The following is a 55,465-nucleotide window of genomic DNA, read 5'->3' as shown; positions in this document are numbered from 1 at the left end:
TTGGTGTGGATGCTGAACATGATCCACAACGACAGGCCAACCAGCAGGACAATCACGATCGCGGCAAAGACAAACGCGACCACGTTGTTACGTTGGGCGGCGGAGCGGTCCAGGTGCAGGAAGTACACCAGGTGCACCAGTACCTGGACCACGGCGAAGATCAGGATGATCCACAGGGTCAGGCTCTTGGGCAGCGATGGGTACATCACCAGGCCGAACGGAATGACGGTCAGGATCACCGACAGAATGAAACCGATGGCGTAGGACTTGACGCTGCCGTGGCCGGCGTCGTGGCCATCATGGGAATGTGCGTTAGCCATTTACAGGGTCCCCATCAGATAAACAACGGTGAATACGCAGATCCACACCACGTCCAGGAAGTGCCAGAACAGGCTCAGGCAGCTCAGGCGCGTCTTGTTGGTGGCGGTCAGGCCGTTTTTCTGGACCTGGTACATCATGATCGCCATCCAGATCAGGCCGCTGGTCACGTGCAGGCCGTGGGTGCCGACCAGGGTGAAGAACCCGGACAGGAAGCCGCTGCGGTTAGGGCCGTAGCCTTCGGAGATCAACATGTGGAACTCGTTGATCTCCATGCCGATGAAGCCGGCACCGAACAGGAAGGTCATGGCCAGCCAGCCCAGTACCTGGGTTTTCTTGCCCTTGAACAACGCCAGCATGGCGAAGCCGTAGGTGATCGAGCTGAACAGCAGCAGCGCGGTTTCGCCCAGTACGTACGGCAGTTCGAAGATGTCGTGGCCCGATGGGCCACCGGCGACGTTGTTAACCAGCACCGCGTACGCTGCGAAGATCGACGCAAACAGAATGCAGTCGGTCATCAGGTAGAGCCAGAAACCGAATACGGTCATCTCGCCCGAGTCGTGGTGATGGTCATCGTGCCCATGGTCATGACCATGGGCGTGTCCAACAGTGGTCACTAAGTTCGACATGGTTTAAGCCTGTTCCAACGAGGTTTCAACACGGGTGGCGGTGGCGGGGACTTTCCCGGCCGCTACCAGGCGCTTGTGCTGCTCGGCTTCGATGCGCTCGATGACATCCACCGGCACCATGTAGCCCTGATCGTCACGGGCAGCATGGATCACGAAATACGCCACGGTGCCGACCAGGCTGGCGATGGCCAGCCACCAGATGTGCCAGATCATCGCGAAGCCGAACACGGTCAACAGCGCGCCCATGACCACACCGGTAGCGGTGTTGTTGGGCATGTGGATCGGCTCGTATTTGGCCGGGACCGGGTACGCGGTGCCGTTTTCCTTGGCTTCGGTGAACGGGTCGATGACGTCTGCCTTTGGCAGCACGGCGAAGTTGTAGAACGGCGGTGGCGAAGAGGTCGACCATTCCAGGGTATGGGCATTCCACGGGTCACCGTGTTCGCACATGTTCTCTGGCTTGTTGCGATCGCGCACGCTGACGTACAACTGGATCAGCTGGCAGGCGATACCAACAGCGATCATCACCGCACCGAACATGGCGACGTACAGGTACGGCACCCATTCAGGGTTGGTGGTGGTGTTCAGGCGACGGGTCATGCCCATGAAGCCCAGTACATAGAGCGGCATGAACGCGACGAAGAAGCCGGTGATCCAGAACCAGAACGCTGCCTTGCCCCAGCCTTCGTGCAGCTTGAAGCCGAACGCTTTCGGGAAGTAGAAGGCGAAACCGGCGATGTAGCCGAACACGGCGCCACCGATGATCACGTTGTGGAAGTGCGCGATCACGAACAGGCTGTTGTGCAGCACGAAGTCCGCACCCGGGATGGCCAGCAATACGCCGGTCATGCCGCCGATGGCGAAGGTCACCATGAAGCCCAGGGTCCACATCACGTGGCTGGTGAAACGCAGGCGGCCCTGATAGATGGTGAACAGCCAGTTGAACAGCTTCACCCCCGTCGGGATCGAAATCAGCATCGTCGCCAGGCCGAAGAAGGCGTTGACGCTGGCCCCCGAACCCATGGTGAAGAAGTGGTGCAGCCAGACCATGAAGCCCAGTACCGAGATCGCGCCGCTGGCGTAGATCATCGAGTGGTGGCCGAACAGTTTCTTGCCGGAGAAGGTCGAGATGACTTCGGAGAAGATCCCGAACGCCGGCAGGATCAGGATGTACACCTCGGGGTGACCCCAAGCCCAGAACAGGTTGACGTACATCATCGGATTTCCACCCAGTTCATTGGTGAAAATGTGGAAATCCATGTAGCGGTCAAGCGTCAGCAAAGCCAGGGTAGCGGTCAGGATCGGGAAGGAAGCGACGATCAGGACGTTGGCCCAGGTGCAGGTCCAGGTGAAGATCGGCATGTCCATCAGCTTCATGCCCGGGGTACGCATCTTGACCACGGTGGCCAGGAAGTTGACCCCCGTCAGCGTCGTCCCCAACCCCGATAGCTGTAGCGCCCAGATGTAGTAATCCATCCCCACGCCCGGGCTGTATTGCAGGCCCGACAGCGGCGGATAGGCAACCCAGCCGGTCTTGGCGAACTCGCCAACGCCCAGCGACAGGTTGATCAGCACCACGCCGGACACCAGCAGCCAGAAGCTCAGGGAGTTCAGGAACGGGAAGGCGACGTCGCGGGCGCCGATCTGCAGCGGCACTGCAAGGTTCATCAGGCCGGTGAAGAATGGCATCGCCATGAAGATGATCATGATCACGCCGTGGGCGGTGAAGATCTGGTCATAGTGTTCAGGCGGCAGGTAGCCAGGCGAACCCTCGGTGGCCATGGCCAGCTGGGTACGCATCATGATGGCGTCGGCAAAACCACGCAGCAGCATGACCATGGCGACGATGATGTACATCACGCCGATTTTCTTGTGGTCGACCGACGTCAGCCACTCGGTCCACAGGTAGGTCCACTTCTTGAAATAAGTGATGCCTGCAAACAATGCCAGACCACCGAGCGCGATGATGGCGAGGGTCACCATGACAATCGGCTCGTGGAACGGGATCGCTTCCCAACTTAATTTACCAAACATCGTTTACTCCTCTGCCCCGGCAGCTGAATGCGAGCTCATGTCCATCCCTTCCATGTTGTGAGCCACTTCCTTCTCGTTCTTCTCGTGGTGCATCGGCTTGCCCGGATTCATCCCTTCATACTTGTCGATGATGGTCTGGAACAGGTTCGGCGTAACCGACGAGTAGAGTTCGACTGGGTTGTTCTGGCTCGGCTTGGAAAGGGCTTCGTATTCAGCTTTTTCAAGCTGTTTAGGTGCCTTCTTCACATCGTTGACCCAGGCGTCGAAATCTTCCTGGGTCGTGGCGATTGCTTTGAACTTCATGCCGGTAAAGCCCGCGCCGCTGTAGTTGGCGGAGATACCGTCGAGTTCGGCGTTCTGGTTGGCGATCAGGTGCAGCTTGGTCTGCATGCCCGCCATCGCGTAGATCTGGCCGCCCAGGCCCGGGATGAAGAACGAGTTCATCACGGTGTCGGAAGTGACCTTGAAATTGATCGGCGTGTGGGCCGGGAACACGATCTTGTTGACCGTGGCAATGCCTTGTTCCGGGTAGATGAACAGCCACTTCCAGTCCATGGAGACCACTTCAATGGTGATCGGCTTGACGTCGGAATCCAGCGGACGATACGGGTCCAGGGCGTGGGTCGACTTGTAGGTGACATAACCCAGGGCAATGATGATCAACACCGGAATGGTCCAGACCGCCACTTCGATCTTGGTCGAATGCGACCACTTCGGCGTGTAGGTGGCCTTGGTATTGGTTGCGCGGTACTTCCAGGCGAACAGGAAGGTCATGACGATGACCGGCACAACGACCAGCAACATCAGCAGCGTAGCGGTGATGATCAGGTTTCGTTCATCCAGGCCGACCTGGCCCTTGGGATCGAGCAAGGTCATGTTGCAGCCTCCCAGCAGCAACGTGCCGAGCAGCGGCAACAAGCCTAGTAATCGGGGGTACCTGTTTTTACTCATCTCACGACCTCTAAAGCAGCTTGCGCAATGCAGTTGGGTTTTGATCGCCAACACTTCACCCTGCCAAGGGTTGGCATTTTCTTGGATTGAATAAGGGCTGCCCGTCGAACGTCAGCGGCTGTTCGACACATCCTGGGCCAGCAGTGAGTTCTTATTCGTTGGTCAAAGGCCTAGTTCAAGCCCAATTCCATTTGGTGCGGGTAGTTGGAGGCACCGACACCTGGGGTCGCATGGGGCGCTGGCGCCCTTCGACCACTCTCATGCTCAAGCTTGAGCCGGGTCGGAAAATCGGTGCGGGCGATTGTAGTGAGCTGAGGCGCTGTAGACCATGTCTCATCTCGAAATAATTTTTATCCGATCCGGCAACAATCTTTCGCAGATATTGCAACAGCCGGCATGTTATCGAAATTAATTCTCAACAAGAACCCCAAAAAACGTAGGGCTACTGGGCCCGATTTAGACAGCTCAAGGGGATCACGAAGCGCTTTTTTTGCCCGGCAAGCGCCCAGTTTTCGGGGCCCCAGGCGTCCAACGCTTCGCTGTTAAAAATGCCTGCTGCTGGCGATACGCGTTGTGCGAAACCGGACGGTTTTTTGTTACAGAATGAAGCGCTTAATCGCCCTCGAAAAGGCTGAGCGCCTCAAGATATGTGACAACGTGTCGCACGTTGTCGCAGGCTATTCTTGCCCCGGATCAAGGACGGTCCGGCTCAAGAGTGAAACGCAAAACGCCCCGGCTCTCCAGGAGAGAGACCGGGGCGTTTTTTGAAGGTGCTTCAGCGAATCTGTTTGCGGTTACGTGACACCAGCAATGGCACCAGCACCACCGTCAACACGAAGGCCACCAGTGCCCACTGCGCCAGGGACAGACCCAGGATCGGTGGGTAGGGGGTGGAGCAAAAACCATCGACCTGGAACCCCAACGGAAATATTTTTGCCAACGGCAGGTCATCGACAATCGGCTGCAACACGTCAATGCCGCAACTGACCGCCGGGAAGAACTGCGTGTACACGTGATGCCCTGCTACACCGGCACCGGCCAGGGCGCTGAGCACCACCAGGCCTTCGAAGATCGTCAGGCTGCGGCGGGTGCGCATGGCGGCCCCGATGAAGGCGAAGATCGCGATCAGCAACAGCGCATAGCGTTGCAGGATACACAGCGGGCACGGCGCCTCACCGAGGGCCACCTGCATGTACAGCGCGCCGCCAATCAGCGCCAGGCAGATCAGCCCCAGCAGCACCAGGTAGCGCCGCTCACGGCCCAATCGCATCATTTCCTCACTCATTGCGTTTCCCTTTGTTTGCATGGATCGACGCGCAGCACGGCGACACTCGGGCGCGCGTTCGGATGCCCGAAGTCTACACGCAGACCATGACAGTGAACGAGCAGCGGGCGTCGACATTGGAGGGGAATAGACCGTGAGAAGGTTAAGTGCGGATTAATTCTGGTCAGTTGGACCCAGGATGGACCTGCCGCCGCCATCGCGAGCAGGCTCGCTCCCACAGGGAGCCCTGGTCTGATGGTCAGCACTGCCACAAGGGATCTGTGGCGGACGTGAATGTTGTCACCCACACAGGTCCAGGGGTGGGAGCGAGCTTGCTCGCGATAGCGGTGGGTCAGCTTGCATTGATGTTGAATGTGCCGATGCCATCGCGAGCAAGCTCGCTCCCACAGTTTTTTGCGGTGTTCACGAGAATAGTGTCTACCGCAGATTCCTTGTGGGAGCGAGCCTGCTCGCGACGCAGGCAACCCGGTTTCCCGGTTTAGCGCGACCTTATTCCAGCGCCGCCGCCGGGCCGAAGAATTCGTAGCGGCTCTGCTGGTCCGGCACGCCCAAGGCCTTGAGATGGCGCTTGACGGCGCTCATGAAACCCTTCGGCCCGAGGAAATAGGCGTCCAGGTCACGTTGCTGCGGCAGCCATTGCGCCAGTTGTTCCTGGCTCAACAGCCCCACCTTGTCGGCCGCCGGGCTCAAACCGTCGTCTTCGTCGTAGCAGTAGAAGCGCTTGAGCTGCGGATGCCGCTTGGCCAGGTCGTCGATCCAGTCGCGGAAGGCATGGGCACGGCCGTTGCGCGCGCAGTGGATGAAATGCACCGGCCGCTCGGTTTGCAGCGCCGCCTGCAGCATGGCCAGGGTCGGGGTGATGCCGACGCCGCCACTGATCAACACCAACGGTTTGTCGCTGGCAGTCAGGTAGAAATCTCCGGACGGCGGGAACAATTGGATGCGGCTGCCGACGTCGAAATGATGATGCAGGTGGTTGGACACCCGTCCGCCCGGTTCGCGCTTGACGCTGATACGGTATTGACCGTTGTCCGCCAGGGCTGACAGTGAATAGTTGCGGCGTACTTCCTCGTCATCGAGCATGAGCTTCATGCCGATGTACTGGCCTGGCTCGGCCAGCAGGATCGGCCCCTTGTCTGCCGGTTCAAAGTAAAACGAAGTGATCTCCGAGCTTTCCTGCACCTTGGCCGTCAGGATGAACTCACGCTCGCCACGCCAGCCGCCCGGCGCCTCGGCCTTCTTGTCGTACATGCCGGCTTCGGCGCCGATGAGGATATCGGCCAACTGGTTGTAGGCTGCGCCCCACGCCGCAATCACTTCGGGCGTGGCGATCTCTGCGCCCAGCACTTCGGCGATTGCCCGCAGCAGGCACGCACCGACAATCGGGTAATGTTCCGGCAGGATCTGCAGGGCAACGTGCTTGTTGACGATCTTTGCCACCAGGTCGCCCAATTGATCGAGCTGGTCAATATGGCGCGCATACATCAACACGCCGTTGGCCAACGCACGTGGTTGATCGCCACTGGCCTGGTGAGCCTGGTTGAACAGCGGGCGCACCTGCGGGTATTCGGACAGCATCATGCGATAGAAGTGAGTGATCAGCGCCTCACCACCACTTTCAAGCAACGGAACGGTGGAGCGAATGATGGCGCGTTCTTCTCGACTAAGCATAGGGTGACTCCTGGCGTATGGCCGATTACAAGTTACTTATGTCTTATCAGTTTCCATGCCATAAATTTTTTCATTTAATATCAGCTAGTTAAAAACAATGTAGTCATATCGACACGGCAGGCTTTATAGTCGTTATGACTACATGGAGTCATTATGACCGCAACCGCCCTGCTGACCTCCTTGCTACCGCTGGTGGCCGACCTGTCCCGCGAACTGCCTGAAGGCGAACGTTATCGTCGCCTGCTCGGCACCTTGCGAGCCCTGCTGCCCTGCGACGCGGCGGCGTTGTTGCGCCTGGACGGCGACTGCCTGGTGCCGCTCGCCGTGGATGGCCTGAGCACCGACACGTTGGGCCGGCGATTCCGGGTCAACGAACACCCGCGCTTCGAAGCGCTGCTGGCCAACCCACAGCCCACGCGCTTCGCCGCCGACAGCGGCCTGCCCGATCCGTACGACGGACTGGTCGAGGGGCTCGCCGAGCATCTGGAGGTTCACGACTGCATGGGCTGCCCACTGTTCGTCGACGAACGGCCCTGGGGCCTGCTGACCCTGGATTCGCTGGATCCGGAGCGCTTCGAGCCCATCGACCTGAGTGCCCTGCAAGCGTTCGCCAGCCTCGCCGCCGCCACGGTCAGCGCCGCCGAGCGCATCGAGCGCCTGGCCTTGAAAGCCGAGGACGAGCACCGCCGCGCCGAGGTCTATCGCCAGGCCAGCGGCCAGCAACCTCGCGACATGGTCGGCCAGAGCAAGGCCCACAAACGCCTGGTGGAAGAGATCGCGCTGGTGGGCAGCAGCGACCTGACGGTATTGATCACCGGCGAAACCGGCGTGGGCAAGGAACTGGTCGCCCAGGCCATCCATGCCGCGTCGAAACGTGCCGAGCAGCCACTCATCAGCCTCAATTGCGCCGCGCTGCCCGATACGCTGGTGGAAAGCGAACTCTTCGGCCATGTACGCGGCGCCTTCACCGGGGCCACGAACGACCGGCGCGGCAAGTTCGAACTGGCCGACGGTGGCACCTTGTTCCTCGACGAAGTGGGCGAGTTGTCCCTGACCGTCCAGGCCAAGTTGTTGCGGGTACTGCAAAGCGGCCAACTGCAACGCCTGGGCTCGGACAAGGAACACCGGGTCGATGTGCGCCTGATCGCGGCCACCAATCGCGACCTGGCCGAAGAAGTGCGCAACGGCCGTTATCGGGCCGACTTCTACCATCGCTTGAGTGTGTATCCGCTGCAGGTGCCGGCGCTGCGCGATCGCGGGCGGGACGTGCTGCTGCTCAGCGGTTTTTTCCTGGAACAAAATCGGTCGCGCATGGGCCTGGGCAGCCTGCGCCTGAGCAGTGACGCCCAGGCCGCGCTGCTGGCCTATGACTGGCCGGGCAATGTGCGCGAACTGGAACACCTGATCGGCCGCAGCGCCTTGAAGGCCTTGGGCCGGTGCGCGACGCGCCCGAAAATCCTCAGCCTCAGCGCCCAGGACCTGGATTTGCCCCAGGCGCCTGTGGACAACCCCACGCCTTCGTCCATCCTCCCGGCACCGACCGCGCAGGGCGTAACGGGAGACTTGCGCGAAGCGGTGGACCAGTTCCAGCGCACGCTGATCGCTGCCTGCCTGGAGCGTCACCAGCACAACTGGGCCAGCGCCGCCCGGGAGTTGGGGCTGGACCGGGCGAACCTGGGGCGAATGGCAAAACGGCTTGGCCTGAAATAGTGGCTGGGGGCGCTTTTGTGGCGAGGGAGCTTGCTCCCGCTGGGCTGCGCCGTAGGAGCTGTGTAGGAGCTGTCGAGTGCAACGAGGCTGCGATCTTTCCGCTGGCAATTGAGTCGAGAGCAAAAGATCAAGATCAAAAGATCGCAGGCTTCGCCAGCTCCTACAGAGCCGAGCGGGAGCAAGCTCCCTCGCCACAAAAGCGGGCTTGTTACACGATCCTCGTTATTGACGGCTTTCGCCCTAAAGCCTGTCCCCAACGAGTCGATAACCCAATATCACAAGCTGTTTTGGCGTTCCTCGAGTTCGCCCCACCTTTTTCCACAGAAGGTTTTTATGTCTTCCAACAAAGCCCGCGCAGATTCACTTTCGCTTCTGCTGTTTACCTTGCGCAGCGGCAAGCTGATGGCAATCAACCTGCTCAAGGTCAGCGAAATCATTCCCTGCCCACCCTTGACCAAGCTGCCGGAGTCGCATCCGCACGTCAAAGGCATCGCCACCCTGCGCGGGACATCGTTGTCGGTGATCGACCTGAGCCGCGCCATTGGCGAGCGGCCGCTGGAAGACCCGGATGGCGGCTGCCTGATCGTCACTGACGTCAGCCGCTCCAAACAGGGTTTGCATGTGCAGGCGGTGAGCAAGATCGTGCATTGCCTGACCACCGACATCAAACCGCCGCCCTACGGCTCCGGCGGTGTGCGTTCTTACATCACCGGCGTGACCTCGGTGGAGGGCACGCTGGTGCAGGTGCTGGACATCGAAAAGGTCATCCACGGCATCGCCCCGGCACAGATCGAAACCGCGCCGACCGAACTGAGCATGGAAGACGCCGAGGTGCTGGGCAACGCACGGATCCTGGTGGTCGATGACAGCCAGGTCGCGCTGCAGCAATCGGTGCACACCCTGCGCAACCTGGGCCTGCAATGCCACACCGCGCGCAGCGCCAAGGAAGCCATCGAGTGCCTGCTGGACCTGCAAGGCACGGCCGAACAGATCAACCTGATCGTCTCCGACATCGAGATGTCGGAGATGGACGGCTATGCCCTCACCCGGACGCTGCGCGAAACGCCGGACTTCGCCCACCTCTACGTGTTGCTGCATACCTCGCTGGACAGCGCCATGAACAGCGAAAAAGCCCGGCTGTCGGGTGCCAACGGCGTGCTCACCAAATTCTCCTCACCGGAACTGACCAAGTGCCTGATCACGGCGGCCAAGGCCGTTGCCGCGCAAGGTCACTGAGCCCTGTCGATTGCTCGCTTCTGCGCTCCAGCGCAGGAGCGGTCACTGTCCACAACCTCTGGCATACTCTTGTCCTGGTTTCCTGGAACAAGGCTCCCTGATGAACATCCGTCTATTGACTCTCCTTGGCCTCACTGTCCTGGCCTCTCAAGCTCATGCTTCCAGCACGGACGCCTGGGCCGCCCACGACAAAGCCGTGCTGGCCAGTTGCATTAAGGCCAGCGGTTTGAAGAGCGCTGAGCCGGTGGGTAGCGCCGCTCAATTCGACGACCGCGTCGGCTACACCGCGCTGTTGCTGCAAGGCCAATATCCGCAGAAACACATGAAAGGCGCGATCGGCACCGAGTTGTGCCTCTACCGCAAGAAAACCAAAACCGCCTACGTGACCGAGTGGGACTCGGTCCGCCCCACCGCTACCGACCGGTGAGTGGCGCATAACTTGCTTTGCAGGGCTTATCGCGGCGTTTTTCTGTCGCCGCTTTCAACCCATTGCCTTCGGTCGATCAATGAATACAAGGTTTTCCTGTGTAGGGTGCGGTAAATGCTGCACGGGTCATCACGTTCCCCTGACGCTCGACGAAGCCAGGATGTGGGCGAGTGACGGCGGTCAGGTGATTGTCCTGATCGAGGCCTTCCTGCCCAATGGCCTCGGTCTGCCAGTGGCGCAACGCGAGCACGCCGAACGGCGCTCGGCGGTAGTGCGTAGCGGCAATTGCGAGGCGCTCGTGGCGATCACCTTCGCGGCTTATAACGCCGGCCCTTGCCATAATCTGGACGCCGACAACCTGTGCCGCATCTATGAGCGCAGGCCCTTGGTCTGCCGCATTTATCCCATGGAAATCAATCCACACATCCCGCTCAATACCGCCGCCAAGGATTGCCCGCCGGAGTCATGGGAAACGGGGCCGCAATTGATAGTTGGCGGTGAATTGGTGGACCAGGAACTGGCTCGGTTGATCGAGCGTTCACGCCAGGCCGACCGTGAAGAGATCGCCATCAAGGAGCGCATCTGCGCCGCCCTGGGCATCTGCACCACCGCACTCAAGGGCGACGGGTTCACCGCGTACCTGCCGAAGATGAGCGCATTCGCGGCCGCCCTTGATCAGGCACGCCTGCAACCTGCGCAACAGCACACCAGTGAATGGCAGTTCCATCTGTCTGGCGATGACGTGGCCAGCCAGGTATCGGCCAGCGGCGCGCGGGTGGTTACTGAAGCGCCGGTTAATTACGCCTTTATTTCGCTGCGGGCGGCATAAACCTAGCGACTCGCTCCCACATTCGACCTTGGGTGAGCCCCAATGCTTTGTCCACTGCAGCCCCCTGTGGGAGCGAGCTTGCTCGCGATGGCGGACTGTCAGCCGACATCCATGTTGAGTGGACTACGGCTATCGCGAGCAAGCTCGCTCCCACAGGGGTTGGCTACATTCCCAATCAACTGCCTCTCGCCTAACCCTCGCCAGGAATGTTAGCGTGCTTGGTATCTTCTCCCCGACGAGCCTTGCACGATGAAAAAAACCGTACTTGCCTTCAGCCGTATCACGCCCCAGGTGGTCGAGCGCCTGCAACAGGACTTCGACGTGATCGTGCCGAGCCCGTCCAAGGGCGATATCAACGCGCAGTTCAACGAAGCCCTGCCCCACGCTCACGGGCTGATCGGGGTCGGTCGCAAGCTCGGGCGCGAGCAATTGCAAGGCGCCGCCAACCTGCAAGTGGTATCCAGCATATCGGTGGGCTACGACAACTATGACCTGGCCTACTTCAATGAGCGCGGGATCATGCTCACCAACACCCCCGACGTACTCACCGAAAGCACCGCCGACCTGGCCTTCGCCCTGCTGATGAGCAGCGCCCGGCGCGTGGCCGAACTGGACGCCTGGACCAAGGCGGGCCAATGGCAGGCAACCGTCGGCCCGCAACTGTTCGGCAGCGATGTACATGGCAAGACCCTGGGTATCGTCGGCATGGGCAACATCGGCGCGGCCATTGCCCGGCGTGGCCGGCTGGGGTTCAACATGCCGATCCTCTACAGCGGCAACAGCCGCAAGACCGAACTGGAAAACCAATTGGGCGCACAGTTTCGCGAACTGGACCAGTTGCTGGCCGAAGCGGACTTCGTCTGCCTCGTCGTGCCATTGAGCGAGAAGACCCGCCATTTGATCGGCCGGCGCGAACTGGGCCTGATGAAACCGAGCGCCATCCTGGTCAACATTTCCCGAGGCCCGGTGGTGGATGAACCGGCGCTGATCGAAGCCCTGCAGAACAATCGCATCCGCGGTGCCGGGCTGGATGTCTACGAGAAAGAACCGCTGGCCGAATCGCCGCTGTTCCAGCTGAAGAACGCCGTCACCCTGCCCCACATCGGCTCGGCCACCCACGAAACCCGTGCCGCCATGGCCGATCTGGCTGTGGATAACCTGCGCAGCGCATTGCTGGGCGAGCGACCGCAGAACCTGGTCAACCCGCAAGTCTGGAAATAGAACAAACTGTGGCGAGGGAGCTTGCTCCCGCTGGGCTGCGCAGCAGCCCCTTGCGGTTTATCTGATGCACCATGGTGGCAGATACACCTTGGGGTCGCTTCGCAACCCAGCGGGAGCAAGCTCCCTCGCCACCGGATTATCGCCAGACGTTATGCTTCAGCGAGCACCCAGCGCGACTTTCGCGGCAACTGGCCGAGGCTTGCGAAACACCAGCACGTTACCCAGCATCACCAACACCAGCCCCACCAATGCCGGCGCCGTCCACTGGTAGCCTTCGGCAAACGCCGAGACGTTCAACGCCACCACCGGGAACAACACCGTGCAATACGCCGCCCGCTCCGGCCCCATGCGCCCCACCAGCGTCAGATAGGCCGTGAAGCCGATCACCGAACCCGGGATCACCAGGTACAACAGCGAGCCGATGTAGCGCGTATTCCATTCCATGTCGAACGGGATGCCTTTGAACGCACACCATGCTGCCAACATCGCCGCGCCATAGGCCATGCCCCAGGCATTGGTGGTCAACGGCTTGAGGCCGGCCTTCTGTTGCAGGCTCGACAGCATGTTGCCCGCCGAGAAACACAAGGTGCCCAGCAACGCCAGCGCCAACCCCAGCAAGGTTTGCGGGCTTGCGCTATGGCCGGCCAACTCCGGCCAGAACAGCAGCGCCAGCCCCAACAGCCCCAGGGCGCCGCCCAACAGCACATTACGGGCAATCCGCTGACCGAAGAACACGCGGGCATTGAGGGCGTTCCAGAGCGTGGCGGTGGAAAACACCACGGCGACCAACCCACTGGGAATCCACTGGCTGGCGGTCAGGAAGCACATGAAGTTGATGCAGAACAGGCACAGGCCCTGGGCAACACAAATCAAATGACCGCGCCGGTTCATCACCTGCAAGCGCCGGCTGAGCAAGAGCATCGCAAACAGGATCAGGGCCGCAAGGCCGAAGCGATAGACAATCGATACCGGGATGGCGACGACGCCCAACTGCAGTTTCAGGGCAATCCAGGTGGTGCCCCAGATGAGCACGGTAAGCAGGTACAACGAGAGGTTCATGGTGACGGCTCCTGACAATGACGCTCAGTGTCCCGCTGCCATGGACCCGGCGCTTGCGTAAACTTGCGGTTTTGTCGGCTGACAGGCTGGCACGGACCGGCCGACGGAGTAGGATGCAGGCGTTGGAGAACCGATCATGTCCACACTGCAAACGCTGCAAGTCTTTCAAGCCCTCAACAGCTCGCCCAATGCTCGCCTGGAGCACAGCGCCGAGCTTGGGGACGGCTTGGCGGCCGCTTTGTGGAGCAATCACCACGACGCCCGGGACTACGAGGCGCCAACGCACCACACGCTGTCGTGCTACATCGCTGGCGGCACCGGTACGTTTCGCCGCGAGCGGCCCGACACCACGGGGGCACCGGGCAAACTCTGCATCCTGCCGGCCGGGCATGAGTCAGCCTGGGTCATCAACGGCGACATTCGCCTCGCCCACCTGTATTTCAGCGCTGAACAATTTGCCCTTGGTTGCGTCACGCTGCTGGACCGCGAGCCCCGGCAGGTGCAACTGCACGAGGAGACCTTCCTCGACGACCCGCAACAGGCACAGCGTTTTCGCCAGTTGATCGCGCTGAACTGGGACGAACCTGGTGAGCGTCTGCTGACCACCAGCCTGGCCCATGACTTGCTCAATCATTTGCTGCTCAGCCAGGTGGGCCAGCGCCAGGGACTTCGCCTCAAAGGCGGCCTGGCCGCTCACCAACGACGGTTGCTGGTGGACTACGTCGACAGCCACCTGGCCGAGGCCATCAGCCTTGGACAATTGGCGGCGCTGTGTGCGTTGTCCGAATACCACTTCGCGCGGATGTTCCGCGAAAGCTTCGGGCTGCCTCCTCATCAATATGTGCTGGCCAGACGCTTGACCTGCGCGCGGCATTTGCTGCGCACCACCTCTCAACCGCTGGGCGATGTGGCACTGGCCTGCGGATTTGCCAGCGCCAGCCACTTCACCAATCGGTTCCGTCAAGCCTTGGGCGCGACGCCGGGGGAGTATCGGCAGGCGTTTTTGCGCTAGCGCCGGCTATTGCCATCGCGAGCAGGCTCGCTCCCTCAGGGGAATGTGATCAATGCAGGAGTGCAAACCGATAAAACCAAAACGGGCCTGCAATTGCAGGCCCGTTTTCAGTCGAAAGTGAAATGAACGAAGTCTCAGCCGTGAAGCGTGGCCCGTTCGTTCTCCAGGAATTCTTCTTCCAGCAGCGCATCGGCCAGGGCTATGGACTCAGTCGGCGTCGAATCGACGGCGCGCTTGCCGCGCAGTTTGCCGAACAAATGCTCCAGGGCATTTTCAAGTTTGGTGGCCGCGCCTTCGATCGCCAGTTCCAGCGATTCGGCCTTGTGCGTCACGGAAACCGGCTGATGGCCCTTGGGCCGTGCTTCAAGCTGGCAACGCAGGTCATGGGGGCCAGGCTTATCGCCGTTCTCGTCCCGCAGATGAACCTCGACCCGTGTCAGGTCCTCTTCATAACGTTCGAGCGTGCTTTCGATGGTAGTACGTACCCACTCCTCCAGTCGGATGCTGCTTTGAATATGGTTATCGCTGTTGACTTGGATTTGCATAGTTCATCCCTTATTTCAGCTAGCTCGCCGGGGGCCATCGACGTTGATGCAACGGCCCCTTGAATACAGAGTCGGGCTGGCGGAAGAACAATTCAAGCCCTAAAAAAAGATAAATATTCATATGCAAATAAAGCCAGACAACAGGCAAAGGCGCTGTTAATGTCGGGAGTTGCCCCGCCCTGCTACCGCACCGCCTATCGCCTCCCCTCCTGCACCGTCAGCGAACATCCGCGCGTTATTGCCCCGAAACGGGCAGCGGCCACAGCCGCATTCCAGAGCATTCGGCGCTTAGCCTCCGTGATCATTGTCCGACAGTTTTTCCGGCATGCCACTTGCTAACTTCCTGTAGGAGCTGCCGCAGGCTGCGATCTTTTGATCCTGAGGCCTGCCTGGCCCCGGAATCTCGAGATGAACACGATCATGGAATGGCCGATGGTCCGGTGTTGCGAACTAATCCCGATCATGGCCGGTCAACAACTGCACGTTCAATCAGGCGGTGACGCATCATGGACAACCCTTTTCAGATCATTACCGACGCTTTTGCGCCGAATTATCAAATCAACCTGAGCATTCAGGGCCTGGACGGCAGCATCATGCTGACCCTGTCCAAGAGCGGGCGCATCGTCGCCAAACGCATGATCAGCGCCCAGCAGCGCAACGACCCGGAGCGGCTCAAGCGCCTGGTACAAAGCATCCAGTTCGGTATCGCCATCGAGGATGGCCACAGCGCCGTGGCCATCCTCGAAGCCATGACCGGCGGTGACAACATCAAGCTGCCACCACCGCACGCACAGGGGCCGGCGTCCTCTGTCGCCGGGATCTAGATTTCTCCTTTCTCCACCTCGGCATGCTCGCTGGAACCCGCGCCGACCTTGCGGTGCGGGTGCTCGATCTTCACCGAGGGGAACTGCGACGAAGCGTAGCGCACCACCAGGATCGAAAACGCCAGCAGCAGGATGCCACCGCACAGGTAGATGATCCCCAGGTCTGGCGGGCTGTGATGGGAAACGTTGGAAATCAGCAGTCGCGTCAGCGCGGTGATCGCCACGTAGATCAGAAACCGCACCGGCATGTGGTTGGTCTTGAAGTAGATCCCGACCATCGCCCCCAATTCCAGGTAGATGAACAGCAACAGGATGTCATCGATCTTGATGTGCCCTGCTTCGATCATCTGCAAGAACTCCATCACCGCCGCCCACGCGGTCACCGCACCGATGGCGAACAGCGCCAGGTAATGGAAGGTCTCGACAAACAGGTTGCCCAGGGACTCGGCCAGTTGATGGACGTTCTGGCGCAGGTTCTCGGCCCAGTTGATTTTCACGATGTAGTTTCCTTAGGTCGGCTCGACCGGATGATGCGGGTTGGACGTGACGGTTGTTCTGCATGCAGAAAAAAGGCCAGCGACTGAGGGTGAGATGGCGATAGGCTGGCATCCGGCACTTTTTGAGCTTCAGGCGGCTTATCGCGAGCAAGCTTTGCTCCTGCACAAGCCTTGTCCTCACATGCCGAAACCGGTCTACATTAAAAAGCCACTATCCAAAGCAACAGGATTCGCTTATTCTTTTGCCTGTATATAAATACAGTAGTCACAAAGACAACCAATGTGAAGGCATGTGAGGTGGTAAATGGCCGTCGAAGTGGTATACCGCAGCAGCCGAGATCTGGAGCGCTTGTTCATGGATAAAGCCGAAGCTGACCGTCATGACAAAATGCTGGAACTCGCCGAATTGCTGGCAGAGGTGTTGCAAAAAGCCGTTCCATCGCTGAGCGAGCAACAGGTCGAGGAAGCCGGGATCTACATGGCGAAGAATCGTGATGTGTTCGCCAAGGCATTCAAGAGCCAGCCGGACGCCTTGTCCGAACTGCTCAATCCGTCGGACGAATAACTAAAAAAGATCGCAGCCTTCGGCAGCGCCTACCGCGTAGGAGCTGCCGAAGACTGCGATCTTTTTCAGTAATAACGGCGTGGATCCGAATCGATCAGGCTGGCCAGCTTGGTCAGGGCAAAACGCAGTTCGTCCTGGCTGGTGGGGGACATCAACACCAGCCGTACACAGCGGGTGGTTCCTGAGCGCTCAGCCTGGAACTGGGTGCCGCTGAGCACCAATACGCCGTTGGCCCGGGCGAGCATGGTGAACTCGTCGCTGGTCCAGGGCTCTGGCAGCGTCAACCAGATGTGATAGGCATATGGCTGGGTCTTGAGTTCGACATTGGCAAAGATTTCCCGCGCGATGGCCTGTCGCCCCGCGGCCTCGTTGCGCTGGATACGGACCAGTTTTTTGTCCAGCCCTTCGGTGATCACATTGCTGGCCAGTTGCGCGGTCAATGGCGATGGCATCCAGACGCTACTGCGCACCATCGAGGTCAAGCGTGACAGCAATTTCGGCGGGCTATAGAGATAGCCGATGCGAAGCGCCGGCATGATCGACTTCGACAAGCTGGTCAGGTACACCGAACGCTCCGGCGCAAATGCCGCCAGCGGCTTGATCGAAGGATCGGTGGCAAGGAAGCCGTAAATGTCATCGTCCAGGATGATGAAGTCGAATTCCTCGGCAAGCGCGGCGATCTGGGCCCGACGTTTCTGCGACATGATCGCCGCCGTCGGGTTCTGGCAGGTCGCCACGCAGACCAGCATCGCCGGCTTCTCTCGCAAGCACAGCTCACGCAGTGCTTCGGGAATGATGCCTTCATCGTCCATTGGTACGCCACGCAGGCGGCGCTCAAGGCCGTGGGCCAGGGAAATGATGCCCGGGTAGCAAAGCGCTTCGCAGAGCACCAGGTCACCGGCGTTGGTCAGGGCGCTCATCGCCACCATCAAGCCATGCTGGGCCCCTGCGGTAATCACCACTTGCTGCCATTGCGCGTCGGGCAATGAATGGCGCAACCATTGTGCCCCCGCCTCGCGATGCGCCGGGTGACCGCCATCCGGTGCGTAATCCAGTGCGCGCGCGAAATCGGTGCTCTTGGCCATGCCCACCAGCGCATCGCGCAACCAGTACTCCAAGGTTTCACTGGACGGCTTGATGATGGAGAGGTCGAGTAATTCGGCCTGCCCCAGATTCAGCGGCGCAACGCCGGTACTCGCTGGCGATTCCAGCGACTTCTGGCCGAGTACATAAGTGCCTCGCCCCACCTCCCCTTGCACCAGCCGGCGCCGATGGGCCTCGCTATAGGCCCGGCTGATGGTACCGGGGGTGACATTCAGGGTGGTGGCCAGCTCGCGCAGAGTTGGCAAGCGATCACCTTCGCTCAACACGCCATTGCTGATATCGCGCGCCAACGCATCGGCAATCGACAAATACAGCGGCTGGTTGGACTCGCTTAGCTGGGGAACCCACATGAATGATCGCTGCCATCGTAGTAATGATGAATATCCGAGCATATCACATGGAGGTAAAACGCCTGACAAATCAACACAATCTAAAAATTGAGTCGATTGAGTCGATACACAAACCAGGAAGCCTACCTGATAAAAATTAGATAAAAAATTATATCTCTATAAATCAATCAATTAGTCAGAAAGCAACGGTAAAACAAGCAAAACAAATCGCTCTTCAATTGAATCAATTCAATTCTTTCAAATACACTGATAAAGAATCGAATCAATCGACTCAACTCTCCCCTGATCAACGCGCGACCTGCCGCGCCCAGTCGAGGCATCATGGACACACTCAGAAAGGATCTATCCCTGTCGGCGATCATCGCGGGCTTTATCGCCGTGATCATTTCCTACGCCGGCCCGCTCATCATCGTGTTCCAGGCAGCCAAGGAAGCGCACCTGCCCAACGACGTGGTGTCTTCATGGATCTGGGCCATTTCCATTGGCAGCGGGATTACCGGCCTGTTCCTGAGCTGGCGCCTGCGTGTTCCGGTCATCACCGCGTGGTCGACACCGGGAGCGGCATTGCTGGTGTCGATGCTGCCTACCGTGACCCTGCCCCAAGCCATCGGTGCCTATGTGGTGGCGTCGGTGATCATCGCGCTGGTCGGTCTGTCCGGTGCGTTCGACAAACTGATGAGCCGCCTGCCCAAGGCCATCGCCGCTGCCATGCTCGCCGGGATCCTGTTCCGCTTCGGCGCCGAGCTGTTCACCTCGATCAAACTGCAGCCGGCGTTGGTGTTGGCGATGATCGCGGCATACCTGATCTTCAAGCGCTTTTCGCCACGCTACGCGATCCTGTCGGTGCTGATCGTCGGTTGCGCGGTGGCCGCCTCGTTCGGTGAACTCAACAGCACCTCGATCACCATCGCCGTGGCCCAGCCGGTCTTCATCGCCCCTGAATGGAACTGGCACGCAATCATCAACATCGGCCTGCCATTGGCGCTGGTGACCTTGACCGGCCAGTACGTGCCTGGCATGGCGGTGTTGCGTACCTCGGGCTACAACACGCCAGCACGCCCGATCATTTCGGTCACCGCGATTGGCTCGATCCTGATGGCCCCGTTCGGTTCCCACGGTTTGAACCTGGCAGCCATTACCGCAGCGATCTGCACCGGCCGCGAAGCCCACGAAGACCGCGACAAACGCTACATGGCCGGGATCTCCTGCGGGGTGTTCTACATTCTGATGGGCACCTTCGGCGCCACCCTGGCCTCGGTTTTTTCCGCATTGCCGAAAGAATTGATCGCCTCCCTCGCCGGCCTCGCCTTGTTTGGCGCGATCAGTGCCGGGCTGACCGGCGCCATGGCTGACGAGAAACAACGCGAAGCGGCACTGATCACCTTCCTGGTGACGGCTTCAGGCATGAGCTTCCTGGGCTTGGCCGCCGCATTCTGGGGCTTGATCTTCGGCCTCGTGGCGCACTTCGTGCTGACCTACACCCGCGAACGCAAAGCCGCCGTTATCGCCGAGGGCAGCCGACCATGACCGCTCGCCGCAACTTCATCGGGAGCGGTAACGGCATCGCTGACCGGCAGTTGCTTGAAATACACCTGCGCCGCTGCATTGCACCCAACCCCTTCACTGGCGCTGTCGCATTACATGCCTGCGCCGTTGGCGAAGCGCTTGCCTGAGGATCCACACCATGAGCCTGAAAAATTTCGACCCCGCCATTGCTCACCTGATCGACCGCGAGCGCAACCGCCAGGAAACCCACCTGGAGCTGATCGCTTCGGAAAACTACGTCAGCGAAGAAGTGCTCCAGGCCCAGGGGTCCGTGCTTACCAACAAGTACGCCGAAGGCTATCCGGGCAAGCGTTACTATGGCGGCTGCAAGGTCGTCGATGAAATCGAGAACCTGGCCATCGAACGTGCGCGCAAGTTGTTCAACTGCGAATACGTCAACGTGCAACCGCACTCCGGCTCCCAGGCCAACCAGGCGGTTTTCCTGGCGGTACTTGAACCTGGCGACACCATCCTGGGCATGTCCCTGGCCCATGGCGGCCACCTGACCCACGGCGCCTCGGTGAATTTTTCCGGCAAGATCTACCGGGCATTTTCCTATGGCCTGGACACGGAAACCGAAACCCTCGACTACGAAGAAATGGAAGCCCTGGCCAGGGAGCACCGGCCGAAGATGATCATCGCCGGGGCCTCGGCCTATTCGCGGACCATCGACTTCCAGCGCTTTCGCAAGATCTGCGATGAAATCGGCGCCTACCTGATGGTGGACATGGCGCACTACGCCGGCTTGATCGCTGCCGGCGTGTACCCGTCGCCGGTTGGCATCGCCGACTTCATCACCTCCACCACCCACAAGACCTTGCGCGGCCCGCGCGGTGGTCTGATCTTGGCCAAGGCGCAATATGGCGCCTTGCTCGACAAGACGATTTTCCCGGTGTACCAGGGCGGCCCGCTGATGCACGTCATCGCCGCCAAGGCCGTGGCGTTCAACGAAGCGTTGAGCGACGGGTTCAAGCATTACCAGCAGCGGGTGATCGACAACGCCCGTGTCATGGCCGACGTCCTGACCCGACGCGGCCTGCGGGTGGTGTCCGGCGGTACCGACTGCCACATGTTCCTGCTCGATCTGCGCGCGATGAACATCACCGGCAAAGACGCCGAGGCGCTGCTGGAAAGCGCCCATATCACCTTGAACAAAAACGCGATCCCCGACGATCCGCAGAAACCGGCGATCACCAGCGGCATTCGCATCGGCACGCCGGCGCTGACCACCCGTGGCTTTGGCGAAGCGGAATGTGCCGAAGTGGCGAACTTGATCGCCGACCTGCTGGAACAGCCGGACAATGCAGCTCGCCTGGACGACACCCGGTGCCGAGTGATGCATTTGTGCGAATGCTTTCCGGTGTATCTGCCGAGGTAGGCAGCGGCACACTGTAGGAGCTGGCGAAGCCTGCGATCTTTTGATCTTTTGATCTTTTGATCTTTCGCTTGAGACTCAAGTGTCTGGGGAAAGATCGCAGCCTCGTTGCACTCGACAGCTCCTACACAGCTCCTACACAGCTTCTGCGCAGTCCGGCAGGAGCAAGTTTTGGGCACTGCTTGATGTTTAGCGGTACAACAAACGCTCCGCCAGCTCATCGGCCACCCGGGCGGGTGAGCGCTTCTCCGCCTGGGCGTGGGCAAAGACTTCCGTGAGCCGGGCACCGATCTTCGACAAATGCGCGGTGATCGTCGACAGTTCTTCGCCGCGATGCTTCAGGGCGACGTAGATCAGGCCACCGGAGTTGATCACATAGTCCGGCGCATAGAGGATTCCACGTCTTTCCAACTGGTCGGCCACTTGCAGGTTGCTCAACTGATTATGGGCCGAGCCGGCAACGGCCGAGCAGCGCAGTTGCGCCACGCTTTGGCTGTTGAGCACCCCGCCCAGGCCACAAGGGGCAAGGATGTCGCAGGGCGTGCTGAGCAACGCGTCGTTGGCGATCGGGTGGGCGCCCAGTTGCTCCATCGCCAGTTGCACCTTGCCAGGGTCGATGTCGCTGACCAGCAGCTCGGCGCCGGCCGCGTGCAGTTGTTCGGCCAGGGCATAACCGACATTGCCCAGGCCCTGGATCGCCACCCGCAGGCTTTCGAGGTTATCGCTGCCCAGGCGGGCCATGGCGGTGGCACGGATGCCGGCAAAGACCCCCATTGCCGCGTGGGGCGCGGGGTCTCCCGAGGCCGTGGTGCTGGTGACATGACGAGTCTGCTGGGCAATGCAATCCATGTCGGCCACCGACGTGCCGCTGTCGATGGCCGTGATATAGCGCCCGTCCAACTGCTCGATACAGCGACCAAAGGCTTCGAACAACGCCGCCCGACTCTCGACATGGGCGGGGCGCATGATCACCGCCGCCCCGCCGCCGACGGGCAAGCCCGCCAGTGCAGCCTTGTAGCTCATGCCTTGGGCCAGGCGCATAGCATCGGCCACGGCACTTTCGTCGTCGGGGTAGGCAAGATAACGACAGCCCCCCAGGGCGGGCCCCGGACGACTGCAATGAATGGCAATCACCGCCTTCAACCCGGTTGCCGGGTCTACGCTTAGGTGCAGCGATTCAAGGCGGGAGCTTTGCATGAGAGCAAACATCGAAAGGCTCCCGAATCACTTTTGTTTGTTTCGCCAGTATAGGCGCGCAGCCGAAATTTGCTGGAGCACGCCGGAATAAGCCGCCGGGGTGGTCAGTCCTTTTCGGCATAACCTGTTACAGCCTCAGTCCGAGACTGGACGAAAATCCACGGCAGGGCTAAAACGGGAGCATAGCCCGGAGAGTTTGATGAAACCGCGCCAAGCCTTTTTTGATTGTCTGCACCGCTCGCCCCCGGCGCTGTTCGAAGCGGCGCTGTGGATCGCTGCCGAACATGATCGCGAGGTCGACGTACCGGCCTTGCTGAAGGATTTCAAGGAGCTGCAACAGCGGGTCAGCCATGGCCTGCCGATGCTGCCTGTCAGCGAACTGGGCCAGCCCTTGCTACGACGGCTCAATGACTTGGGCTTCGCCCAGGACGACTTCACGCCCCTGCGACCACGAGCGGCGCTGCTGGACAAAGTCCTGGCACGCAAACGCGGGCAACCCCTGGCCCTCGGGCTGATTGCCCTGGAACTGGCCCGAGGCCTGGAAATTCCGATGGTCGGTGTCAATTTCCCCGGGCATTTCCTGTTGAAGGTGCCCGGCGCCGATCACCTGCTCGATCCGTGCGGTGGCCGCCGGTTGTACCCCAATGACTGCCGGGAACTGCTCCAGCGCCAATACGGCGCGAACATGCCACTCAAGGCTGAGCATCTGGTCAATGCCGAGCCGATGCAGATGCTGCAGCGCCTGTCGCGCAACCTGCGTCAACTGCATCTGGCTAACGACGATTACATCGCGGCCCTGATCGATGCCGAACGGGTGCTGGAACTGGGCAACGCCAGCGCTGCCGACTACCTGGCCCGCGCCAGCCTGTATCAGCGACTCGATTGCCCCAACGCCGAACGCTTCGACCTGGAGCATGCCCTGATGCTCAGCGACGATCCGATCCAGCGAATCCGGCTGACGGAGCGACTGGGGCATTTGCCACCGAATTCGGTTGTGCATTGAGCTGTCGTAGGGCTGCACATCGTTGTCGACGGTTGAATCGCCTTCGCGAGCAAGCTCGCTCCCACATTGGATCTGCGTTGAACATCAAAAGTGAATTCAATGCGGTCAACTGTGGGAGCGAGCTTGCTCGCGATGAGACAAGCAGCCTCACCATCTTTGTGTCTGCCCATTGCTATCGCGAGCAGGCTCGCTCCCACAGGGATAAGAGACGAGCCCTTATGGAGTATCCGGCTGATTCGCCGGGTGCGCCTGTTGGAACGCCCCATGCCCAGCCGCCAATGCCGCCACGCGACGGATCCGTGGGTATTGCTGCAAGGAAACATTGAACCGCTCGGCGGCGTACAACTGCGGGATCAGGTACACATCCGCCAGCCCCGGCAATGCGCCGAAGCAATAACCGTCGTCGCCAATCAACTGCTCCACCGCCGCCAGGCCCTGGCTGATCCAGTTCCCGATCCACTCCGTCACCTGCGTTTCATCGTGGCCCCACTGGCGCAGCTTGTTGAGCACGCTGACGTTGTGCAGGGGATGAATGTCGCAACCGATCAGCGCGGCGACGCCACGTTCGTGGGCGCGCACCGCCAGGTCGGCGCTGAGCAGCGGCACCTGTGGATAACGTTCCTCCAGGTATTCGATGATGGCTGGCGATTGCACCAGTAGCGCGCCATCATCGGTGCGCAGCGCCGGCACCCGGCCCTGGGGGTTGATCACCAGGTAGGCCGGCTGGCGATGCTCGCCCCCAGGCGCAGCGATCAGGTTGACTGGCAGGGCTTGGTAATCCAGCCCCTTGAGCGCCAGCGCAATGCGCACCCGATAGGACGAGGTGGAGCGGTAGTAGGTATAGAGTTCCATGCCCTGCCCCTCAACGCGCCGGCAGGATCTTGCCCCGGCACTCGCCGAAGCCGATGGACGCGAAACCCTCGCGGCGGCAACGGGCCCGCAAGATGATTTCGTCACCGTCCTCAAGGAATCGGCGCACTTCGCCAGACGCCAGTTCGATCGGTTTTTTACCGCCTTCGGTGATTTCCAGCAGACTGCCGAATTGATGGTTTTCAGGGCCCGACAAGGTGCCCGAGCCAAACAGGTCGCCGGCCTGCAACTGGCAACCATTGACGCTGTGGTGTGCAACCATTTGCGCCACGGTCCAGTACATGTACTGGGTGTTGCTCAGGGTCAGGCGCTGGGCCGGCAGGTTTTGCTCGACCATGGCCTCGGTCAGCAACAGTACTTCCAGTTCGATGTCGAAGGCACCGCCGGCCTGGTCACGGGTGTCCAGCAGGTATGGCAGCGGTTGCGGATCGCCTTGCGGGCGCGCCGGTTGCGGGCGGCGGAACGGTTCCAGGGCTTCGGCCGTGACCACCCACGGCGAAATGCTGGTCAGGAAACTCTTCGACAGGAACGGCCCCAGGGGCTGGTATTCCCAGGCCTGGATATCCCGGGCCGACCAGTCGTTGAGCAGGCAGAACCCGCCGATGTGCTCGGCGGCATCACCAATGGGAATCGGTTCGCCCAGGGCATTGCCCTTGCCGATCCAGATGCCCAGCTCCAGCTCATAGTCCAGCCGCGCACACGGGCCGAAGGTCGGCTCGCTCTGCCCGCCCGGCAGGGTCTGGCCCTTGGGACGGCGCACGTCGGTGCCGGACGGGCGAATGGTCGAGGCGCGGCCGTGGTAGCCGATGGGGACGTATTTGTAGTTGGGCAGCAACGGATTGTCGGGGCGGAACAGCTTGCCGACATTCTGCGCGTGCTCGATACCGACGTAGAAGTCGGTGTAGTCGTTGATCCTGGCCGGCAGGTGCATCTGGCAGTCGGCAGCGAGGAGCAGCAGTTTTGCGCCCTGGGCTTCGACCTTGCCACGCAGGGGGCTGTCCTCGCGCAGCAGTTCCAGCAGTCGTTCACGCAGGGCAACCCGGGCGCCGCGGCCCAGGTCGAAAAAACCATTCAACTGGCCGTCGGCCATGGCCTCGACAGCTTGGCGCGCCGCGCCGTCAAACAAGCCCGCGTGCAGCGCCGCCTGCAGATCGAAAATCCGCTCGCCAATCGCCACGCCACTGCGCAGGGCACCGCCATCGACACTGAAGATACCCAATGGCAGGTTCTGCAACGGGAAATCGGTGTGGCCGTTGGCGCTGGCGACCCAGCTACGGGCAGGGGAAAGTTGAGTCATGGGTTATCTCCGGGTCGGGTCGAACGTGACAGGCAACGAGGCCCAACATGCATCGTAGTCGGTTTGCAGTTGCGGGCAGTCCAGGGCGAAGCGGCTTGGACGCAGCACCTGGCTGGTCTCGAACATGAACGCCATGGTGTTGTCGATTTTCGCCGGCTGAAGATTGGCGTTGATCGCTTTGGTACAAGTCTCGCCGTCCGGGCCATGGGCGCTCATGCAACTGTGCAAGGACGCACCGCCCGGCAGGAAACCTTCGGCCTTGGCATCGTAGGCGCCCTGGATCAGGCCCATGAATTCGTTCATCAGGTTGCGGTGGAACCACGGTGGACGGAAGGTGTTCTCCGCCACCATCCAGCGTGGCGGGAAGATCACGAAATCGAGGTTGGCCAGGCCGTGGACGCTGGTGGGCGAGGTCAACACGGTAAAAATCGACGGGTCCGGGTGATCGAAGCTGACCGTGCCCATGGTGTTGAAGCGGCGCAGATCATATTTATACGGCACGTTGTTGCCGTGCCATGCCACCACGTCGAGGGGCGAATGATCCAGCTCGCAACCCCACAACTCACCGAGGAATTTCTGCACCAGCGGGGTTGGTTGCGCGAGGTTTTCGTAATGGGCGACCGGCGTCAGGAAGTCCCGCGGATTCGCCAGGCCATTGCTGCCGATGGGGCCCAGGTCCGGCAGGCGTAGCGGCGCGCCATGGTTTTCGGCGAGGTAGCCACGGGCCTGCGGGTCGAGCAGTTCAATGCGAAATTTCAGGCCCCGGGGCAGCACGACGATTTCCAGCGGTGCCAGTTCCAGCACGCCCAACTCGGTGGCGATCCGCAGCCGTCCCAGTTGCGGCACGATCAGCCATTCACCGTCGGCATTGAAAAACACTCGCTCCATGGAACGGTTGGCCCGGTACTGATACAGGCTGATGCCGGCCGGTTTGTCCGCACCGGCATTGGCCGCCATGCACACCAGCCCGTCGATGAAATCGGTGGGCTCGGCGGGGATCTCCAGCGGGTTCCAACGCAGGCGATTGGGTGTGACGTCGCCCAATGGGCCGCCCGCCAATTGCCGTTCGAGCTTGGTGAAGGCCGGGTGATTGGCTGACGGCCGGATGCGATACATCCAGGTACGCCGCGCTTCACTGCGGGCCATGGTGAATGCCGTGCCGGAGAACAACTCGGCATAGAGACCGTACGGGGCTTTCTGTGGCGAGTTCTGGCCGACGGGCAAGGCGCCGGGCAAGGCTTCGCTGGCAAATTCGTTGCCCAAGCCTGATTGGTAAGCCAGGTCCGACGCTGGGGAATCGAGGTTCATGGAGCCTCCTGGAATGCGGTCCGTCACTCAACGGAGGGGTTGAGGCGCACCGGGTTATTTTTATCGTAATTCGATTACGCATAACGTAATTTGCTCGGCAGCGACCGTCAAGCTATAAAGACGCCCATTCGCCTTCTGGACCCAGCGCCTCCATGGAAACCCCGCTCAGCAACGGTAAACAGAAAGTCCGCTCGGCCGAAGTCGGCACCGACATCCTCAAGGCCCTGGCCGAACTGTCGCCCTCCACGTCGCTGTCGCGGCTGGCCGAACACGTGCAAATGCCGGCGAGCAAGGTTCATCGGTATCTGCAGGCCTTGATCGCCAGCGGGTTTGCCGAGCAAAACGCCGCCACCAACCACTACGGCCTGGGCCGCGAGGCCCTGCGCGTAGGCCTGGCAGCGCTCAACGGCATGGACGTGCTGCAAGTGGCCGCCCTGCCCCTGGCCGAACTGCGCGACGACTTGAACGAAACCTGCTTCCTGGCGGTGTGGGGCAACCATGGCGCGACCGTAGTGCGCATCGAACCCGCCGTGCGGGCCGTGACCGTGGTGACGCAACTGGGCTCGGTATTGCCGTTGCTCAGTTCGTCCACGGGGCTGGTGTTCAGCGCTTATCTGCCGGAGCGCGAGACCATCGGTTTGCGCGAACAGGAAGTACAAGGCACCGAGCATCACGCCCTCGCCGACGACCGCGCTTATGCCGTGTTGTGCGACCAGATTCGCCGTCGCGGCCTGCACCATGTGCATGGCTTGCTGATGCCGGGGGTGGATGCCTTGTCCGCCCCGGTATTCAATGCCCTCGGCGAGGTGAAAGCGGTGATGACGATCGTTGGACCGACCTCGCTGTTCCACGCCGACGAAAACGGCCCGGCGGCGCAACGCCTGTTGGCGGCGACCCGGGCCGTGAGTTGGCGGATGGGGTATGAAGCGGGTCCAGGATCAGCGCAGGAAATCCGGAACGATCTTGATCAGTAGATCGTTGAGGTGGCCGGGGGGCCAGCCGCGGATGGAGATGACGATCTTCACCGCTGAAGGCAACCCTATAAAAAGCCTGGTGATCACCTTGGCAATGATAGGGAATATCGTCATCGCTGAAATGGTCCAGTAGATAGTCGACCAACGGTTGAGAAGACGACACCACTCGCTCACCCGTGTCATGGGGTACAAAACCCGGCATCTCCGTCGGCTCGGTTATACATCAGCCAAACCCTTTACCGTAAAAAGACAAGTGTAAGAACCCGTAAAGACGGCCACCCATTGTTTTCAACCTAACTCATCACCCCCATGACTTTCGCCTTGGCGACCGCTTGTGTACGCCGTTGCACCCCCAACTTGCTATGTATTCGACGCGCATGGGTTTTTACCGTGTGCAACGATATGAACAACTGCTCGGCAATCTGTTGGTTTGAATGACCTTGTGCAATCAACTCCAGCACTTCAAGTTCCCGATGACTGAGCAAGGTATCTTCGGCGCCAGAGGCCGGCGGTTCGATGGGCTCAGCCGACTGCGTCCAGGGCAACAGCTCAGGTTGGCGCAAACGCAACTCACACAAGGCTTGCTGCGCCCGATAACAGGCCACTCGCTTGAGGCCCTCTTGCAAGAGCGCGTGAACCTGGCAACGATCGCCGGACAACCAGATCACTTCAACCAGCGCCAGTTGCAATTCGGTTACCAGCCCATGCATTTCCAGCTGCTGCGCCTGGGCGATCATGGCCTCCAGGCGAGCCTGCGGGTCCCGCTCCCGATGCAGGTAGACCTCGGCCAGCACCAGCAGATATTCCAGGCGCGGAATCAATTCCAGTGTCGCAGGCGGCGCGTGCTTGGCCTGCGGCCCGCGAAAATGCCGCAACACCCGGGTCAAGGCTTCATGGGCCAGTTCCGGACGCCCCTGTTGCAACCAGAACTGGCAGCTGGTTTGCAGCAATACGCCACGGTAAACGGTGTCGGGGATGTGCCGCTGCTGCATGATCCGCTCGGCATCGCGCAGTTGCATGAAGGCCTCGCCATAGTCGCCCTGGTTGGCAGCCAGGCTGGCCTTGCCGAGAAAGCCGTAGAGCACCTGTTTGTCCAGGCTGTGCAGGCCCATTTCCAGGCCCGTTTGAAACTGCTCGGCGGCCCGCTCTTCAAACCCCATGCGCAATGCCAGGCGCCCGCGCCGCAGGGCAATACGCCCCAACAACGGGGAAAAATCCTGGCCTGGTTTATCCAGCAGCGCCTGGACGGCGGCCAGCAGATGATCGGCCCGGTGAGGCGCGCCACGTTGCTCCAGGACTTGGGCGTGGTCCAGTTCCAGCAATCCTTCGAATACCAGCGAACCTTGCGCACGCGCCAGGCACAGTGCCTGGCGGTTGATCCGATGCGCAGCAGCCAGCTCGCCTTCCAGCAGCGCCTGCTGCGTCAGCCCACCCAGGCACAGCACCCGTTGGGCCCAGGCCTCGGGGTCCAGGTTGGCCTGGGCCTGGAGGAAGTGCTCGCGCGCCTGTTCGCCATCGCCCGAGAGGTGCAGCAACCAGCCTCGCAAGACCTGCCACCTGGCCAGCAGCTGTCGTTGCCGGCAGGCCGAAGGTTGCGGCATGAACCTGGCCAGTTGCTCGATGCACGTCGACGCCTGGTCGAAGCGTCCGGCGAACAACAGCGCAGCGGTAACCAGCCCCACCGACTGCGGCGTACAGAGGGTCAGCGCTTCGCCTTGTTGATCGTGCAGGCCCAGCAACAGCACCACGTTGCGACGCTGCAAGACGTGCTCGAAGCTCAAATGCTGCAAGAAACTGACGGCGGTCTCGAACTCCTCGGCCAACATGGCTTGCTCGAACGCCATTTGCCAGTCCTGCTCGGCAGCAAACCACTGGCAGGCCCGTCGATGCCACGAACGCCCCTGCGGCCAGGGCTCTTCACGTACCAGCCGGGCCAGGGCCGGAAAAATCTGCAACCAGTCCGACGTCTGCTCCCATGGCTCGATGAAACATCCCAGGTCCAGCAGCAAGGGCAGGCATTGCGCACCTACCGTGTCGCCGAACAGATGCTCGCACAGCCGGGCATTGAAACGCGGCAGATGCGCCAGCACACGCCAGGCCTGCGCCAGATCCTGGGTCAGCGTGCTGAACAGCTCGTACTCCAGGTAGTCGACCAAGGTTCCCGGCCGTCCCGGCGTTGCATGACTGCGCGCCCATTCGCAACGCTCCAGCAGCGTGATGCGCACCCCGGCACACCAGCCGCCACTGCGCTGGATCACCTCGTGGGCAGTGCGGGCAGCCTGGGGGCCGGGCAGATGACGCAGCAATGGCAGGACATCGTCAGGGGTGAAGAACAACGCCTGCGCATCGAACTCGTGCAGCTCGTCATCGAGCAACAGCCGCGGCCAGTTGCAGTGGGGACGGCGGCGGCCATTGAGCCACAGGTGCAACGCTGGGCTGCTGGTGTTCAACAGACGGTCGAGCAACTGGTCCAGTTCGGGATTCGGCACCCGGCAGTAATCATCCAGGAACAACCACGTGGGTGTCTGCAAACGCGCCAGGTGGGCCAGCAGCCCCGCTTCATCGAGCTTTGGCAGCCCGAGGGCTTGGGCCAGGCGCTCGCACATTTGCACCGTGCTCAAGGCCGCGCCGCCTAGTGGCAGCCAGTGCAGATGACAACCGGCGGGGGCCTGCAGGAAGCACTCGGCGAACACCGCACTCTTGCCACTGCCCGCTGGCGCGCAGAGCAGTTTTACCCGCGCTTCGGACGCCAGCAGCGGCTCGCTCAGGGACCGCCGCGGCACGTGCGTCGAGGACAGGCGAGGCAGCAATCCTGGACGGTCCGGACACGGGGTCATGGCGGTCATGTGTGAAGATCCTGTTTATTGTTATTTCACCACCCTAGTCCTGTGTCGCCGAGCTTTGGAGAAGTATTCAGCGCGCTGATTGGCGCCCATAAAAAAACGACCGGCAGGGGCACTGCCGGTCGATCACGATCATCAAGTCAGGCACCACCTGTGAGGGGTGGATTTACTGTGGGAGCAAGGCTTGCCCGCGATAGCCTCACAGCGGTCCAAACGCTGAACCGCGTTATCGTTCATCGCGGGCAAGCCTTGCTCCCACAGATAAATTCCTTCGCCACAGTTATCTTTCCAACAGTCAGACCTTATCGAACCCCGGTCGAACGCAGCGCTGCCGGTGTGTAGTCGGCGGCCCTGGCTTCGAAGCCGTATTCGTAGCTGTGTTTCTCTTCGTTCTTCATGCCCAGCGCGATGTAGCGGCCGGCAATGATGTCGTAGAGCGCCTCCAGCGTGTAGCCCGGGTTCTGATGGTCGTAGTAGAACTGGGCATGACCTTCGGCCACCCGCCACAGTTGGCCGCGACCGTCGTAGTGATCCACCAGCGCCGCCTGCCAGCTGTCCTCGTCGAAGTACATGTGGCGCTTGGCATAGATGTGCCGCTCGCTCGGCTTGACCGTGCCAACCACTTCCCAGACCCGGTGCAATTCATAGCGAGTCAGGTCCTGGTTGATGTGGCCGGCCTTGATCACATCGTCGTACTTGAGGCTTGGCGAATCGAGCTTGTAGCTGTTGTACGGGATGTACATTTCCTTCTTGCCGACCAGCTTCCAGTCGTAGCGGTCCGGCGCACCGGAAAACAGGTCGAAGTTGTCCGAGGTGCGCAACCCGTCGGCGGCGGTGCCCGGGCCGTCGTAAGCCACTTGCGGGGCACGACGCACCCGGCGCTGGCCGGCGTTGTAGATCCAGGCCAGGCGCGGTTCCTTCACTTGGTCGAGGGTCTCATGTACCAGCAATACGTTGCCGGCCAGGCGCGCCGGCGCGGTCACCTCCTGCTTGAAATAGGTCAGTACGTTGCCGGCCTTCTCCGGGTCGGCATCCTTGATCAGGAACGGCACGGCAATTTCTTCTTCAAAGCGGATCGGCGTGAAGCTGCCGTTGGTCTGCGGCGTAGCCTGGGTGATGATGCGCCGCAGGTTGCCGCCGTGATAACGGGTGACGTGGTTCCACAGCACTTCCACACCGCTCTTGGGAATCGGGAAGGCGTAGTAGCGGTTGCCGGTGAAATTGGCCAGGCCATTGCCGTCGTTGATGGCGTTCACATTAAGGGCGCTGCGCTTGGCCGACTCATAGATTTCCGGCGGCAGGCCCACGCTGCGGTGAGTCGGATAGACCGGGATCTTGTAGGTTTCCGGGTAGCGCTTGAACATCGCGACCTGCCCTTCGGAGAGTTTGTCCTTGTACTTGTCCACCGTCGCGGCGGTGATGGTGAACAGCGGTTTTTCATTGGCGAACGGGTCGGCCAAAAAGCCCTTGCTGTCCACGGCCCCGGCATTTTTCGGGATGCCGCCGGTCCAGGCCGGGATCGAGCCATCGGCATTGCCGGCTTTTTCCGCGCCCAACGGCGTGAGGCTGGTGCCCAGTTTGTTCGCTTCCTCCGGCGAAACCGCCGCCATCACGTTCGCGGCCAGCAGGCTCAAGGCCAGGGCACCGCATTGCAGGATCATCTTGCGCATTGGGTTTTCCTTGTCAGCCAGATCAGAAGTTCACGCCGAAGCTCAACGCGAGGAAGTCGCGGTCTTCGAGAACGTTGTAATCGCCGCCAAAAAAGTCGGTGTAGCTCAGGCTGGCGGTGTAGGTGTTGCGGTAGTCGGCATCGACACCGACGCTGATAGCCTTGGCGCCTTCGTTGAACAGGCCGTTAGGGCCATAACCGGCCACGTCGTGGGACCAGGACACGTTGGGCTTGAAGTTCACACCACCGATCACGTTGGAGTAATCGAGAATCGCCCGGGCGCGATAGCCCCAGGAGGTCGAGGTGACGAAGCCGTCGGTGTCGCCATTGAACCCGTACTGGCCGTAGACCGAATCGCGGCCATAACGCAGCTTGTCCTTGGACTCCAGGCCACCGACATGCACCACCGCCGCCTCGCCGACCAAGGTCAGGCGATCAGCCCCCAGCACCTGATCGAAGAAATGCGTCAGGGTGCTCTGGACCTGGGTGATTTCCTTGCGGCGGTAGCCGGTGTTGTCCGCACCCGGCGTAGTCGCGATGGGCGACGCCGCACCACCGGCAATCGGGTTGACCAGGGCCAGGGTCAAGTCGTTGGTATTGACCTGCACCGGTGCGTTGGGGCGGTAGCTGATTTCCCCGGTCCAGGCGGTGCCGGTGGGCAGCGTGGTGGAGAAACTGGCACCGTACAGGCGAATGTCTTCCGGGTATTCAAGGTAATACTGACCGCGTCCCAGCATGACGCTTTGCGCCAGGCCCGCACCGCTGCCGGGGGCCAGGCCGTTGGCAATCGCGACCATTCCCGGCAACGCCGCCAGCGTCGAGAGCCCCGCCGTGGTGGTCCCGACGGTAGGCGTGCGGCTGTGGTAGTTCATGAAGTACAGGCCGTACTCGGTGTCATCGCCGAGCCAGCGCAACGCGGTGCCCCACTGGCCGGAGTCACGGGCGTCGCGGTCACCGCCGCGGGGAATGATCACCCCTTCGCTGGACACCTGGATCTCCTGGCCGAATGCCTGGGTCAACGGCACGAACGGCGCAATCGCCGGGCTGCCCACGGTGTAGCCGCTGGTGCACCCATCGGCCACCACGTCATTGCCGAAGAAGGTGCCGCAGTTATCCACGACCGTCTGGTCCCACTCCAATTGGTAGAAACCTTCGATGGTCAGTTTGTCGGTCAGGCCTTGGGACGCGAACAACATGTTCACCGGGATCAGGCCTTCCTTGATCTCCGCACCGGGGCGACGGAACGCGGACACGTCCACCGGGTTGATGCTGTTGATGGAGTTGCCTATGAAAGTACTTTCCCCCCAACTGACCACCTGCTTGCCGGCGCGCACGGTGCCCGGCAAATCGGCGATGGAATAGTTGTGATAGACGAAGGCATCGAGAATCTGCGCCCCTGACGACTTGGCGCCTTCCTTGCGATTGCTGTCGCTGATGTCCTTGAATGGACGGCTTTCGTCCTTGAGTTCGAAGTCGTACCAGTACTTGCCGCGCACGAACACGCCGGTATCGCCGTACTTGAGTTCGAGGTCGTGCAGGCCTTTGAAGATTTTGGAAAAGGTCTCGCCCTTCTTGAAATTCAGCCGCCCATCATCACCGGTGGAGGATTGGCCCCGACCGCCGTTGACCGTGCCGACCAGGTCCTTGTCGGCATCGCGCATGCCCCAGCTTGCGCCCACGGACAGCGACGAATCGAACTGACCCTCGATCTCGCCAATATTGAATGAAACGGCCTGCGCCTGGGCACAGCAACCCAAGGCCACCGCGACGGCCAGCGCCTGCGGCTTGAAGATGGCGCGCATTGTTATTGTTGTCATGCGTCTTCCCCGGTGAGTGACAGAGGCTTCACCCTACTGCCGCACGCCATGGGCGATAAGCGCACCAAGGAGGTATTCGCGCCATACCTAAAAAGGATTACAGCCCATGCGGGGCGGGCCTTTGCGCGGCGCATGGATGGACTGGATGATGGGTCATCAGCGCCGCGCATACTCATGCCCGATCTTCGACTGTTACGCGCCCTGCAACGGTGCATGTCCGGATCCGGGCTGTTTCCCGCAGGGCGCGATGCCTATGCTGGCCGGGCTTTCAGGGCAACGGGGCCTGCAAGCACTAGCCTCATGGCATCCCTCATGCCTGGCGCACCGTCTTCGGATGGATTGGCGTATCGGTCCATCATCCCGTGTGTACCGACGTTGGTTTGTAGCTCCTTTGCAACGTCACGCTTAGGCCGCTGCTTTTTGCAGCGGCCTTTTTTATGTGTGGTTATTTCCGAGTTAAAACTTCTTGTTTCCTACATTGCTGTCGGAAAGCCCTGCCGGCATTCAGAGATCGAATTTATAGTTTCCTTGGTCGCTCAGGATGGGCGACTACGCAAATAGCCACGAACGACTGCACGTATTGAATCACGGCATGGCTATTCAGATTCGATTCGAAAGGAACTCGATATGCAGCAAGAAAAAAATAACCTTGTGAATAGAGGTATACCTCGCACGCCTTCGTCACCTGACGGGTTGGGGTTTAACGCAAGGCGCGTGTCAGGCCCAGACCACCAGGCTTCAAGCAACCCTGCCCCTGTATAAACCAACGCCCTTTTGCTGCCGCTAACCCGCAGCAAAAGAGCTTTTTTCGCCATTAAAAATCCTTATCTTCTTAGCGCCTGTTCCTACAACAAAGCCAGAATCCAACTACGGGCACATAAAAAATCCACTGTTACGCTGAAACCAATCGCAGCACTTCGCTTCGATTTGTTGAACAGTGAGTTATCGAGAATGCAAATAAACTATACAAGCTATCGCTCAAAAAAAGGCTATAACAGCCGCGTTCGTTTTTTAGTCTTTCATTACACCGCCGGCAACTTCGCATCGTCCATCAATGCATTGACCGGCCCTTCCGTCAGCGCCCATTACCTGATTCCCGATTTTACCGACCCCACCTATTTGAAAGCGGGTTTCAAGGAACCACAGATTTTCAACCTGGTGGACGAGAACAAGCGTGCCTGGCATGCCGGGGTGAGCAGTTGGGGTAATCGCAGCAACCTGAACGACACCTCGATCGGCGTGGAGATTGTCAACCTGGCGACCGATAACCAGGGGCAATTTACCTTTCCGCCCTACAAGGCTGAGCAAATTGAGGCGATCGACTATCTGGCGGCGGATATTCTCAAGCGCTACCCGGACATCAGCCCGGTCAATGTGGTGGCACATTCGGACATTGCCGCCGGACGAAAGAGTGATCCGGGTCCGATGTTCCCCTGGCATGCGTTGTATCTCAAGGGCATTGGTGCATGGTTCGATGACGTCACTCAAAAAGAATTCATGCAGGCGTATCGGGCCAACGGAATTCCTCTTCGCGAACAATTGGTCGGTTTATTCAAACGATACGGCTATGACACTTCGGCGGCCACGACGGGTGCAGGTTTCCAGCGCCTCGTAAGAGCATTTCAGTTGCACTTTCGTCCGGCCAAATATGATGGGGTGATCGATATCGAGACCGCCGCGAACCTGGCGGCCCTGGTGAAAAAGTATTGTTCATGAGCACGGTCGCCGTGGCTGACGGCAACCGGCTCGGGCAATGAGGCTTAGATGGCGTGGCGTTGCAGGTTGGCCATCATCTCCTTCAAGGCTTCCAGGTTGTCGTTCGGGTGTACGGCATTTTCGAAGTCGCAGATCTGCTGCCAATGGGCGGCGACGTCTTCGGGCGAAAAACCTTTGCGTGGATCGAAGCCCGCCCCCAGGCTGCGCTCCCAGCGCACCTTGCCCATCCAGCCGCCGCCCACTTCGAACAAGCCGGAGGTTTCCTGGCAGGTTTCGCTGGCCAGGTACACCACCAACGGGCTGACGAGTTCGGGCTTGAGTTGTTCGAACACCTGCGGCGGGATCAGGCCTTCGGTCATGCGCGTGCCGCCGGTGGGGGCGATGGCATTGACCAGGATGTTGTTCTTGCGACCCTCGATGGCCAGGGTCCGGGTCAGGCCATAAAGGCCGAGCTTGGCCATGCCGTAGTTGGATTGGCCGAAGTTGCCATAAATGCCGGAGGTGGAAGCGGTGAAGATCACCCGCCCGTAGTTCTGCTCACGCAGGTGCGGCCACGCGGCGCGGGTCACCTTGTAGGCGCCCTCGACGTGGACGCGGTAGACCAGGTCCCAATCGGCGTCGTCCATTTTGTGGAACGTCTTGTCCCGCAGGATCCCGGCGTTGTTGACCACCACATCGACGCGACCGAACGCGTCGAGGGCATTTTGTACCAGCTTGTCGCCATCGGTCACCGAGTCGTGGTTGGCCTCGGCGATACCGCCCGCCTCGCGGATTTCAGCGACCACCCGGTCTGCTGCCGAGGCGTTGGCCCCTTCCCCTTGAGCCGAGCCACCCAGGTCGTTGACCAGCACTTTCGCACCTTGTCTGGCGAACAGCAGCGCATGGGCGCGTCCCAGGCCACCGCCGGCCCCCGTGACGATCACGACTTTATCTTCGAAGCGCACAGGCTCACTCATGGCAGAACTCCAGCAGGCGGATAGGACAATGGGCATGAGTGTCCGGCACAAGTCGGCCGGTCACAATCAACACGGTTGCAAGTGAATGGTGGGCGATAAGGTGAGGGGATGATGCAGGCCCAGGCCACGGCGGCACATTCGATTTTCCTGCTGGCAGATACACCGCCATCGCGAGCAGGCTCGCTCCCACACATGCCCGCTCCCACAGGTTACAGCAGCGCTAAGTCGTCATGAACAGGCCATTTGTCTGTGCGACGCGCCGATGGCTTCGCGAAACGCCAGGTAATGCTTGAGCACCTGGACCGGCGCCTCGGTGTGCGGGTAATGACCGATGTCGGGCAACAATACCGTGTCCGGGTTCGGGATCAGGGCCTCGTAGCGCGCCACCATGTGTTCACCGGAAATCGGGTCGACTGCGCCGTCGATCACCCGCAACGGCACGTCGCCGCGCTGCATCGCCTGCACCCAGCGATCGCGCTGCACGCGGCGTTCAGGAATATAGGCGATGAGTTTGTGCATGATCCGCGGACCGCGATGGGCTTCTACCAGGCTCCAGAAATCGTCCAGTTCGCTTTCCGTGGGGCCGGTCCTGGGACCGAAAATCTGTCGGAAGCTGCTGACCAGGCTTTCCCGGGAGAACGCCCGCCCCAGCAGCCAGCCCAGGGGGCTGAGCAAGAGTTTCTGAGCCCAGACCGGACGATGGGTTTCCGGGAACAGGCCGCCATTGAGAAAGACGCAACTGGCAAGATGGATGCGCGCTTCGTAATGCCGCGCCAGCAGTTCCTGGGCCACACTGTCACCGTAATCGTGGGCCAGCACATGCAGCGCCCCCCTCACATTCAGGTGCGCCAGCAAGGCCTGTTGCAGATCGGCCTGCTCCAGCAGGCTGTAGACGTGGTCCGTCGGTTTGGCGGAGTCGCCGAAACCGAGCATGTCACACGCGATCACCCGGTAGCGTTGCGCCAACGGTTGCCACAGGTAATGCCAATCCCAACTGGCGGTGGGGAAACCGTGGATCAGCAGCAGCGGCTCGCCCTGCCCGGCCACCCAGTAACGGATGGCATGGCCACGGAACATGAAAATCTGGCTGCGCTGGCGCCAGATACGCAGTGGAATCTGGGCCAGGGCCATCAACTTCTATACCCGGCATCTTGTTGATCGAGCTTGCGCAACAACGCCGGCCAGGCCAACGCGCCGCCCATGCCCTGAGCGCTTTTGGTTACCCCGGCGATCATCGCCCGGGCGCCGGCCAGGATCTGCGGCTCGATGGCAATCAGTTCGGCCCCGCCGCTCTGCGCCAGGACCTGGATGTCACAGGCCCGCTGAAAGGTGAACATCATCAGGAAGGTATCGGCGATGGTCCCGCCGCAGGTCAGCAGGCCATGGTTGTGCAGCATCAGGAAGTTGCTCTCGCCCAGGTCCGCCTGCAAGCGAGCCTTTTCTTCGTGATTCAAGGCCACCCCTTCGTAGGCGTGATAGGCCAGGCTCGACAGCACGAACAGCGATTGCTGGCTGATCGGCAGCACCCCCTGCTTCTGGGCCGATACCGCCACGCCAGCGGCGGTGTGGGTGTGCAGCACACAGGCCACATCATGGCGCACCTCATGCACGGCGCTGTGGATGGTGTAGCCGGCCGGGTTGATCTCGTAGGGGCTGTCCATCAAATTGTTGCCGGCCTGATCGACCTTGACCAGGCTCGAGGCGGTGATTTCATGGAACATCATCCCGAACGGGTTGATCAGGAAATCCTCGGTACCGGGAACCTTTGCGGAAATATGGGTAAAGATCAGGTCATCCCAACCATGCAGCGCGACAAGCCGATAACAGGCGGCAAGGTCCACCCGGGTTTGCCATTCGGCCGCACTGACCTGATCCTTGATGCTGAGTGTCGTTTGGATGGGCGCTACGCTCACGGCTCTGACCTCTGGTTTCTTGTTATATGTCTGGATCGAAACGTCGTACGCAAGAAAATCAGTCTAGTCAGCTCTTTCAGAGGCGGTAGTTGCATTGGCAGCCAGCTTACTGGCCAAACGGGTCAGCGCATCCGCTTCAAGGGCGCAACGCGTCGATCAACTCAGCGAGCCACGGCTCGGCGTCGGTTTCCGGCGTGACGCTTTCGCTGGCATCCAGACGCAGCATCGGCAGCACCTCGCGTACGCCCAATTCGACGAACAGCTCGCACATCTGCTCGCCACCGGCACAGAAGGTATCCCCATAGCTGGCGTCGCCCAGGCCGATCACCGCGCCAGGCAAACCGCGAAAAAAGCCAGGCAATTGGTCGCGGATGACCGAATACAACGGCATCAAATTGTCCGGCAACTCGCCCATGCCGGTGGTGGAAGTCACTGCCAGAACGGCCTCTGGTGCGAATGCCTGCACATCCGCCAGGGTCGCACGCGGGTCGTGCCAGGTATCAAAGCCTGCCTCGCGAAGCAGTTTGGCGGCGTGCCGGGCGACTTCTTCGGCGGTGCCATACACTGAGCCGGAAAGAATGGCGACTTTCATCAATCTGATCCTGAACCTGAAAAAAGAAGCCGGGATAGTAACAGTTGCACCTGTCAGGCTGCGAATGGCTCTCAACGACCCTAATGGCCAGTGGACAGCCTATCGATTTCTTTTAGAATGTTGCTCCTACAAGGACGTTTCAAAGGGTTATTCCATGATCAACGCTCAACTGATGCAACTGGTCATCAATGCTTCGAACGACGGGATTGTCATCGCCGAAAAAGAAGGTGAAGACAATATCCTGATCTACGTGAACCCAGCCTTCGAACGATTGACCGGTTATCACCGCGACGAAATCCTCTATCAGGATTGCCGGTTCCTGCAATCGGGTGATCGGGACCAGCCCTCGCTGGAGCCCATTCGCAAAGCCTTGAAAGAGGGCGGTGCCTGTCGTGAGGTGCTGCGCAACTACCGTAAGGACGGCAAGCCGTTCTGGAATGAGTTGTCACTGTCCACGGTCAAGAACCAGGCTGACGGGCATACCTATTTCGTGGGTGTGCAAAAAGACGTCACAGCCCAGGTCAAGGCTCAGCAACGCGTCGCCCAGCTGGAAAAGGAGCTGGCCGAAGCGCGGGAGACCATTGCCCGGCTTGAAGCGACGAACGGTTCAAACAAACCCACGAATTAACGGTCAGTCACTACAATCACCAGTGAACACGTAAATTATCCTTTCGAGCAGATCATGCAGCGCGATGCCCTCCTGACGCAGGATGAACTGGATTTCATCCGGACCATGCAACACAACCCGCAGTTGAACGAGCGGGATGTCACGTCGAGCTTGCTGGTAAACGGTGGGTCGCAGATCCGTGACTTGCTGACACGTCTGGCGGCAAATGAGCAGGTCACGCTGCAAGCCAATTTCGAAAACCAGCAAATGACCTTTCCGCTGCATCTGGTGGAAGACGAATTCCATGCGATGCACCTGCGCTTGGGTGTGCCGAGCATCTACGAGGACGGACCGAAGATACGCCCGTGGCGCCTGGCGCTCGAAGAGCCGGTGGCGCTGGAAAATATCAAGGGTCAGCCGGGACCGCTGTGGGTCCACGAAGTCTCCTGCAAAGGCGTGTTGGTGGAGAACCGCAGTCGAACCAAACCGCCGAAGCAGTTTGCCTTGTGGTTCAGCCCATCAGGCTACGAGAGAATTTCGTTGCGCGGCACCTTCGAACGGGAAACCGATCGCGGTCTGTTTGCCTACCACCTGAGCCAGAATGACCAGGACGAGACGGAGCGCCTGCGCCAGTACATCCTGCAGCAACATCGCCTGACGCATCCGACCATGCACCTCTGATTCAGGTATCCAGGTTGCCTGCCAGAAATTGGCGCAGGCGCTGGCGCATCACTGTCCCCTCATTGCCCAGGCAACCGATTGACGAGCCCGTCAGGCTTTCCTGCGCCAAGTCGGATACATCACCAGCGAGCATCAACGGACAATCCAGGCTCATCGCCAATTTGCCCAGGCGCTTGGACAAGTCTGGAGCCGGCGCGTGATTGGAAACCAGCACCAATGCCACAGGCTGGATCTTCTGGCACACCAGGGTCAGTTCCTCGAACGGCAGACCGGTGGACAACAGCCTGACGCCCACTTCCGCCTTGGACAGGAACAGCGCCGTAACGAGCAACTCCAGCTCTTGGCAATGATCGGCAATCGCGCAGACCAAAACACGCGGGGATTCACCTTCGCGCTTGAACAAAAGCCGCTGGATAATGCGCGAACGCAGGAAACCGTCGAAAAACACCCATTCACTGATCTGCCCGAACTCCGGTTGGCGATGCAGCAGTTGTCGCCAAAGCGGCATCAGGATGTCCTGGAAGACGATTGGCACGGTGTAGGTGGAAAAGACCTGCCCGTAGACGCGATCGAGTTCCACATCGTCAAAGTTGCTAACCGCGTCCGCCACCTGTTGTTGCCAGCGGGCATGATCGGCCCTGACCAGATCGGATGAGATCAGCGTGGAGACCGGTTGTACCGACTCGGTTTTCGCCAGGATCTTTCCCACTTTGCTGACGGCCACCCCGCGCTCTATCCAAGCCAGGATACTGCGCACTTTTTCAATATCGCCCAACGAATACAGGCGGTGCCCGCTTTCGGTGCGGGTGGGCTGGATCAGACCGTAGCGCCGCTCCCAGGCACGCAGGGTCACGGGATTCACGCCGGTCATGCGCGCGACTTCGCGAATGGGAAACAGGTCTTCCCGCTTCAAGGCACCTGATGCCTGGAAAACGAAGTCATCTTCTGTGATTACACTCATTTTGGCAGACAATTCCGGCTGGCAAATTGGATCCCATTTTCCTCCCCCAAGACACGTCATGACAAGGCCAAACGTATCCAAATATGCGGTTTTGTTGTTATACGCGCAATCGGGAATAATCCTTGCCTGATTTTTGACGACCAGACGCTACCCACCACCCCGGGGCGTCACCCGCAAACCTCCTATCCGGAGTTCTGCGCCTGTCTTACGGAGATACATAATGTCTACCTCACCCGTCACCCTGATGGTTGCTCGCCGCGTCGCCAATGGACGCTATCAGGATCTGATCGCCTGGTTGCGCGAAGGCGAACAACTGGCCACCGACTTTCCCGGCTACCTGGGTTCCGGCGTGCTCGCGCCACCGCCCCAGGACGATGAATTCCAGATCATCTTCCGTTTCGCCGACGAGCAGACGCTGCACGCCTGGGAACACTCTGCCTCGCGCACGGCCTGGCTGGGACGGGGCAGCGAGCTGTTTGCCCATCCCTCCGAACACCGGGTGCGGGGTATCGACGGCTGGTTCGGCGCGGTCGGCCAGCGTCCGCCCCGCTGGAAACAGGCCGTGGCCATCTGGCTGGCGTTCTTTCCCGTGTCGCTGTTGTTCAACTTCCTGTTGGGACCGCTGCTGGGCGAACTGGGCCTGTTGAGCCGCGTGTTCATCAGCACGCTGATCCTGACGCCACTGATGGTCTACCTGTTTATCCCGATGTCGACCCATCTGCTGGCGAACTGGCTCAATAGTGCGCCGCCGCGGGCGTTGCCGGCTACGCAGAATCATTGAAGCCGCCAGCCCAGACTCATGGGCGACAAAAAACCTGTGGGAGCGAGCTTGCTCGCGATGAGGCCACTACATCCACACCAGGCGTTACCCGTCAGTCCGCTATCGCGAGCAAGCTCGCTCCCACAGAGGAGCTCTGGATTCACCTTTGAACATAGGACGCGCCCCGTGTCGCTGTTATAGTTTTGCTCTTGCCGTGAACCGAGCCGTCCTATGTCCAGCGCCACCGCTCCGATCCTGATCACTGGCGCAGCCCAGCGCGTCGGCCTGCATTGCGCCCGGCGATTGCTGGAAGACGGGCAACCGCTGATCGCGACCTATCGCACCGAACGCCCTGGCGTGCAAACGCTGCGGGACCTGGGCGCGGTCATGGTGTTTGCCGACTTCTCCAGCGAAGCAGGGATCCTGGCCTTTATCGAACAACTCAAGCAGCACACCGACCGGCTGCGGGCCATCGTGCACAACGCCTCGGCCTGGCTCGCCGAGGACCCGGGCAGCGAAGCGGCGGCCTTCAACGCCATGTTCGGCGTGCACATGCTTGCGCCTTACCTGATCAACCTGCACTGCGCCGAGCTGCTGCAGCGCTCGACCCCGGCGGATATCGTGCACATCAGCGATGACGTCACCCGCAAGGGCAGCGCCCGGCATATCGCCTATTGCGCCACCAAGGCCGGCCTGGATAGCCTGACCCTGTCGTTCGCGGCGAAGTTCGCCCCGGCGATCAAGGTCAACGGCATCGCCCCAGCCCTGCTACTGTTCAACCCCGAGGACGACGCGGCTTATCGCGCCAAGGCCCTGGCCAAGTCCGCGCTGGGCATCGAACCCGGCAGCGAAGTGATCTACCAGAGCCTGCGTTATCTGCTGGACAACCCTTATGTCACCGGCACGACCCTGACCGTCAACGGCGGGCGGCACGTCAAATAGCCTTGTTTCGAGGATGCACCATGACGCTATCCCTGCCCCAGAACTACCGCGAGATCCTTATAGGCCTGGGGGAAAACCCCGAGCGCGAGGGCCTGCTCGATACCCCGGTCCGTGCCGCCAAGGCCATGCAGTACCTCTGCCATGGGTATGAACAAAGCGTCGAGCAGATCGTCAACGGTGCGCTGTTCGCTTCTGACAGCGATGAAATGGTGATCGTCGCCGACATCGAACTCTATTCGCTCTGCGAACATCACCTGTTGCCCTTCATCGGCAAGGCCCATGTCGCTTATATTCCTACCGGAAAGGTCCTGGGGTTGTCGAAGATTGCCCGGTTGGTGGACATGTTCGCCCGCCGCCTGCAGATCCAGGAGAACCTGACCCGGCAAATCGCCGACGCGGTGCAGCAGGTCACCCAGGCCGCCGGCGTGGCGGTGGTGATCGAGGCCCAGCACATGTGCATGATGATGCGCGGTGTCGAAAAACAGAATTCGACCATGAACACTTCGGTGATGCTCGGCGCCTTTCGCGATTCCAGCACCACGCGCCAGGAGTTCCTGCAATTGATTCGACGGAGCAAGTAAATGCCACAACTTCAGCCAGCCATGGCACGCATCAAGGTCAAGGACCTGCGCCTGCGCACCTTCATAGGCATCAACGAAGATGAAATCCTCAACAAGCAGGATGTGTTGATCAACCTGACCATCCTCTATGCCGCCCAGGAGGCGGTGCGCGACAACGACATCGACCACGCGCTGAACTACCGCACCATCACCAAGGCGATCATCGCCCACGTGGAAGGCAACCGCTTCGCCCTGCTCGAACGCCTGACCCAGGAATTGCTCGACCTGGTCATGGCCAACGAATCGGTGCTGTACGCCGAAGTTGAAGTTGACAAGCCCCACGCCTTGCGATTTGCCGAGTCGGTATCGATTACCCTTGCGGCAAGCCGGGCGGCTTCGTAGCCGCTACACGCTTCAAGCGGTAAACTTCAAGCCTGATCGACACCATCCAATTTGCAGCTTGAAGCTCGCCGCTTGTAGCTGCCCGTCAGGGAACACCATGAACGACCAACAACGCCTCGAGCTCGAAGCCGCCGCTTTCCGTCGGCTGGTAGCCCACCTGGACAGCCGCAAGGATGTGCAGAACATCGACCTGATGAACCTCGCCGGCTTCTGCCGCAACTGCCTGTCCAAGTGGTACAAGGCCGCCGCCGATGAACGCCAGGTCGAGGTCAGCCTCGACGACGCCCGCGAAGTGGTCTACGGCATGCCGTACGCCGAGTGGAAAGCCCAATACCAGAAAGAAGCCAGCGCCGAACAGCAAGCGGCGTTTGCCAAAGGAAAACCCGATGCCTGACCTGAACAACCTGCGCGCCAGTCTCAAGAGCGGCGAACACCTCTTTGCCGACACCCTGGCCTTTATCGCCGCCGGCTACGACTACCAGCCCCAGGCCTTCGACAACGGTGGCGTGCACAACGCCGCCGGGCAGAACGAAGGTTCGTGCAAGACCCTGGGCCTGGCGCTGCTCGAAGGCTTGAGCGATGACGAAGTGCTCCTGGCGTTCGGCGAACACTACCGTTCGGTGCAGGCCACGCCCGAAGGCAGCGATCACGGCAATATCCGCGCGCTGATGGCCCATGGGCTGGCCGGTGTGACGTTCGAGACGCAGCCGCTGCAACGGCGCTGATCGTCCGCTTTTGTGGCGAGGGAGCTTGCTCCCGCTTGAGTGCGCAGCACTCACAAAAGTAGCCGCGCCGCAGTTCAAGGCCAGCGCTTCGCACTGGAGCGGGAGCAAGCTCCCTCGCCACAAAAACGTTGTCGACACGCAAACAGTGCTCGCAAGACCGCATCTGCTCACATCCCGACTTTTAAGATTGACCCGGCAACTTTATTTCGTTTGCCGGGCCCCTCTGCTCGCGGCTTAGATAACGCAAATTTCTCCAGCGTCCGAGCCGTCATCCATGAGCAGCGAAACCATCAGCCAATCGATCTCCATCGTGCATCCCGTCAGCCTCAGCCACGGCAAGAATGCCGAGGTCTGGGACACCGACGGCAAACGCTACATCGATTTCGTCGGTGGCATCGGTGTGTTGAACCTCGGCCATTGCCACCCACGCATCGTCGAGGCGATCCGCGAACAGGCCACCCGGCTGACCCATTACGCATTCAACGCCGCGCCCCACGCGCCCTACATTGAATTGATGGAGCGCCTGGCGGCGTTTGTCCCGGTGGATTATCCGGTCAGCGGCATGCTCACCAACAGCGGCGCCGAGGCGGCGGAGAACGCCTTGAAAATCGTACGCGGCGCCACGGGCCGTACCGCCGTGATTGCGTTTGATGGCGCCTTTCACGGCCGCACCCTGGCGACCCTCAACCTCAACGGCAAGGTCGCGCCTTACAAGCAGAAAATCGGCGTACTGCCCGGGCCGGTGTATCACCTGCCGTACCCCAGCAAGGACAACGGCGTCACCGGCGAAGAAGCCTTGAAGGCCATGGAGCGGCTGTTCAGCGTCGAGATCGACGTGAATGACGTGGCCTGTTTCATTGTCGAGCCGGTGCAGGGCGAGGCCGGTTTCCTGGCGATGGACGTGCCCTTCGCCCAGACCCTGCGGCAGTTCTGCGACGACAAGGGCATTGTGCTGATCGCCGATGAAATCCAATCGGGCTTCGGCCGCACCGGCCAGCGCTTTGCTTTCTCGCGATTGGGCATCGAACCGGACCTGATCCTGCTCGGTAAAAGCATTGCCGGCGGCGTGCCCCTGGGCGCGGTGGTGGGACGCAAGGCGCTGCTGGACAACCTGCCCAAGGGCGGCCTGGGCGGCACTTATTCGGGCAACCCCATCGCCTGCGCCGCCGCCCTGGCGACCCTGGATGAAATGACCGACGCCAACCTGCACGCCTGGGGCTCGCAACAGGAGGAGGCGATCGTCAGCCGCTACCAATCCTGGCGCAGCCGTGGGCTGACGCCCTACCTCGGCCGCCTGACCGGCATCGGCGCGATGCGCGGCATCGAGCTGACCCACGCCGACGGCACCCCGGCCTCAGCGCAGTTGACGCAACTGTTGGCCCTGGCGCGGGAATCGGGGTTGCTGCTGATGCCCAGCGGAAAATCACGGCACATCATTCGGCTGCTGGCGCCGCTGACGACCGAGCCGGCGGTGTTGGAGGAAGGCCTGGATATCCTGGAGGCGTGCCTTGCGAGGCTGACTTGAACGGCAGAATGCGCTGGAGGACTGACGTAACGAATTTTGCTCGCTTGTGGTGCTGGACTTTCACTGGCAATACTGGCCGATTCCCCTTTTTCAGCCTGAAGAGATCGCCGCCACCCACAAGCCCGAGGCAATCATGTATCACGACAATATAATTTATAAGAAAAAGTCCAATGATCCTCACTTCCTGATCGGCGTCGCCGTGGTGCTGTTCCTCGGTTCATACCTGATGAACCTGGGCAACAGCCCCCTCAGCCAGGTTTTGCATCCGCTACTGGGCAGCACCCCGGACAGCCTGGCCGCCCGCAATATCGCCACCGGCCTGGCCATTGCCCTGCTGGGCACGCTGAACTTCCACATCCTGGGACGCTTGAAGTTCAAGGTGCAGACCACGGTGGTCTGGATAGAACTGCTGATCCTGTTCCTGGCGTTCTTCGACACCTTCAACCTCTCCTACAGTTTCATCCTCGACAAGGTCGGTTTCCTGATCGTCCAAGGGGCTGCAACGACCCTGTACATTTCCGCCGTGGCCATTGTGATTGCCTTTGTATTGGCATTGGTCGGCGCGGTGGCCAAGCTGTCGAACAACGGCCTGGCCAATGCCCTCGCTTCGTTCTATACCTCCTTTTTTCGCGGCGTGCCGCTGCTGATCCAGATCTACCTGATCTACCTGGGCCTGCCGCAATTGGGTTATGTGGTCGACGCCGTGCCCGCCGGCATCCTGGCGTTGGCGTTGTGCTACGGCGCCTACATGACCGAGATCTTCCGAGCAGGCATCCAGAGCATTCCGGTAGGCCAGTGGGAGGCCTCCCGGGCGCTGGGTATCAGCCCATTCAAGACCCTGAGCCGGGTAATCATGCCCCAGGCCCTGCGCGTCATCATCCCGCCCACCGGCAACCAGTTCATCGCCATGCTCAAGGACAGTTCGCTGGTGTCGGTGATTGGCGTCTGGGAACTGATGTACCTGGCCAAGACCCAGGGCCGTGCGGACTTCCGCCACCTGGAAATGCTGATCACCGCCGCGATGATCTACTGGGCCCTGTCGTTCATCCTCGAACGGGTGCAGGCGCGAATTGAAAAACGGGTCAATCGATCCACTGCAAGGGGTTGATGCATGATGACTCGAACCAATATCGCCGAGCGACTCGACCCGGCACCCGCTGCGCTGGCCGGCGCCCCGATGATCTCCATCACCGGCCTGAACAAGTGGTATGGCAACTTCCACGCGTTACGTGATGTCGACCTGAACGTCGCATCCGGCGAGATCCTGGTGGTCTGCGGCCCGTCAGGCTCGGGCAAATCGACGATGATCCGCTGTATCAACCACCTGGAAAACTTCCAGAAAGGCCACATCCAGGTCAACGGCATCACCCTCACCAGCGAGGCCGAGAGCGTCAGTGCGGTACGCCGTGAAATCGGCATGGTGTTCCAGAGCTTCAACCTGTTCCCACACTTGAGCGTCATGGACAACCTGACCCTGGCCCCGCAACTGGTGCAGGGCGTGTCCAGCGCCGAGGCGAAAAAACGTGCCCGGGTCTACTTGGAGCGGGTACGCATTGCCGAGCATGCCGACAAATATCCTGCGCAGCTGTCCGGCGGCCAGCAGCAACGCGTAGCGATTGCCCGGGCGTTGTGCATGAACCCCAAAGTGATGCTCTTCGACGAACCCACCTCGGCCCTGGACCCGGAAATGGTCCACGAGGTGTTGGATGTGATGGGCGAACTGGCCACCGACGGCATGACCATGATCTGCGTGACCCACGAAATGGGTTTCGCCAGCAAGGTCGCCGACCGCGTGCTGTTCATGGACCAGGGGCAGGTGATCGAACAGGCCACGCCCAGGGATTTTTTCAACAACCCGCAGACCGAACGCGCGCAGAAGTTCCTGTCGCAGATCGTCGGTCACTGAGAACCGCTTTACCCCCCCCATAACAATAACGAAAAGTGGAGATGCACATGCTCAGTCAAAAACGCGCGATCAACCTGGCAGCCGCTCTGTCGCTGCTGTTCGTTGGCACCGCCAACGCCGGGGCTGTACTGGACAAGATCCAGAGCAGCAAACAAATGACCGTCGCCACCTCGGCGACCTGGCCGCCACAAGGCTTTATCAACGACAAAAACGAAATCGATGGTTTCGATATCGACGTTTCCAAGGAAATCGCCAAGCGCCTGGGCGTTACGGTCAAATTCGTGACACCGGACTGGGACGTGATCACCGCCGGCAAGTGGAACGGACGCTGGGACATGTCCGTGGGTTCGATGACCGCCACCCGCAGCCGTGCGCGGATCCTCGATTTCCCGGCCACGTATTACTACGTACCTTACGTTTTCGCGGTGCACAACGACTCGAAACTCACTGAACGCAAGGCGCTCAACGGCAAGACCATTGGTGTCGAGGGCGGCACCACATCCGAAGACTATCTCAACCAGCAACTGGCCATCGAAGCAACGGATATGCCGCCGGTCAGCTACGACGTCAAGGCCGGCAAAATGAAAACCTACGCCGGCTCCCTCGCGCCGCTGGATGACCTGCGCCTGGGCAACGGTGTGCGTCTGGACGCGATCCTCACCCAGCGCAGCACCCTGGAAGCGGCTATCAAGAAAAACTACCCGTTGCGAGCGGTCGACGGTACAGCGGTATTCTACGAACCCCTGGCTATTGCCACCGACAAGGGTGACCCGGAACTGAAGGCCAAACTGGCCGAGATCATTGGCCAGATGCACAAGGACGGCACGCTGACGCAATTGTCGACCAAGTGGTACGGCGTCGATTACTCGGTCGTCAAATAGCACACCCGTGCCCTGTGGGAGCGGGCTTGCTCGCCCCCACAATGTTCCGGCTGGCTCCAAGGCCTGTGCCCATCGCCGCCACAAGAAACCACTTCAAGGATCGACCATGTCCTTTCCCACCACCTGGTATTCCCAAACCTCGCTGCCGCGCAAGGCCCGGCCCGAACTGCGTACCGATGAAACCTGCGACGTTTGCATCATCGGTGCGGGTATTGCCGGCCTCACCGCCGCGCTGGAGCTGACGCGGCGCGGCAAGCAGGTGATCCTGCTCGAAACCCATCAGGTCGGCTGGGGCGCTTCGGGACGCAACGGCGGCGTGGTGTCCCCGGGCTGGGCCGAAGGCTCGGGGGCGATTCGCAAGAAACTGGGTTTGGAGCAGGCCAGGACACTTTTCCAGATGTCAGTGGAGGGCGTGGAAATCGTGCGCCACAACATCACCGACCTGAACCTTGCCGGCTGCGATCCGTCCGCCGGCACGATTCGGGTCAAGCGCTACGACGACAGCGCCGGTGTGAAAAACCATATCGAAAGCATGCGGCGCGATTTCGGCTATGAACTCAATTTCCTCGACACCGCGAAAGTGCGCGAGCGGGCCCACACCCTGCGTTATTTCCAGGGAATCGAAGACCCCAGGGCCCTGCACTTCCACCCCCTCAATTACTGCCTGGGGCTGGCCTCGGCCATCGAAGCGGCCGGCGGGCGGATCTACGAAAACACAAAGATGCTCGCCTGGCACCGCGAAGGCACCGAGAAAAGCCTGCGCACCGCCCAGGGCTCCGTGCGCTGCAAGGACTTGGTGTTCTGCGCCGGCGGCTACGGCGGCCCGGAACTGCAAAAACTCAACCGCGCCTACCTGCCCATCGCCACCTATGTGGTGCTGACCGAACCTTTGGGCGACTCGATCAGACAGGTCCTGGACTCCAGCGCGGCCTTCTCCGACGACCGCCGCGCCTCGGATTACTATCGCGTCGTCGAAGGTGACCGCCTGCTCTGGGGTGGACGCATTACCACCCGCGACGAACAGGACGAAACAGCCCTGGCGGCGATGCTCAAGGCCGATATGGTGTCCGTTTATCCGCAATTGGCATCGGTGAAGATTGAACTGGCCTGGTCCGGCCTGATGGGCTATTCCACCAACAAAATGCCCAACCTGGGCCTGCTGGAGCCTGGCGTCTGGGCGTGTACTTCGTTTGGCGGCCACGGCTTGAACACCGGCTCCATCGCCGCCAGGGTGATCGCAGAAGCCATTTGCGGACAGAGCGAACGCTATAAAGCGTTCAAGCCTTATCTGCTGGACTGGAATGGCGGACCGTTTGGACGGGTGGCGGCAAATGCCATCTATCGATCCTTGAAAGTGATGGATTTTGTTCAGGAACGCTTGCGCGGGTGATGAGAGGCTGAGGCCGGTGTTAAACACCCGCCCATGAAAAAACCGGCCGAAGCCGGTTTTTTTGTGCCCGCTGAATCAGAACGAAGCGTTCTGCAGGCCATCCAGGTAGCGCTCGGTGTCCAGGGCTGCCATGCAACCGGCACCGGCCGAGGTGATCGCCTGGCGGTAGACGTGGTCGGCCACGTCGCCGGCCGCGAAGATGCCTTCGACGCTGGTGGCGGTGGCGTTGCCGTCGCGGCCGCCCTTGACCACCAGGTAGCCGTCCTTGAGTTCCAGCTGGCCTTCGAACAGCGAGGTGTTCGGGGTGTGGCCGATGGCGATGAAGACGCCGTCAACCTTGATCTCGTCGAAGCTGCCGTCGTTGTTCTTCAGGCGGGCACCGGTCACGCCCATGTTGTCGCCCAGCACTTCGTCCAGGGTCGCGTTGAGCTTGAGGATGATCTTGCCTTCGGCGACGCGGGCATTGAGCTTGTCGATCAGGATCTTCTCGGCGCGGAACGTCTCGCGGCGGTGGATCAGGGTGACCGTGCTGGCGATGTTGGCCAGGTACAGCGCCTCTTCAACGGCGGTGTTGCCGCCACCAACCACAGCCACAGGCTTGTTGCGGTAGAAGAAACCGTCGCAGGTGGCGCAGGCGGAAACGCCTTTGCCCATGAAGGCTTCTTCCGACGGCAGGCCCAGGTAACGAGCGCTGGCACCGGTGGCGATGATCAGGGCATCGCAGGTGTAGGTCGCGCTGTCACCGGTCAGGGTGTATGGCTTGGCGGCGAAATCCACGGCATTGATGTGGTCGAAAACGATCTCGGTCTCGAAGCGCTCGGCGTGTTCCTTCATGCGCTCCATCAAGGCCGGACCGGTCAGGCCGTGGACATCGCCCGGCCAGTTGTCGACTTCGGTGGTGGTGGTCAATTGACCGCCGGCCTGCATGCCGGTGATCAGCAGCGGCTTGAGGTTGGCACGGGCCGCATAAACCGCAGCGCTGTAACCGGCAGGGCCGGAACCGAGAATAATCACTCGCGAATGACGCACTTCAGACATGACCTGCTCCTGTTGACCGGACCTTGCGGGCCGGAACGCCGGGTGAGCGGCGCGAATAAAAAAGGACCGTTGATGCACTTGGGGAAGGCTTGGGTTCGACGATCCTGGAAAAGAATGGGTGCAGCGTATCGAGGGAGCGAAGATTAAGGAAATACGGTTTAACAATCCAGCTCATAGGTGAGCTCTATCCCCAGCGGTCGTTTCAATAGGTGCCTAAGTCTCAAGAAACGTTGTTACACCCCATGTCGCCGCTTTCCCGGGCGAGGCAAAGCCGGTAAGGTCGGCGCGTTTACCTTCGCTCGGAGCCACCTATGCCCGCCCCCGTCCTGTCCGGCCCGCAATATTTGCGAGAGGGCCTCAAGCTGGTCTTGAGCCCGGGCCTGCGCCTGTTCGTACTCTTGCCCCTGGCGATCAACCTGGTGCTGTTCGTCGGATTGATTTACCTGGCCGGCCATCAGTTCAGCCTGTGGGTCGATACGCTGATGCCGTCGCTGCCAGACTGGCTCAGTTTCCTCAGCTATGTCCTCTGGCCGCTGTTTGTGGTGCTCGTCGTGCTGATGGTGTTTTTTACCTTCACCATGCTCGCCAATGTCATCGCCGCACCGTTCAACGGCTTTCTTGCGGAAAAAGTCGAAGTGGTCATCCGTGGCACCGACGATTTCCCGGCCTTCAGCTGGGCCGAGTTGATCGCCATGGTCCCGCGGACCCTCGGCCGGGAAGCACGCAAGCTCGGCTATTTCCTGCCCCGCGCCCTGGGGCTGTTCGTGTTGTCGTTCATCCCCGTGGTCAACTTGGTGGCGGCACCGCTGTGGCTGCTGTTCGGCGTGTGGATGATGGCGATCCAGTACATCGATTACCCGGCGGACAACCACAAGCTGGGCTGGAACGAAATGCTCGCCTGGCTGCGGGAAAAACGCTGGCAGAGCCTGGGCTTTGGCGGCAGCGTGTACCTGGTGCTGCTGATCCCGGTGGTGAACATCCTGATGATGCCGGCAGCGGTGGCCGGGGCGACGTTGTTCTGGGTCCGTGAGCAAGGCGCCGAGACCGCGTTGGCCCGGCAAGGCTGAGTCGGTCACAAATCCATCATCCTGGCGTCACAATGACGAAATGGCCCCGGTCGACACTGGGGTCATGACCACACCTCTGCACATTACCCTGATCACCGAAACCTTCCCGCCGGAAATCAATGGCGTGGCCAACACCCTGGGCCGCCTGTACGACGGCCTGCGCGCCCGCGGGCATCAGGTCGAGCTGATACGGCCGCGCCAGGTCGACGACCAACGCCAGGCCAGTGACGAGCAATTGCTGCTGTGCCGGGGCTGGCCGTTGCCGGGCTATCCGGGTTTGCAATGGGGCCAGGCGTCGATGCACAAACTGCTCAGGCGCTGGAAACGCCATCGTCCGGACGTGCTGTACATCGCCACCGAAGGGCCGCTGGGTTTGTCGGCACTGCGCGCGGCACGACGCTTGGGCATTTCGGTGGTCAGTGGTTTCCACACCAATTTCCAGCAATACACCCAGCAGTACGGCCTCGGGCTGTTGAGTCGCGTGCTCACCCATTACCTGCGCTGGTTCCACAACCGCTCCAACCTGACCCTGGTGCCCAGCCTCAGCCAGCGCCTGGAACTGGAGCGACGGCATTTCGAGCGGGTGGCGCTGCTGTCGCGCGGCGTGGACAGCCAACTGTTTCATCCAGTCAAGCGCTCGGCGAGCCTGCGTGAAGCATGGGGCCTGGGTGACGATGACATCGCGGTGATCCACGTCGGACGCCTGGCTCCGGAGAAAAACCTTGGGCTGCTCAAGCGCAGTTTCGCCACGCTGTGCAGCGCTTTCCCGGGGCGACGGATGAAATTGGTGGTCATCGGCGACGGCCCGCAGCGCTGCGCCCTGGAGCAGGAACTGCCCGACGCGATCTTTTGTGGCTCGCAACGCGGCGAGGCGCTGGCCAGTCATTATGCGTCCGGGGATGTGTTTGTCTTTCCGAGCCTGACCGAAACCTTCGGCAATGTGGTGCTGGAGGCGCTCGCGTCCGGGCTGGGCGTGGTGGCCTACGATCAGGCTGCGGCGGCCCAACATATTCGCCACGGTTACAACGGCGTGTTGGCGATGCCGGGGGATGAAGAGGCGTTCTGCGATGCCGCCCGATGGCTGCTGGAGGAGCGCGAGACCTTGCGTTGCGTGCGGCTCAATGCGCGCCAGCATGCCAGTCGCCAGGGCTGGGCGGCGGTGATTGAGCAGTTCGAGGCGCAGTTGCGCGGGGTTTGCCCGGTTGAATCGTCGCTGCCCCAGGCCGTGTCGCCACGCTGAAAAGCATCGCGGGCAAGCCTTGCTCCCACAGGATTATCAGCGGCTCACAAGTGATGTGTTCACTGAAGATCCATGTGGGAGCAAGGCTTGCCCGCGATGGGCCCTACAAGGCGCCGCTTAAACCAGGGTCATCAACGCCTCGCGACTGAACGGCAGGATTTCCTGCTCCCGCCCTTCGCGCACTTTCTGCGCCCAGTCCGGATCCACCAGCAGCGCACGCCCCACCGCCACCAGGTCGAACTCATCGTTGTTCAGGCGCTCCAGCAGTTTTTCCAGGCTGGCCGGTTGCGCGACTTTGTCGGTGTTGACCATGAACTGCAGGAACTCGCCATCCAGGCCGACGCTGCCAACGGTGATGGTGGGCTTGCCGGTGAGCTTGCGGGTCCAGCCGGCCAGATTCAGCTCGGAGCCTTCGAACTCCGGCTCCCAGAAACGCCGAGTCGAACAGTGGAAAATGTCCACGCCCGCCTCGGACAGCGGCTTGAGGAATTCGCCCAGGGCTTCAGGGGTCTGCACCAGGCGTGCGCTGTAGTCCTGCTGTTTCCATTGGGAGAAGCGGAAAATGATCGGGAAGCCTTCGCCCACCGCCGCGCGTACAGCACGGATCAACTCGATCGCAAAACGCGAACGGTTGGCCAGGCTGCCGCCGTAACCGTCGGTGCGCTGGTTGCTGCCTTCCCAGAAGAACTGGTCCACCAGGTAGCCATGGGCGCCGTGGATTTCCACGCCGTCCATGCCGATGCTTTGAGCGTCTTTTGCCGCCTGGGCGAACGCGGCGATGACTTCGTCAATGTCCGCCTGGGTCATGCCGTGGACCACCACTTGACCGTCCTTTAGCTTTTCGGTCGGGCCATAGCCCGGCACGCTGGCGTCCGGCTCGGTGCCGATGCGTCGCACACTGCCCACATGCCACAGCTGCGGAACGATCTTGCCGCCTTCGGCGTGCACCGCATCAACCACTTTTTTCCAGCCGGCCAGCGCGGCGTCGCCATAGAAATGCGGCACGTTCGGGTAGCCGTTCGAGGCCTTGTGCCCAACCGTCGTGCCCTCGGTGATAATCAGGCCGACCCCGGCCGCCGCGCGGCGACGGTAATACTCGATGACCTTGGCATTGGGCACGCCGCCCGGCGAAAACGAACGGGTCATCGGCGCCATCACCACCCGGGTCGGCAGCTCGAGCGCGCCGAGGTGGAAAGGTTTGAACAGGGCTTTTGCAGGCATGGGGCACTCCACGGGACAAGGTCGCAGTCGATATGACGATGATAATATGTGGAGTCGGTGGCGCTCGGTAGCACTATTGATTGGAGTGATTAAGGATCAAAAGGGCGCAGCGAGTATCACCGCCTTCGGCTCGTTCAAGCGCATCCCCTGTGGCGAGGGAGCTTGCTCCCGCTGGGCTGCGTAGCGGCCCTGGCTTTTTGCGGTCGCTACGCAACCG

General features: G+C 60.8%; 54 protein-coding genes (1 of these 54 cut by a window edge). 29 read left to right on the top strand and 25 right to left on the bottom strand.

Annotation, left to right across the window (positions count from 1 at the left end; all coding sequences use genetic code 11):
- From cyoD to hmpA, 6 genes are all read right to left on the bottom strand, one after another.
- A protein-coding gene (gene cyoD / locus LQ215_RS09675; RefSeq protein WP_014340102.1) for a cytochrome o ubiquinol oxidase subunit IV crosses the window boundary here: on the bottom strand, window positions 1-320 show its 5' portion. 16 nt of this gene lie to the left of the window's left edge; 320 of the gene's 336 nt are visible here — the first part of the coding sequence; its start codon is at window positions 318-320; its stop codon lies beyond the left edge, outside the window.
- Window positions 321-947 (bottom strand): cytochrome o ubiquinol oxidase subunit III, encoded by a 627-nt coding sequence (locus LQ215_RS09670; RefSeq protein ID WP_003205395.1) that lies wholly within the window; start codon window positions 945-947, stop codon window positions 321-323.
- A 3-nt stretch (window positions 948-950) separates the two neighbouring features.
- On the bottom strand, window positions 951-2,981 hold the full coding sequence (gene cyoB / locus LQ215_RS09665; protein ID WP_230149251.1) for a cytochrome o ubiquinol oxidase subunit I: 2,031 nt from the start codon (window positions 2,979-2,981) through the stop codon (window positions 951-953).
- Window positions 2,982-2,984: 3 nt separating this feature from the next.
- Entirely contained in the window at window positions 2,985-3,932 is a 948-nt protein-coding gene (cyoA, locus tag LQ215_RS09660; protein ID WP_230149250.1) for a ubiquinol oxidase subunit II, read from the bottom strand.
- 775 nt (window positions 3,933-4,707) lie between these two features.
- Window positions 4,708-5,217, bottom strand: coding sequence for a disulfide bond formation protein B (locus tag LQ215_RS09655; protein ID WP_003205398.1), 510 nt, complete (start codon window positions 5,215-5,217; stop codon window positions 4,708-4,710).
- A gap of 489 nt (window positions 5,218-5,706) precedes the next feature.
- Window positions 5,707-6,888, bottom strand: a complete 1,182-nt coding sequence (gene hmpA, locus LQ215_RS09650) for an NO-inducible flavohemoprotein (protein ID WP_230149249.1) — start codon at window positions 6,886-6,888, stop codon at window positions 5,707-5,709.
- Window positions 6,889-7,041: 153 nt separating this feature from the next.
- Between hmpA and norR the strand changes: the two genes are divergently transcribed.
- The 5 genes from norR to LQ215_RS09625 all read left to right on the top strand — a co-directional run bounded on the left by norR (window position 7,042) and on the right by LQ215_RS09625 (window position 12,311).
- Complete coding sequence (norR, locus tag LQ215_RS09645) at window positions 7,042-8,598, top strand: nitric oxide reductase transcriptional regulator NorR (protein ID WP_230149248.1); 1,557 nt, start codon at window positions 7,042-7,044, stop codon at window positions 8,596-8,598.
- Between the two features lie 333 nt (window positions 8,599-8,931).
- On the top strand, window positions 8,932-9,834 hold the full coding sequence (locus LQ215_RS09640; RefSeq protein ID WP_230149247.1) for a chemotaxis protein CheV: 903 nt from the start codon (window positions 8,932-8,934) through the stop codon (window positions 9,832-9,834).
- A 100-nt stretch (window positions 9,835-9,934) separates the two neighbouring features.
- Window positions 9,935-10,261, top strand: coding sequence for a hypothetical protein (locus LQ215_RS09635; protein WP_230149246.1), 327 nt, complete (start codon window positions 9,935-9,937; stop codon window positions 10,259-10,261).
- 79 nt (window positions 10,262-10,340) lie between these two features.
- Window positions 10,341-11,090: a YkgJ family cysteine cluster protein gene (locus tag LQ215_RS09630; RefSeq protein WP_230149245.1), complete on the top strand. Its 750-nt coding sequence runs from the start codon at window positions 10,341-10,343 to the stop codon at window positions 11,088-11,090.
- A 249-nt stretch (window positions 11,091-11,339) separates the two neighbouring features.
- Window positions 11,340-12,311 carry a 2-hydroxyacid dehydrogenase gene (locus LQ215_RS09625; RefSeq protein ID WP_230149244.1) on the top strand — a complete coding sequence of 324 codons (972 nt, stop codon included), beginning with the start codon at window positions 11,340-11,342 and terminating at the stop codon, window positions 12,309-12,311.
- 156 nt (window positions 12,312-12,467) lie between these two features.
- Here LQ215_RS09625 and LQ215_RS09620 read toward each other — a convergent pair whose 3' ends face one another.
- Complete coding sequence (locus tag LQ215_RS09620; protein WP_230149243.1) at window positions 12,468-13,370, bottom strand: DMT family transporter; 903 nt, start codon at window positions 13,368-13,370, stop codon at window positions 12,468-12,470.
- A 136-nt stretch (window positions 13,371-13,506) separates the two neighbouring features.
- On the opposite strand from LQ215_RS09620, the gene LQ215_RS09615 reads away from it, so the two are divergent.
- Window positions 13,507-14,382 (top strand): helix-turn-helix domain-containing protein, encoded by an 876-nt coding sequence (locus LQ215_RS09615; protein ID WP_230149242.1) that lies wholly within the window; start codon window positions 13,507-13,509, stop codon window positions 14,380-14,382.
- A 134-nt stretch (window positions 14,383-14,516) separates the two neighbouring features.
- Here the strand turns inward: LQ215_RS09615 and LQ215_RS09610 are convergent, their stop codons facing one another.
- Window positions 14,517-14,927 (bottom strand): HPF/RaiA family ribosome-associated protein, encoded by a 411-nt coding sequence (locus LQ215_RS09610; protein ID WP_230149241.1) that lies wholly within the window; start codon window positions 14,925-14,927, stop codon window positions 14,517-14,519.
- 506 nt (window positions 14,928-15,433) lie between these two features.
- On the opposite strand from LQ215_RS09610, the gene LQ215_RS09605 reads away from it, so the two are divergent.
- Window positions 15,434-15,751 carry a DUF3509 domain-containing protein gene (locus tag LQ215_RS09605; protein WP_230149239.1) on the top strand — a complete coding sequence of 106 codons (318 nt, stop codon included), beginning with the start codon at window positions 15,434-15,436 and terminating at the stop codon, window positions 15,749-15,751.
- Here LQ215_RS09605 and LQ215_RS09600 read toward each other — a convergent pair.
- Window positions 15,748-16,248: a phosphate-starvation-inducible protein PsiE gene (locus LQ215_RS09600; protein WP_047699631.1), complete on the bottom strand. Its 501-nt coding sequence runs from the start codon at window positions 16,246-16,248 to the stop codon at window positions 15,748-15,750. The genes LQ215_RS09605 and LQ215_RS09600 overlap by 4 nt on opposite strands.
- 304 nt (window positions 16,249-16,552) lie before the next feature.
- Between LQ215_RS09600 and LQ215_RS09595 the strand changes: the two genes are divergently transcribed.
- Window positions 16,553-16,813: a YebG family protein gene (locus tag LQ215_RS09595; RefSeq protein WP_003205410.1), complete on the top strand. Its 261-nt coding sequence runs from the start codon at window positions 16,553-16,555 to the stop codon at window positions 16,811-16,813.
- A 65-nt stretch (window positions 16,814-16,878) separates the two neighbouring features.
- Here the strand turns inward: LQ215_RS09595 and LQ215_RS09590 are convergent, their stop codons facing one another.
- Window positions 16,879-18,267 (bottom strand): PLP-dependent aminotransferase family protein, encoded by a 1,389-nt coding sequence (locus LQ215_RS09590; RefSeq protein WP_230149237.1) that lies wholly within the window; start codon window positions 18,265-18,267, stop codon window positions 16,879-16,881.
- Between the two features lie 321 nt (window positions 18,268-18,588).
- On the opposite strand from LQ215_RS09590, the gene LQ215_RS09585 reads away from it, so the two are divergent.
- The 3 genes from LQ215_RS09585 to glyA are packed head-to-tail and all read left to right on the top strand — an operon-like array spanning window position 18,589 to window position 21,190.
- Window positions 18,589-19,794, top strand: coding sequence for a benzoate/H(+) symporter BenE family transporter (locus LQ215_RS09585; protein WP_230149229.1), 1,206 nt, complete (start codon window positions 18,589-18,591; stop codon window positions 19,792-19,794).
- Complete coding sequence (locus LQ215_RS09580) at window positions 19,791-19,940, top strand: hypothetical protein (protein ID WP_230149227.1); 150 nt, start codon at window positions 19,791-19,793, stop codon at window positions 19,938-19,940. The genes LQ215_RS09585 and LQ215_RS09580 overlap by 4 nt, the downstream gene beginning before the upstream one ends.
- Window positions 19,941-19,951: 11 nt before the next feature.
- Entirely contained in the window at window positions 19,952-21,190 is a 1,239-nt protein-coding gene (gene glyA, locus LQ215_RS09575) for a serine hydroxymethyltransferase (protein ID WP_230149225.1), read from the top strand.
- Between the two features lie 186 nt (window positions 21,191-21,376).
- Here the strand turns inward: glyA and LQ215_RS09570 are convergent, their stop codons facing one another.
- Window positions 21,377-22,396: a Glu/Leu/Phe/Val dehydrogenase family protein gene (locus LQ215_RS09570; protein WP_230149223.1), complete on the bottom strand. Its 1,020-nt coding sequence runs from the start codon at window positions 22,394-22,396 to the stop codon at window positions 21,377-21,379.
- Between the two features lie 187 nt (window positions 22,397-22,583).
- On the opposite strand from LQ215_RS09570, the gene LQ215_RS09565 reads away from it, so the two are divergent.
- Window positions 22,584-23,387, top strand: coding sequence for a SirB1 family protein (locus LQ215_RS09565; protein WP_014340129.1), 804 nt, complete (start codon window positions 22,584-22,586; stop codon window positions 23,385-23,387).
- 216 nt (window positions 23,388-23,603) lie between these two features.
- Here LQ215_RS09565 and maiA read toward each other — a convergent pair whose 3' ends face one another.
- From maiA to hmgA, 3 genes are read right to left on the bottom strand one after another with little or no spacing between them, the layout of a single operon-like run.
- Window positions 23,604-24,239 (bottom strand): maleylacetoacetate isomerase, encoded by a 636-nt coding sequence (gene maiA / locus LQ215_RS09560; protein WP_230149221.1) that lies wholly within the window; start codon window positions 24,237-24,239, stop codon window positions 23,604-23,606.
- Between the two features lie 10 nt (window positions 24,240-24,249).
- The gene (gene fahA, locus LQ215_RS09555) at window positions 24,250-25,554 is read right to left on the bottom strand and encodes a fumarylacetoacetase (protein WP_230149219.1); all 1,305 of its coding nucleotides are present in this window, start codon (window positions 25,552-25,554) and stop codon (window positions 24,250-24,252) included.
- 3 nt (window positions 25,555-25,557) lie between these two features.
- Window positions 25,558-26,862: a homogentisate 1,2-dioxygenase gene (gene hmgA / locus LQ215_RS09550; RefSeq protein ID WP_230149217.1), complete on the bottom strand. Its 1,305-nt coding sequence runs from the start codon at window positions 26,860-26,862 to the stop codon at window positions 25,558-25,560.
- 152 nt (window positions 26,863-27,014) lie between these two features.
- Here hmgA and LQ215_RS09545 point away from each other — a divergent pair, with 152 nt between their 5' ends.
- The gene (locus tag LQ215_RS09545) at window positions 27,015-27,836 is read left to right on the top strand and encodes an IclR family transcriptional regulator (protein WP_230149215.1); all 822 of its coding nucleotides are present in this window, start codon (window positions 27,015-27,017) and stop codon (window positions 27,834-27,836) included.
- On the opposite strand, the gene LQ215_RS09540 is transcribed toward LQ215_RS09545, so the two are convergent.
- The 4 genes from LQ215_RS09540 to LQ215_RS09525 all read right to left on the bottom strand — a co-directional run bounded on the left by LQ215_RS09540 (window position 27,801) and on the right by LQ215_RS09525 (window position 34,165).
- Window positions 27,801-27,950 carry a hypothetical protein gene (locus LQ215_RS09540; RefSeq protein ID WP_230149213.1) on the bottom strand — a complete coding sequence of 50 codons (150 nt, stop codon included), beginning with the start codon at window positions 27,948-27,950 and terminating at the stop codon, window positions 27,801-27,803. The two genes, LQ215_RS09545 and LQ215_RS09540, sit on opposite strands and share 36 nt — an antisense overlap.
- Window positions 27,951-28,129: 179 nt before the next feature.
- The gene (locus LQ215_RS09535) at window positions 28,130-30,682 is read right to left on the bottom strand and encodes a helix-turn-helix transcriptional regulator (protein ID WP_230149212.1); all 2,553 of its coding nucleotides are present in this window, start codon (window positions 30,680-30,682) and stop codon (window positions 28,130-28,132) included.
- A 299-nt stretch (window positions 30,683-30,981) separates the two neighbouring features.
- The gene (locus tag LQ215_RS09530) at window positions 30,982-32,349 is read right to left on the bottom strand and encodes a DUF1329 domain-containing protein (RefSeq protein ID WP_230149203.1); all 1,368 of its coding nucleotides are present in this window, start codon (window positions 32,347-32,349) and stop codon (window positions 30,982-30,984) included.
- 22 nt (window positions 32,350-32,371) lie between these two features.
- Window positions 32,372-34,165, bottom strand: a complete 1,794-nt coding sequence (locus tag LQ215_RS09525) for a DUF1302 domain-containing protein (protein ID WP_230149197.1) — start codon at window positions 34,163-34,165, stop codon at window positions 32,372-32,374.
- A gap of 951 nt (window positions 34,166-35,116) precedes the next feature.
- On the opposite strand from LQ215_RS09525, the gene LQ215_RS09520 reads away from it, so the two are divergent.
- Entirely contained in the window at window positions 35,117-35,881 is a 765-nt protein-coding gene (locus LQ215_RS09520) for an N-acetylmuramoyl-L-alanine amidase (protein WP_230149194.1), read from the top strand.
- Window positions 35,882-35,925: 44 nt separating this feature from the next.
- Here LQ215_RS09520 and LQ215_RS09515 read toward each other — a convergent pair whose 3' ends face one another.
- The 4 genes from LQ215_RS09515 to LQ215_RS09500 form a co-directional block, all read right to left on the bottom strand.
- Entirely contained in the window at window positions 35,926-36,837 is a 912-nt protein-coding gene (locus LQ215_RS09515; RefSeq protein WP_230149193.1) for an SDR family oxidoreductase, read from the bottom strand.
- 228 nt (window positions 36,838-37,065) lie between these two features.
- The gene (locus tag LQ215_RS09510; RefSeq protein WP_230149191.1) at window positions 37,066-37,968 is read right to left on the bottom strand and encodes an alpha/beta fold hydrolase; all 903 of its coding nucleotides are present in this window, start codon (window positions 37,966-37,968) and stop codon (window positions 37,066-37,068) included.
- A complete protein-coding gene (locus LQ215_RS09505) occupies window positions 37,968-38,750 on the bottom strand; it encodes a class II aldolase/adducin family protein (RefSeq protein WP_230149189.1) in 783 nt (260 codons plus the stop codon). The genes LQ215_RS09510 and LQ215_RS09505 overlap by 1 nt, the downstream gene beginning before the upstream one ends.
- A 136-nt stretch (window positions 38,751-38,886) precedes the next feature.
- On the bottom strand, window positions 38,887-39,342 hold the full coding sequence (locus LQ215_RS09500; RefSeq protein ID WP_230149187.1) for a flavodoxin: 456 nt from the start codon (window positions 39,340-39,342) through the stop codon (window positions 38,887-38,889).
- A 154-nt stretch (window positions 39,343-39,496) separates the two neighbouring features.
- Between LQ215_RS09500 and LQ215_RS09495 the strand changes: the two genes are divergently transcribed.
- A complete protein-coding gene (locus tag LQ215_RS09495; protein ID WP_230149293.1) occupies window positions 39,497-39,970 on the top strand; it encodes a PAS domain-containing protein in 474 nt (157 codons plus the stop codon).
- Window positions 39,971-40,024: 54 nt separating this feature from the next.
- Entirely contained in the window at window positions 40,025-40,630 is a 606-nt protein-coding gene (locus LQ215_RS09490) for a hypothetical protein (RefSeq protein ID WP_057451799.1), read from the top strand.
- A 1-nt stretch (window position 40,631) separates the two neighbouring features.
- Here LQ215_RS09490 and LQ215_RS09485 read toward each other — a convergent pair whose 3' ends face one another.
- On the bottom strand, window positions 40,632-41,591 hold the full coding sequence (locus LQ215_RS09485) for a MerR family transcriptional regulator (RefSeq protein WP_230149185.1): 960 nt from the start codon (window positions 41,589-41,591) through the stop codon (window positions 40,632-40,634).
- Window positions 41,592-41,811: 220 nt separating this feature from the next.
- Here LQ215_RS09485 and LQ215_RS09480 point away from each other — a divergent pair, with 220 nt between their 5' ends.
- The 11 genes from LQ215_RS09480 (at window position 41,812) to LQ215_RS09430 (ending at window position 50,682) form a co-directional block, all read left to right on the top strand.
- A complete protein-coding gene (locus LQ215_RS09480) occupies window positions 41,812-42,372 on the top strand; it encodes an antibiotic biosynthesis monooxygenase (RefSeq protein ID WP_230149183.1) in 561 nt (186 codons plus the stop codon).
- Between the two features lie 210 nt (window positions 42,373-42,582).
- A complete protein-coding gene (gene folM, locus LQ215_RS09475) occupies window positions 42,583-43,293 on the top strand; it encodes a dihydromonapterin reductase (RefSeq protein WP_230149182.1) in 711 nt (236 codons plus the stop codon).
- 20 nt (window positions 43,294-43,313) lie between these two features.
- Window positions 43,314-43,874, top strand: coding sequence for a GTP cyclohydrolase I FolE (gene folE, locus LQ215_RS09470; protein WP_014340148.1), 561 nt, complete (start codon window positions 43,314-43,316; stop codon window positions 43,872-43,874).
- A complete protein-coding gene (gene folX / locus LQ215_RS09465) occupies window positions 43,875-44,255 on the top strand; it encodes a dihydroneopterin triphosphate 2'-epimerase (RefSeq protein WP_014340149.1) in 381 nt (126 codons plus the stop codon).
- 97 nt (window positions 44,256-44,352) lie between these two features.
- Window positions 44,353-44,649, top strand: coding sequence for a DUF1244 domain-containing protein (locus LQ215_RS09460; protein WP_003205454.1), 297 nt, complete (start codon window positions 44,353-44,355; stop codon window positions 44,647-44,649).
- Window positions 44,642-44,980 (top strand): HopJ type III effector protein, encoded by a 339-nt coding sequence (locus LQ215_RS09455; RefSeq protein WP_230149180.1) that lies wholly within the window; start codon window positions 44,642-44,644, stop codon window positions 44,978-44,980. Before LQ215_RS09460 ends, LQ215_RS09455 begins: the two co-directional genes overlap by 8 nt.
- A 274-nt stretch (window positions 44,981-45,254) precedes the next feature.
- Window positions 45,255-46,505, top strand: a complete 1,251-nt coding sequence (locus tag LQ215_RS09450) for a 2-aminoadipate transaminase (protein ID WP_230149178.1) — start codon at window positions 45,255-45,257, stop codon at window positions 46,503-46,505.
- A 133-nt stretch (window positions 46,506-46,638) separates the two neighbouring features.
- Window positions 46,639-47,613, top strand: coding sequence for an amino acid ABC transporter permease (locus LQ215_RS09445; RefSeq protein WP_230149176.1), 975 nt, complete (start codon window positions 46,639-46,641; stop codon window positions 47,611-47,613).
- Between the two features lie 6 nt (window positions 47,614-47,619).
- Complete coding sequence (locus tag LQ215_RS09440; protein WP_436839566.1) at window positions 47,620-48,411, top strand: amino acid ABC transporter ATP-binding protein; 792 nt, start codon at window positions 47,620-47,622, stop codon at window positions 48,409-48,411.
- 47 nt (window positions 48,412-48,458) lie between these two features.
- Window positions 48,459-49,292 (top strand): transporter substrate-binding domain-containing protein, encoded by an 834-nt coding sequence (locus tag LQ215_RS09435; RefSeq protein ID WP_230149174.1) that lies wholly within the window; start codon window positions 48,459-48,461, stop codon window positions 49,290-49,292.
- A 106-nt stretch (window positions 49,293-49,398) separates the two neighbouring features.
- Window positions 49,399-50,682 carry an NAD(P)/FAD-dependent oxidoreductase gene (locus tag LQ215_RS09430; protein WP_230149172.1) on the top strand — a complete coding sequence of 428 codons (1,284 nt, stop codon included), beginning with the start codon at window positions 49,399-49,401 and terminating at the stop codon, window positions 50,680-50,682.
- Window positions 50,683-50,757: 75 nt separating this feature from the next.
- On the opposite strand, the gene trxB is transcribed toward LQ215_RS09430, so the two are convergent.
- Window positions 50,758-51,720 carry a thioredoxin-disulfide reductase gene (gene trxB, locus LQ215_RS09425; RefSeq protein WP_003205459.1) on the bottom strand — a complete coding sequence of 321 codons (963 nt, stop codon included), beginning with the start codon at window positions 51,718-51,720 and terminating at the stop codon, window positions 50,758-50,760.
- Between the two features lie 311 nt (window positions 51,721-52,031).
- Between trxB and cysZ the strand changes: the two genes are divergently transcribed.
- Window positions 52,032-52,787, top strand: coding sequence for a sulfate transporter CysZ (gene cysZ / locus LQ215_RS09420; RefSeq protein WP_046063556.1), 756 nt, complete (start codon window positions 52,032-52,034; stop codon window positions 52,785-52,787).
- A 40-nt stretch (window positions 52,788-52,827) separates the two neighbouring features.
- Window positions 52,828-54,027, top strand: coding sequence for a glycosyltransferase family 4 protein (locus LQ215_RS09415; protein WP_230149170.1), 1,200 nt, complete (start codon window positions 52,828-52,830; stop codon window positions 54,025-54,027).
- A gap of 117 nt (window positions 54,028-54,144) precedes the next feature.
- Here the strand turns inward: LQ215_RS09415 and LQ215_RS09410 are convergent, their stop codons facing one another.
- A complete protein-coding gene (locus LQ215_RS09410; RefSeq protein WP_230149168.1) occupies window positions 54,145-55,248 on the bottom strand; it encodes an NADH:flavin oxidoreductase in 1,104 nt (367 codons plus the stop codon).
- Window positions 55,249-55,465 lie beyond the last annotated feature (217 nt).

It is taken from the genome of Pseudomonas brassicacearum (genome assembly GCF_918698105.1).
GTDB lineage: Bacteria > Pseudomonadota > Gammaproteobacteria > Pseudomonadales > Pseudomonadaceae > Aquipseudomonas > Aquipseudomonas brassicacearum_F.
This window is presented reverse-complemented; position numbering and strand designations above follow the sequence as displayed.

What these genes read in the sequence shown, in the direction of transcription:
- LQ215_RS09485 (WP_230149185.1), bottom strand. Translation starts at nt 41,591, where the DNA reads ATGAGTGTAATCACAGAAGATGACTTCGTTTTCCAGGCATCAGGTGCC.
- LQ215_RS09615 (WP_230149242.1), top strand. Translation starts at nt 13,507, where the DNA reads ATGTCCACACTGCAAACGCTGCAAGTCTTTCAAGCCCTCAACAGCTCG.
- LQ215_RS09610 (WP_230149241.1), bottom strand. Translation starts at nt 14,927, where the DNA reads ATGCAAATCCAAGTCAACAGCGATAACCATATTCAAAGCAGCATCCGA.
- LQ215_RS09460 (WP_003205454.1), top strand. Translation starts at nt 44,353, where the DNA reads ATGAACGACCAACAACGCCTCGAGCTCGAAGCCGCCGCTTTCCGTCGG.
- LQ215_RS09435 (WP_230149174.1), top strand. Translation starts at nt 48,459, where the DNA reads ATGCTCAGTCAAAAACGCGCGATCAACCTGGCAGCCGCTCTGTCGCTG.
- folX (WP_014340149.1), top strand. Translation starts at nt 43,875, where the DNA reads ATGCCACAACTTCAGCCAGCCATGGCACGCATCAAGGTCAAGGACCTG.
- LQ215_RS09520 (WP_230149194.1), top strand. Translation starts at nt 35,117, where the DNA reads ATGCAAATAAACTATACAAGCTATCGCTCAAAAAAAGGCTATAACAGC.
- cyoB (WP_230149251.1), bottom strand. Translation starts at nt 2,981, where the DNA reads ATGTTTGGTAAATTAAGTTGGGAAGCGATCCCGTTCCACGAGCCGATT.
- LQ215_RS09590 (WP_230149237.1), bottom strand. Translation starts at nt 18,267, where the DNA reads ATGTGGGTTCCCCAGCTAAGCGAGTCCAACCAGCCGCTGTATTTGTCG.
- LQ215_RS09570 (WP_230149223.1), bottom strand. Translation starts at nt 22,396, where the DNA reads ATGTTTGCTCTCATGCAAAGCTCCCGCCTTGAATCGCTGCACCTAAGC.
- LQ215_RS09410 (WP_230149168.1), bottom strand. Translation starts at nt 55,248, where the DNA reads ATGCCTGCAAAAGCCCTGTTCAAACCTTTCCACCTCGGCGCGCTCGAG.
- fahA (WP_230149219.1), bottom strand. Translation starts at nt 25,554, where the DNA reads ATGACTCAACTTTCCCCTGCCCGTAGCTGGGTCGCCAGCGCCAACGGC.
- LQ215_RS09655 (WP_003205398.1), bottom strand. Translation starts at nt 5,217, where the DNA reads ATGAGTGAGGAAATGATGCGATTGGGCCGTGAGCGGCGCTACCTGGTG.
- LQ215_RS09625 (WP_230149244.1), top strand. Translation starts at nt 11,340, where the DNA reads ATGAAAAAAACCGTACTTGCCTTCAGCCGTATCACGCCCCAGGTGGTC.
- folM (WP_230149182.1), top strand. Translation starts at nt 42,583, where the DNA reads ATGTCCAGCGCCACCGCTCCGATCCTGATCACTGGCGCAGCCCAGCGC.
- LQ215_RS09500 (WP_230149187.1), bottom strand. Translation starts at nt 39,342, where the DNA reads ATGAAAGTCGCCATTCTTTCCGGCTCAGTGTATGGCACCGCCGAAGAA.
- LQ215_RS09605 (WP_230149239.1), top strand. Translation starts at nt 15,434, where the DNA reads ATGGACAACCCTTTTCAGATCATTACCGACGCTTTTGCGCCGAATTAT.
- cyoA (WP_230149250.1), bottom strand. Translation starts at nt 3,932, where the DNA reads ATGAGTAAAAACAGGTACCCCCGATTACTAGGCTTGTTGCCGCTGCTC.
- LQ215_RS09495 (WP_230149293.1), top strand. Translation starts at nt 39,497, where the DNA reads ATGATCAACGCTCAACTGATGCAACTGGTCATCAATGCTTCGAACGAC.
- folE (WP_014340148.1), top strand. Translation starts at nt 43,314, where the DNA reads ATGACGCTATCCCTGCCCCAGAACTACCGCGAGATCCTTATAGGCCTG.
- LQ215_RS09640 (WP_230149247.1), top strand. Translation starts at nt 8,932, where the DNA reads ATGTCTTCCAACAAAGCCCGCGCAGATTCACTTTCGCTTCTGCTGTTT.
- LQ215_RS09535 (WP_230149212.1), bottom strand. Translation starts at nt 30,682, where the DNA reads ATGACCGCCATGACCCCGTGTCCGGACCGTCCAGGATTGCTGCCTCGC.
- norR (WP_230149248.1), top strand. Translation starts at nt 7,042, where the DNA reads ATGACCGCAACCGCCCTGCTGACCTCCTTGCTACCGCTGGTGGCCGAC.
- LQ215_RS09530 (WP_230149203.1), bottom strand. Translation starts at nt 32,349, where the DNA reads ATGCGCAAGATGATCCTGCAATGCGGTGCCCTGGCCTTGAGCCTGCTG.
- LQ215_RS09595 (WP_003205410.1), top strand. Translation starts at nt 16,553, where the DNA reads ATGGCCGTCGAAGTGGTATACCGCAGCAGCCGAGATCTGGAGCGCTTG.
- LQ215_RS09670 (WP_003205395.1), bottom strand. Translation starts at nt 947, where the DNA reads ATGTCGAACTTAGTGACCACTGTTGGACACGCCCATGGTCATGACCAT.
- trxB (WP_003205459.1), bottom strand. Translation starts at nt 51,720, where the DNA reads ATGTCTGAAGTGCGTCATTCGCGAGTGATTATTCTCGGTTCCGGCCCT.
- LQ215_RS09445 (WP_230149176.1), top strand. Translation starts at nt 46,639, where the DNA reads ATGTATCACGACAATATAATTTATAAGAAAAAGTCCAATGATCCTCAC.
- LQ215_RS09450 (WP_230149178.1), top strand. Translation starts at nt 45,255, where the DNA reads ATGAGCAGCGAAACCATCAGCCAATCGATCTCCATCGTGCATCCCGTC.
- maiA (WP_230149221.1), bottom strand. Translation starts at nt 24,239, where the DNA reads ATGGAACTCTATACCTACTACCGCTCCACCTCGTCCTATCGGGTGCGC.
- LQ215_RS09430 (WP_230149172.1), top strand. Translation starts at nt 49,399, where the DNA reads ATGTCCTTTCCCACCACCTGGTATTCCCAAACCTCGCTGCCGCGCAAG.
- LQ215_RS09415 (WP_230149170.1), top strand. Translation starts at nt 52,828, where the DNA reads ATGGCCCCGGTCGACACTGGGGTCATGACCACACCTCTGCACATTACC.
- LQ215_RS09635 (WP_230149246.1), top strand. Translation starts at nt 9,935, where the DNA reads ATGAACATCCGTCTATTGACTCTCCTTGGCCTCACTGTCCTGGCCTCT.
- glyA (WP_230149225.1), top strand. Translation starts at nt 19,952, where the DNA reads ATGAGCCTGAAAAATTTCGACCCCGCCATTGCTCACCTGATCGACCGC.
- LQ215_RS09565 (WP_014340129.1), top strand. Translation starts at nt 22,584, where the DNA reads ATGAAACCGCGCCAAGCCTTTTTTGATTGTCTGCACCGCTCGCCCCCG.
- LQ215_RS09620 (WP_230149243.1), bottom strand. Translation starts at nt 13,370, where the DNA reads ATGAACCTCTCGTTGTACCTGCTTACCGTGCTCATCTGGGGCACCACC.
- LQ215_RS09440 (WP_436839566.1), top strand. Translation starts at nt 47,620, where the DNA reads ATGACTCGAACCAATATCGCCGAGCGACTCGACCCGGCACCCGCTGCG.
- LQ215_RS09580 (WP_230149227.1), top strand. Translation starts at nt 19,791, where the DNA reads ATGACCGCTCGCCGCAACTTCATCGGGAGCGGTAACGGCATCGCTGAC.
- LQ215_RS09545 (WP_230149215.1), top strand. Translation starts at nt 27,015, where the DNA reads ATGGAAACCCCGCTCAGCAACGGTAAACAGAAAGTCCGCTCGGCCGAA.
- LQ215_RS09585 (WP_230149229.1), top strand. Translation starts at nt 18,589, where the DNA reads ATGGACACACTCAGAAAGGATCTATCCCTGTCGGCGATCATCGCGGGC.
- hmgA (WP_230149217.1), bottom strand. Translation starts at nt 26,862, where the DNA reads ATGAACCTCGATTCCCCAGCGTCGGACCTGGCTTACCAATCAGGCTTG.
- LQ215_RS09510 (WP_230149191.1), bottom strand. Translation starts at nt 37,968, where the DNA reads ATGGCCCTGGCCCAGATTCCACTGCGTATCTGGCGCCAGCGCAGCCAG.
- LQ215_RS09540 (WP_230149213.1), bottom strand. Translation starts at nt 27,950, where the DNA reads ATGACGATATTCCCTATCATTGCCAAGGTGATCACCAGGCTTTTTATA.
- LQ215_RS09515 (WP_230149193.1), bottom strand. Translation starts at nt 36,837, where the DNA reads ATGAGTGAGCCTGTGCGCTTCGAAGATAAAGTCGTGATCGTCACGGGG.
- hmpA (WP_230149249.1), bottom strand. Translation starts at nt 6,888, where the DNA reads ATGCTTAGTCGAGAAGAACGCGCCATCATTCGCTCCACCGTTCCGTTG.
- LQ215_RS09490 (WP_057451799.1), top strand. Translation starts at nt 40,025, where the DNA reads ATGCAGCGCGATGCCCTCCTGACGCAGGATGAACTGGATTTCATCCGG.
- LQ215_RS09525 (WP_230149197.1), bottom strand. Translation starts at nt 34,165, where the DNA reads ATGACAACAATAACAATGCGCGCCATCTTCAAGCCGCAGGCGCTGGCC.
- cysZ (WP_046063556.1), top strand. Translation starts at nt 52,032, where the DNA reads ATGCCCGCCCCCGTCCTGTCCGGCCCGCAATATTTGCGAGAGGGCCTC.
- LQ215_RS09480 (WP_230149183.1), top strand. Translation starts at nt 41,812, where the DNA reads ATGTCTACCTCACCCGTCACCCTGATGGTTGCTCGCCGCGTCGCCAAT.
- LQ215_RS09630 (WP_230149245.1), top strand. Translation starts at nt 10,341, where the DNA reads ATGAATACAAGGTTTTCCTGTGTAGGGTGCGGTAAATGCTGCACGGGT.
- LQ215_RS09455 (WP_230149180.1), top strand. Translation starts at nt 44,642, where the DNA reads ATGCCTGACCTGAACAACCTGCGCGCCAGTCTCAAGAGCGGCGAACAC.